Source organism: Pseudocitrobacter sp. RIT415, from assembly GCF_003057695.2.
GTDB lineage: Bacteria > Pseudomonadota > Gammaproteobacteria > Enterobacterales > Enterobacteriaceae > Pseudocitrobacter > Pseudocitrobacter faecalis.
Window position 1 is genome coordinate 1 of sequence record NZ_QBJC02000015.1, and the last position, 57671, is coordinate 57671.

The 57671-nt window shown below is 54.0% G+C and carries 41 protein-coding genes and 2 CRISPR repeat arrays (1 of these 43 running past the window's edge); of the genes, 19 read left to right on the top strand and 22 right to left on the bottom strand.

From position 1 onward, the window contains the following. Positions 1 to 231: 231 nt before the first annotated feature. The 3 genes from focA to pflA all read left to right on the top strand — a co-directional run bounded on the left by focA (position 232) and on the right by pflA (position 4376). Positions 232 to 1089, top strand: coding sequence for a formate transporter FocA (gene focA / locus DBY68_RS15110; protein WP_146745466.1), 858 nt, complete (start codon positions 232 to 234; stop codon positions 1087 to 1089). A 56-nt stretch (positions 1090 to 1145) separates the two neighbouring features. Then, positions 1146 to 3428, top strand: coding sequence for a formate C-acetyltransferase (pflB, locus tag DBY68_RS15115; RefSeq protein ID WP_015965104.1), 2283 nt, complete (start codon positions 1146 to 1148; stop codon positions 3426 to 3428). Positions 3429 to 3635: 207 nt separating this feature from the next. Then, positions 3636 to 4376, top strand: coding sequence for a pyruvate formate lyase 1-activating protein (pflA, locus tag DBY68_RS15120; protein WP_108474592.1), 741 nt, complete (start codon positions 3636 to 3638; stop codon positions 4374 to 4376). Positions 4377 to 4404: 28 nt separating this feature from the next. Here the strand turns inward: pflA and DBY68_RS15125 are convergent, their stop codons facing one another. Next, on the bottom strand, positions 4405 to 5289 hold the full coding sequence (locus DBY68_RS15125) for a LysR family transcriptional regulator (protein WP_108474593.1): 885 nt from the start codon (positions 5287 to 5289) through the stop codon (positions 4405 to 4407). Positions 5290 to 5392: 103 nt separating this feature from the next. Between DBY68_RS15125 and DBY68_RS15130 the strand changes: the two genes are divergently transcribed. Beyond that, the gene (locus DBY68_RS15130) at positions 5393 to 6466 is read left to right on the top strand and encodes a linear amide C-N hydrolase (RefSeq protein ID WP_108474594.1); all 1074 of its coding nucleotides are present in this window, start codon (positions 5393 to 5395) and stop codon (positions 6464 to 6466) included. A gap of 51 nt (positions 6467 to 6517) precedes the next feature. On the opposite strand, the gene DBY68_RS15135 is transcribed toward DBY68_RS15130, so the two are convergent. The 9 genes from DBY68_RS15135 to lrp form a co-directional block, all read right to left on the bottom strand. Beyond that, positions 6518 to 7666 (bottom strand): MFS transporter, encoded by a 1149-nt coding sequence (locus tag DBY68_RS15135; protein WP_108474595.1) that lies wholly within the window; start codon positions 7664 to 7666, stop codon positions 6518 to 6520. Between the two features lie 276 nt (positions 7667 to 7942). Continuing rightward, positions 7943 to 8806, bottom strand: coding sequence for a dimethyl sulfoxide reductase anchor subunit family protein (locus DBY68_RS15140; RefSeq protein WP_108474596.1), 864 nt, complete (start codon positions 8804 to 8806; stop codon positions 7943 to 7945). Between the two features lies 1 nt (position 8807). After that, entirely contained in the window at positions 8808 to 9425 is a 618-nt protein-coding gene (gene dmsB / locus DBY68_RS15145) for a dimethylsulfoxide reductase iron-sulfur subunit DmsB (RefSeq protein ID WP_015965110.1), read from the bottom strand. Between the two features lie 10 nt (positions 9426 to 9435). Beyond that, positions 9436 to 11880, bottom strand: coding sequence for a dimethylsulfoxide reductase subunit A (gene dmsA / locus DBY68_RS15150; protein WP_108474597.1), 2445 nt, complete (start codon positions 11878 to 11880; stop codon positions 9436 to 9438). A gap of 200 nt (positions 11881 to 12080) precedes the next feature. Continuing rightward, a complete protein-coding gene (gene serS, locus DBY68_RS15155; protein ID WP_108474598.1) occupies positions 12081 to 13373 on the bottom strand; it encodes a serine--tRNA ligase in 1293 nt (430 codons plus the stop codon). Positions 13374 to 13465: 92 nt separating this feature from the next. Further along, positions 13466 to 14809 (bottom strand): replication-associated recombination protein RarA, encoded by a 1344-nt coding sequence (rarA, locus tag DBY68_RS15160; protein ID WP_108474599.1) that lies wholly within the window; start codon positions 14807 to 14809, stop codon positions 13466 to 13468. A 9-nt stretch (positions 14810 to 14818) separates the two neighbouring features. Beyond that, complete coding sequence (gene lolA, locus DBY68_RS15165) at positions 14819 to 15430, bottom strand: outer membrane lipoprotein chaperone LolA (protein ID WP_108474600.1); 612 nt, start codon at positions 15428 to 15430, stop codon at positions 14819 to 14821. Positions 15431 to 15551: 121 nt separating this feature from the next. Beyond that, a complete protein-coding gene (gene ftsK, locus DBY68_RS15170; RefSeq protein WP_108474601.1) occupies positions 15552 to 19574 on the bottom strand; it encodes a DNA translocase FtsK in 4023 nt (1340 codons plus the stop codon). A gap of 120 nt (positions 19575 to 19694) precedes the next feature. After that, on the bottom strand, positions 19695 to 20189 hold the full coding sequence (lrp, locus tag DBY68_RS15175; RefSeq protein ID WP_000228469.1) for a leucine-responsive transcriptional regulator Lrp: 495 nt from the start codon (positions 20187 to 20189) through the stop codon (positions 19695 to 19697). A gap of 549 nt (positions 20190 to 20738) precedes the next feature. On the opposite strand from lrp, the gene trxB reads away from it, so the two are divergent. The 5 genes from trxB (at position 20739) to infA (ending at position 26546) form a co-directional block, all read left to right on the top strand. Then, a complete protein-coding gene (gene trxB / locus DBY68_RS15185; RefSeq protein WP_189623493.1) occupies positions 20739 to 21707 on the top strand; it encodes a thioredoxin-disulfide reductase in 969 nt (322 codons plus the stop codon). A 116-nt stretch (positions 21708 to 21823) separates the two neighbouring features. After that, entirely contained in the window at positions 21824 to 23590 is a 1767-nt protein-coding gene (cydD, locus tag DBY68_RS15190; protein ID WP_108474604.1) for a cysteine/glutathione ABC transporter permease/ATP-binding protein CydD, read from the top strand. Further along, a complete protein-coding gene (cydC, locus tag DBY68_RS15195; protein WP_108474605.1) occupies positions 23591 to 25312 on the top strand; it encodes a cysteine/glutathione ABC transporter ATP-binding protein/permease CydC in 1722 nt (573 codons plus the stop codon). 39 nt (positions 25313 to 25351) lie between these two features. Beyond that, complete coding sequence (gene aat / locus DBY68_RS15200) at positions 25352 to 26056, top strand: leucyl/phenylalanyl-tRNA--protein transferase (protein ID WP_108474606.1); 705 nt, start codon at positions 25352 to 25354, stop codon at positions 26054 to 26056. Between the two features lie 271 nt (positions 26057 to 26327). After that, complete coding sequence (gene infA / locus DBY68_RS15205; RefSeq protein ID WP_002211347.1) at positions 26328 to 26546, top strand: translation initiation factor IF-1; 219 nt, start codon at positions 26328 to 26330, stop codon at positions 26544 to 26546. 114 nt (positions 26547 to 26660) lie between these two features. After that, a CRISPR array of direct repeats spans positions 26661 to 27169; the repeat unit is 28 nt; unit sequence TTTCTAAGCTGCCTGTACGGCAGTGAAC. Positions 27170 to 27514: 345 nt separating this feature from the next. Here infA and cas6f read toward each other — a convergent pair. The 8 genes from cas6f to clpS all read right to left on the bottom strand — a co-directional run bounded on the left by cas6f (position 27515) and on the right by clpS (position 40145). Then, positions 27515 to 28069 (bottom strand): type I-F CRISPR-associated endoribonuclease Cas6/Csy4, encoded by a 555-nt coding sequence (cas6f, locus tag DBY68_RS15210; RefSeq protein WP_108474607.1) that lies wholly within the window; start codon positions 28067 to 28069, stop codon positions 27515 to 27517. Positions 28070 to 28079: 10 nt separating this feature from the next. Then, complete coding sequence (gene csy3, locus DBY68_RS15215) at positions 28080 to 29081, bottom strand: type I-F CRISPR-associated protein Csy3 (RefSeq protein WP_108474608.1); 1002 nt, start codon at positions 29079 to 29081, stop codon at positions 28080 to 28082. A 10-nt stretch (positions 29082 to 29091) separates the two neighbouring features. After that, on the bottom strand, positions 29092 to 30018 hold the full coding sequence (csy2, locus tag DBY68_RS15220) for a type I-F CRISPR-associated protein Csy2 (protein ID WP_108474609.1): 927 nt from the start codon (positions 30016 to 30018) through the stop codon (positions 29092 to 29094). Further along, positions 30015 to 31325: a type I-F CRISPR-associated protein Csy1 gene (gene csy1, locus DBY68_RS15225; RefSeq protein WP_108474610.1), complete on the bottom strand. Its 1311-nt coding sequence runs from the start codon at positions 31323 to 31325 to the stop codon at positions 30015 to 30017. The genes csy2 and csy1 overlap by 4 nt, the downstream gene beginning before the upstream one ends. A 22-nt stretch (positions 31326 to 31347) precedes the next feature. Further along, entirely contained in the window at positions 31348 to 34584 is a 3237-nt protein-coding gene (gene cas3f / locus DBY68_RS15230) for a type I-F CRISPR-associated helicase Cas3f (protein WP_108474611.1), read from the bottom strand. Beyond that, positions 34581 to 35564 (bottom strand): type I-F CRISPR-associated endonuclease Cas1f, encoded by a 984-nt coding sequence (gene cas1f / locus DBY68_RS15235; RefSeq protein ID WP_108474612.1) that lies wholly within the window; start codon positions 35562 to 35564, stop codon positions 34581 to 34583. The genes cas3f and cas1f overlap by 4 nt, the downstream gene beginning before the upstream one ends. A gap of 183 nt (positions 35565 to 35747) precedes the next feature. Then, positions 35748 to 37214: a CRISPR direct-repeat array (repeat unit 28 nt; unit sequence TTTCTAAGCTGCCTGTACGGCAGTGAAC). A gap of 300 nt (positions 37215 to 37514) precedes the next feature. Beyond that, positions 37515 to 39794, bottom strand: a complete 2280-nt coding sequence (gene clpA / locus DBY68_RS15240) for an ATP-dependent Clp protease ATP-binding subunit ClpA (protein ID WP_015965120.1) — start codon at positions 39792 to 39794, stop codon at positions 37515 to 37517. A gap of 30 nt (positions 39795 to 39824) precedes the next feature. Next, positions 39825 to 40145 (bottom strand): ATP-dependent Clp protease adapter ClpS, encoded by a 321-nt coding sequence (gene clpS / locus DBY68_RS15245; RefSeq protein ID WP_015965121.1) that lies wholly within the window; start codon positions 40143 to 40145, stop codon positions 39825 to 39827. Positions 40146 to 40454: 309 nt separating this feature from the next. On the opposite strand from clpS, the gene cspD reads away from it, so the two are divergent. Continuing rightward, positions 40455 to 40679 (top strand): cold shock-like protein CspD, encoded by a 225-nt coding sequence (gene cspD, locus DBY68_RS15250; protein ID WP_108474613.1) that lies wholly within the window; start codon positions 40455 to 40457, stop codon positions 40677 to 40679. Positions 40680 to 40744: 65 nt separating this feature from the next. Here the strand turns inward: cspD and macB are convergent, their stop codons facing one another. Continuing rightward, the gene (macB, locus tag DBY68_RS15255) at positions 40745 to 42685 is read right to left on the bottom strand and encodes a macrolide ABC transporter ATP-binding protein/permease MacB (RefSeq protein ID WP_108474614.1); all 1941 of its coding nucleotides are present in this window, start codon (positions 42683 to 42685) and stop codon (positions 40745 to 40747) included. Further along, positions 42682 to 43797 carry a macrolide transporter subunit MacA gene (macA, locus tag DBY68_RS15260; protein ID WP_108474615.1) on the bottom strand — a complete coding sequence of 372 codons (1116 nt, stop codon included), beginning with the start codon at positions 43795 to 43797 and terminating at the stop codon, positions 42682 to 42684. The genes macB and macA overlap by 4 nt, the downstream gene beginning before the upstream one ends. Before the next feature lie 162 nt (positions 43798 to 43959). Between macA and DBY68_RS15265 the strand changes: the two genes are divergently transcribed. Further along, a complete protein-coding gene (locus tag DBY68_RS15265) occupies positions 43960 to 44910 on the top strand; it encodes a VirK/YbjX family protein (RefSeq protein ID WP_108474680.1) in 951 nt (316 codons plus the stop codon). Here DBY68_RS15265 and DBY68_RS15270 read toward each other — a convergent pair. After that, positions 44907 to 46565 (bottom strand): ATP-dependent endonuclease, encoded by a 1659-nt coding sequence (locus DBY68_RS15270; protein ID WP_108474616.1) that lies wholly within the window; start codon positions 46563 to 46565, stop codon positions 44907 to 44909. The two genes, DBY68_RS15265 and DBY68_RS15270, sit on opposite strands and share 4 nt — an antisense overlap. A 482-nt stretch (positions 46566 to 47047) precedes the next feature. Here DBY68_RS15270 and aqpZ point away from each other — a divergent pair, with 482 nt between their 5' ends. From aqpZ to DBY68_RS15310, 8 genes are all read left to right on the top strand, one after another. Beyond that, positions 47048 to 47743: an aquaporin Z gene (gene aqpZ, locus DBY68_RS15275; protein ID WP_015965127.1), complete on the top strand. Its 696-nt coding sequence runs from the start codon at positions 47048 to 47050 to the stop codon at positions 47741 to 47743. 311 nt (positions 47744 to 48054) lie between these two features. Then, positions 48055 to 48954 carry a lysine exporter LysO family protein gene (locus tag DBY68_RS15280; protein WP_015965128.1) on the top strand — a complete coding sequence of 300 codons (900 nt, stop codon included), beginning with the start codon at positions 48055 to 48057 and terminating at the stop codon, positions 48952 to 48954. Positions 48955 to 49100: 146 nt separating this feature from the next. Beyond that, the gene (hcp, locus tag DBY68_RS15285; RefSeq protein WP_108474617.1) at positions 49101 to 50753 is read left to right on the top strand and encodes a hydroxylamine reductase; all 1653 of its coding nucleotides are present in this window, start codon (positions 49101 to 49103) and stop codon (positions 50751 to 50753) included. Positions 50754 to 50763: 10 nt separating this feature from the next. Continuing rightward, positions 50764 to 51732: an NADH oxidoreductase gene (gene hcr, locus DBY68_RS15290; protein WP_108474618.1), complete on the top strand. Its 969-nt coding sequence runs from the start codon at positions 50764 to 50766 to the stop codon at positions 51730 to 51732. A 158-nt stretch (positions 51733 to 51890) separates the two neighbouring features. Continuing rightward, positions 51891 to 53609 (top strand): ubiquinone-dependent pyruvate dehydrogenase, encoded by a 1719-nt coding sequence (gene poxB, locus DBY68_RS15295; protein WP_108474619.1) that lies wholly within the window; start codon positions 51891 to 51893, stop codon positions 53607 to 53609. A gap of 36 nt (positions 53610 to 53645) precedes the next feature. Beyond that, complete coding sequence (ltaE, locus tag DBY68_RS15300) at positions 53646 to 54647, top strand: low-specificity L-threonine aldolase (RefSeq protein ID WP_108474620.1); 1002 nt, start codon at positions 53646 to 53648, stop codon at positions 54645 to 54647. A 10-nt stretch (positions 54648 to 54657) separates the two neighbouring features. Next, positions 54658 to 56100 (top strand): SDR family oxidoreductase, encoded by a 1443-nt coding sequence (locus DBY68_RS15305; protein WP_108474621.1) that lies wholly within the window; start codon positions 54658 to 54660, stop codon positions 56098 to 56100. 85 nt (positions 56101 to 56185) lie between these two features. Further along, positions 56186 to 57199: an NAD(P)-dependent oxidoreductase gene (locus DBY68_RS15310; RefSeq protein ID WP_108474622.1), complete on the top strand. Its 1014-nt coding sequence runs from the start codon at positions 56186 to 56188 to the stop codon at positions 57197 to 57199. A gap of 47 nt (positions 57200 to 57246) precedes the next feature. Here the strand turns inward: DBY68_RS15310 and DBY68_RS15315 are convergent, their stop codons facing one another. Next, on the bottom strand, positions 57247 to 57671 hold the 3' portion of the coding sequence (locus DBY68_RS15315; protein ID WP_108474623.1) for an N-acetylmuramoyl-L-alanine amidase. 406 nt of this gene lie beyond the right edge of the window; only the last 425 of its 831 coding nucleotides appear in the window; its start codon lies off the right edge, out of view — the gene reads right to left on this strand; the stop codon is at positions 57247 to 57249.

A 57671-nucleotide genomic window follows, 5' to 3' on the forward strand; every position in this document is an offset into this window, starting at 1 on the left:
ATTACTCCATTTTAATTAACTGGCAAAACGGGAGGCTGACGAAAAAAATCAACTGATTTTGCAAACTTTAAAATTTATTTTTATTTTGATAATCAAAAAGTTATGCCGCATTCGACGAAAAACCATTCGATTTGCGGGCCTATAAGCCAGGCGAGATATGATCTACATCAAATTCTCATCTATAATGCTTTGTTAGTATCTCGTCGCCGACTTAATAAAGAGAGAGTTAGTGTGAAAGCTGACAACCCTTTTGATCTACTTGTTCCTGCTGCTATGGCCAAAGTTGCCGAAGAAGCAGGTGTCTATAAAGCAACGAAGCATCCGCTGAAAACCTTTTATCTGGCGATAACTGCGGGCGTGTTTATCTCGATTGCTTTTGTTTTCTACATTACTGCCACCACAGGAACCGCGGGTATGCCTTTTGGCGTCGCGAAACTGATTGGGGGTATCTGCTTCTCACTGGGCTTGATTCTCTGCGTCATTTGCGGGGCCGACCTCTTCACTTCCACGGTACTTATCGTTGTCGCGAAAGCCAGTGGTCGAATCACATGGGGTCAACTGGCGAAAAACTGGTTGAACGTCTATGTTGGTAACCTGGTAGGATGTCTGCTCTTTGTTCTGCTAATGTGGCTCTCCGGCGAGTATATGACCGCTAACGGTGGCTGGGGCTTGAATGTCCTGCAAACCGCTGACCATAAAATGCACCACACATTTATCGAAGCCGTTGCCCTCGGCATCCTGGCGAACCTGATGGTTTGTCTGGCTGTCTGGATGAGCTACTCTGGCCGCAGCCTGATGGATAAAGCCATGATTATGGTTCTTCCGGTTGCCATGTTCGTCGCCAGCGGCTTTGAGCACAGTATTGCAAACATGTTTATGATCCCGATGGGGATTGTGATTCGCAACTTTGCAAGCCCGGAGTTTTGGACCGCAGTAGGTTCAACGCCGGATAGTTTTTCTCACCTGACTATCATGAACTTCATCACTGATAACCTCATTCCGGTGACTATCGGGAATATCATTGGCGGAGGCCTGTTAGTTGGGCTGACATACTGGGTCATTTACCTGCGTGAAGGCGACCATCACTAAAGTGAGCGTTGTGTCAGGCAGTAAATAAAAAATCCACATAAGAAGGTAGGTGTTACATGTCCGAGCTTAATGAAAAGTTAGCCACAGCCTGGGAAGGTTTTACTAAAGGTGACTGGCAGAATGAAGTCAACTTACGTGACTTCATCCAGAAAAACTACACTCCATACGAGGGTGACGAGTCCTTCCTGGCAGGTGCTACTAAAGCAACTACCGAGCTGTGGGACAAAGTAATGGAAGGTGTTAAACAGGAAAACCGCACTCACGCGCCTGTTGATTTCGACACTGCTGTTGCTTCTACCATCACCTCCCACGACGCGGGCTACATCAACAAGTCGCTGGAAAAAATCGTTGGCCTGCAGACTGAAGCTCCGCTGAAACGCGCGCTGATTCCGTTTGGCGGCATCAAAATGATCGAAGGTTCCTGCAAAGCGTACAACCGCGAACTGGACCCGATGATCAAAAAAATCTTCACCGAGTACCGTAAAACTCACAACCAGGGCGTGTTCGACGTTTATACTCCGGACATCCTGCGTTGCCGTAAATCTGGCGTCCTGACCGGTCTGCCAGATGCATACGGTCGTGGTCGTATCATCGGTGACTATCGTCGTATCGCCGTTTACGGTATCGACTTCCTGATGAAAGACAAATTCGCTCAGTTCACCTCTCTCCAGTCTGACCTGGAAAACGGTGTGAACCTGGAAGCGACTATTCGTCTGCGTGAAGAAATCTCTGAACAGCACCGTGCGCTGGGTCAGATCAAAGAGATGGCAGCTAAATATGGCTACGACATCTCTGGTCCGGCGACTAACGCTCAGGAAGCGATTCAGTGGACTTACTTCGGCTACCTGGCTGCTGTTAAATCACAGAACGGCGCAGCAATGTCCTTCGGTCGTACCTCCAGCTTCCTGGATATCTACATCGAACGTGACCTGAAAGCAGGCAAAATCACTGAACAAGAAGCTCAGGAAATGATTGACCACCTGGTCATGAAACTGCGTATGGTTCGCTTCCTGCGTACTCCTGAATATGATGAACTGTTCTCCGGTGACCCGATTTGGGCAACTGAATCCGTCGGTGGTATGGGCGTTGATGGCCGTACTCTGGTTACCAAAAACAGCTTCCGTTTCCTAAACACCCTTTACACCATGGGCCCGTCTCCGGAACCGAACATCACTATCCTGTGGTCTGAAAAACTGCCGCTGGCGTTCAAAAAATTCGCTGCGAAAGTGTCCATCGATACCTCTTCTCTGCAGTATGAGAATGACGATCTGATGCGTCCAGACTTTAACAACGATGACTATGCTATCGCTTGCTGCGTAAGCCCGATGATCGTTGGTAAACAAATGCAGTTCTTCGGTGCGCGTGCTAACCTGGCGAAAACCATGCTGTACGCAATCAACGGCGGCGTTGATGAAAAACTGAAAATGCAGGTTGGTCCTAAATCTGAACCAATCAAAGGCGATGTGCTGAACTACGACGAAGTTATCGATCGTATGGATCACTTCATGGATTGGCTGGCTAAACAGTACGTCACCGCACTGAACGTCATCCACTACATGCATGACAAATACAGCTACGAAGCTTCTCTGATGGCGCTGCACGACCGTGACGTTATCCGTACCATGGCTTGCGGTATCGCGGGTCTGTCCGTAGCGGCTGACTCCCTGTCTGCAATCAAATATGCGAAAGTTAAACCGATTCGTGACGAAGACGGTCTGGCTATCGACTTCGAAATCGAAGGCGAATACCCGCAGTTTGGTAACAACGATGCTCGCGTCGATGACATGGCTGTTGACCTGGTAGAACGTTTCATGAAAAAAATTCAGAAACTGACTACTTACCGCAACGCTATCCCGACTCAGTCCGTTCTGACCATCACTTCCAACGTTGTATATGGTAAGAAAACCGGTAACACCCCAGACGGTCGTCGCGCAGGCGCTCCGTTCGGACCAGGTGCTAACCCGATGCACGGCCGTGACCAGAAAGGTGCTGTTGCCTCTCTGACCTCCGTAGCAAAACTGCCGTTTGCTTACGCTAAAGATGGTATCTCTTACACCTTCTCTATCGTTCCAAACGCACTGGGTAAAGACGACGACGTTCGTAAAACCAACCTGGCAGGCCTGATGGATGGTTACTTCCACCATGAAGCGTCTATCGAAGGCGGTCAGCACTTGAACGTTAACGTTATGAACCGCGAAATGCTGCTCGACGCGATGGAACATCCGGAAAAATATCCGCAGCTGACCATCCGCGTATCTGGCTACGCAGTACGTTTTAACTCCCTGACTAAAGAACAGCAGCAGGACGTTATTACTCGTACCTTCACTCAGTCCATGTAATGGATTTGACTGAAATCGCGATTTAAAAAGCGTACAATAAAGGCTCCACGCAAGTGGGGCCTTTCTTATAAGTCCCCCACTCTCCCCGAGCCTGTTTTGCGGGTTAATCTCTATAATGAAATTAACGTGCAAAATAAACTCAAGACGGCCTGAAGTCATGATCGTCACCCCTGCCGGACGCGGGGAAAAACTGGAGATAACACTGCAATGTCTGTAACTGGTCGCATTCACTCCTTTGAATCCTGTGGCACCGTTGATGGCCCAGGTATCCGTTTTATCACCTTCTTCCAGGGCTGTCTGATGCGCTGCCTCTATTGCCATAACCGTGATACGTGGGATACCCACGGCGGCAAAGAGGTCACCGTTGAAGAACTGATGAAAGAAGTTGTGACCTACCGTCACTTCATGAACGCGTCCGGCGGCGGTGTGACCGCATCCGGCGGCGAAGCCATTCTTCAGGCTGAGTTCGTGCGTGACTGGTTCCGCGCCTGTAAAAAAGAAGGCATCCACACCTGCCTTGATACCAACGGTTTTGTGCGTCGTTACGATCCGGTCATTGATGAACTGTTGGACGTTACCGATCTGGTGATGCTCGATCTCAAACAGATGAACGACGAGATTCACCAGAATCTGGTCGGCGTGTCGAACCATCGCACACTGGAATTCGCTCAATACCTGTCAAAAAAAGAGGTAAAAGTCTGGATCCGCTATGTTGTGGTTCCTGGCTGGTCAGATGATGACGATTCTGCGCACCGCCTGGGCGAATTTACCCGCGACATGGGCAACGTCGAGAAAATCGAGTTGCTGCCATATCACGAACTGGGTAAACATAAATGGGTGGCGATGGGTGAAGAGTACAAACTGGATGGCGTCCATCCACCCAAAAAAGAGACCATGGAACGCGTCAAAGGCATTCTGGAACAGTATGGTCATAAGGTAATGTACTAAAGCCTTTAGCGTGACTCTGCATCCGGAGTCACGCGTCTTCTCTCCACGTCATATCAATCGCATTCAGAACCTGCTCCAGTTGATGGGGTTGTATTTGCCCGGGCTTCCACAGCGCGACCACCGGATGCGTTAACCCTTGATCCCCCGCCTCGGTCTCCTGACGTTCGACGTTCTCCCACTCGCCCACGCCGAAATGACGTGGTAAAAACGCCCAGCCATCACCGGCGGACAACCGTTTTTCTAACAGCGAGATTTCATTAACGCGAATGATACGGTCGGCGATTTGAATACGCTGTGCCAGCGCATCCTGCAGCATACAAAAAGGCACCAACTGCGGACTGGCGGCAAGATGCAACATCGACACCGGCGAGACCGGGAAAAAGCCTTTACGCGCCCAGACGGATAGCGATATAGCACCCACGGCCCGCCACTTAAGATGATCGTTAACCGAACGATTCAGCGCCTGGTAGATCCCCATATCCACCTTCCCGTCATCCAGCCACCGCTCCGCCTGTTCACGTTCACACATCAGCAAATCCAGCGAAATATGTTGCTGCGCGAGGGTACTTGCCAGACTAAGTAAAAAATCACGCGGCGTGAAAGGGTCATAGCACAGCGTCAACTGCGTCTTTAGCTGATCGGGCAGTTGCTTAGCGACCTGCGAAAAGGCCTGCGCCTCATGTAAAAACAGTCGAGCCTGGCGATACAGACGCTTACCGTAATCAGTGAGTTCAAGCGGTCGTTTTGCGCGATCAAACAGAATATAACCTAAGTCTATTTCAAGATAATCAATAAGCTGACTTACCGTCGTCCTGTCCTTCTTTAGCTTTTTGGCCGCCTGAGTCAGGGTTCCGCACTCACAAACGCAGGCAAACGCTTCAATTTGCGCCAGAGAAAAATTAATCGGCTCCATAGGTCTTCTCTCCATTTGCGGGGGATATTCCCCCGCTAAGTGATTTATTGCGCTCAGTATATTAACCCTAACATAGACGGGTGAACTTAACTGAGGAAGAAAAATGAAGAATCAAAAAATCTCCGCCGTCGCATTAGGTCTGGTACTCACTGCGGGGGTCAGCGTCAGCGCCGATGCCTGTACCCGCGCGTTTATGAACATGTTTCCGGGCTATATGGTCACCGCCCGCAATCTGGATTTCTTTGGCCCTGTCGACCCGTCACTGGTGATCACCCCAAAAGGCATCGCCCATAATGGCGGAGACAGCGCTAAAGCGGCACACTGGACCACCCGTTATGGCAGCGTTGTGGTCTATGCGGATGGTGTCTTTCCGATGGATGGCATGAATGAAGCCGGGCTGGCGGGGCATACGTTGTTTTATATGAATGGCTCGCAGGTACAGCAGGATAACCAGGATAAACCCGTGCTCAAAAGCCGGGCGTGGTTAAGCTATATCCTGGATAACTATGCCACTGTTAACGACGCCGTCGAAGGTATTCGCCATAACGTGCGTCTGGCGGCGGCTAAACTGCCAGTGGATTACGCGACCGATACTAAACATATCGCGATCGAAGATAAGAGCGGAGACTCTGCCATCATTGAAATTGATAACGGCAAAGTGAATATCTATCACGATAAAAACTACCGCGTGATGACCAACCCGCCTTCTTACGATAAACAGTTAGCAAATCTCGCGCGTTTCAGCCACGCGAAACGTGACGCGATCCCAACCGGGCTTGATGCCGACCAGCGACTGGTACGCGCCAGCTGGAACTTACAGAATCTGCCAAAACCGGATAACAAGAATCAGGCCCAGGGATTTGTGCTGTCGGTGGTTAACAATGTGGCTTACCCCATCGGTATTCCGGCAGAAAGCGATGAACAGAAAGTCACCGACATGTATGCGAAATACAGTAAGAAGCCCGAGAACAATAAAGGTATTGGTACCTACTGGACGACAATATCTGACCTGTCGCATCAGGAATATCATTTTAAATCGACCTTTGCCGCCTCGCAGGTGTGGGTGGATTTAAAACAAATCAACTTTAGCGCTGGCCAGCCGGTGAAAACCATCAGCGGCCTCAACGACTATGCGCAGAAAGGCTGGGAAGGAAATATCATGGCGCAGGCAAAATAATCGTCAAGCCCGATAAGATTTGAATTATCGGGCTTTTACTTGAAGTGCGGATCAGGCATGAGCCACTGGCGTTGGATGATGCCCGGCTTTGCGCAGCAGCATCAGCAAATAGACAAACGATACGCAGGCAATCATCACGAACAGCAGGTTGTCGGAATAATTCTGCATCAGCATTGCGGTCAGCGTTGGGCCGAGCAGGCTACCGATGGTATAGCTCAGCAGCAAGGCCTGGTTCATTGACACCAGTTGATGATGTTCCACTTTTTCACAGGCCCAGGCCATTGCCACCGGGTATAACGTAAAGCCGGAAGCGCCGAGGACAAATAACGCAGGGGCCATAGCCGCGTTGCTGAGCATAGCAAGGCATCCGAGGATCACCACGAAGACCTGTACACGCAGGACTAACAGACGGCCATAGCGATCCGCCAGGCGCCCCACCGGCCACTGCCCCACGATGCCTGCACTAACCATCACTGCCATCCAGAAACCGATACCGGAATCGCTCACCCCCTGGTGATTCAGATAGAGCGGCATCAGACCGTAAAGCGACCCCAGTACAATCCCGGAGATAATGCAGCCATTTACGCCAAGGCGCGCCTGGCGAAGCGTAAACATCGACCACACGCGAGTTGAAACATGCGTTTCATCCTGCTGGTTATTGATGCGCGCAAATAGCATCGGCAGAATGGCTGCCAGTACGAGGCCCGTCATCACCGGTAACACGGTCAACAGATCGGTTGGCAGCTTGCTGACCATCAACTGGCCGAGCACCGTCCCCACGTAATAGACCATCATGTACGCCGCCAGCAAACGCCCGCGATTACGCGACGTACCACTGGACATCAGCGCGCTTTCCACGACAACCCAAATCATCGCGCAGCCAACGCCCGCGACAAAACGCCAGAACATCCAGCTCCAGAATCCGACCATTACACCTAAGCCGACGCAGCCCACGGCAAAAATCGCGGAAGCAATGTAGTAGCTACGGTTAAATCCCATGCGCTTAATCAAGTGCCCGGTCAGCAATGTCCCCACCAGATTACCGGTGAAATAGGAGGAGCCGACCATCCCGACCTGCCAGGTGGGCAAGTTTTCGCGGGCGAGCCAAAGCGGGACGAGCGTATTTAATACCGCAATCGCCAGAGTCAACAAAAGTAAGCCACAGAGCAACAGCTGCACCGGGCGAGTATAGGTGTTCATGGGTAAAAACCGTGAGGATGATCAGATTTCGAGCGCATCATGCCACGGCCATAATTAAAGTCAATCGCCCGGCTGACGGGGGCTGCGGGGAATATGGGGCGACGATTGATGTTTCTTATCCAGCGAAGCGGAAATAAATTCACACCAACAATCATTTCATTGTTTTTATTCGTTTATTACCGGAACAACCCGGAACGATTGGTCGAAAAATTTCATGATAAAAAAGCATTAAAAAGCCAGGACGCGATGCCTGGCTTTTTTCATACCCACAATAACTTAACTGGCAATCGCCATGCCGACAGTCATATGCAGACCATAAAAAACGCCGCGGCCAATCAGTTCTCCCGCAATGACCAGCACGACGGCGATGCTCAGCAGCGGCAGCGCGGGTTGATACCCTTTCAGCTGCGGCGCAACCCAGCACACCAGCGCCAGAGCAATCAGCACCACACGCCAGGCCATCAGCGAGCCGTAATCAGGCACCAGTGCGGATGCCTGTTGAATGGAGCTATGGATCGTCGCCAGTTCCGCGCCCTGCATCAGCGCAACCACCACGCTCACCACCAGTGCAACAATGCTAACGGCAGGCAGCAGACGCATCGCCCAACCGGTGACATCAGCTGCGCGCAGCAGCAGGTAGCCCAGCAGCGGGCCGCCAATGAACAGCGTCAGGAAGAAGCTCATCGGCGTCCAGACACTGTACCAGGTCGGCACCGTATCAATGCTGTTGTACACACGTACCATCATCCAGACGAATACCACACCCAGGACGGCGGTCACAATCAGCCACAGCCCACGCAGCGCCGGCGACAGTTTTTTCACCATCGCCAGCAGCCAGCCAAGGCCGCCGACTGCAAAGAAGATTGCGCCACTGGCAATTTCATTACTCAGCGCCGAGGAGCCCACGCGGTTAAGCGAGTTGAACGCGCGAAACGGCGAGCCCAGGTGAAGCGTTGAGGCAATGAACGCAATGCCCATCAGCACCCACAGTGCAAGCATCCCGGTTACCACACGTTGTTGCGCGTTCGGACGTAAATCCCCCTTCAGCAGCGCCACTGCCAACACGATAAACGCGCCCACCACGCATTGCCCAAAGACCGTAAAGATCATAAGCGGCCATTCATGCCATCCACTTCCCATCTCACACCTCCTTCGGATTGGCTAAATAGCCAGTGGTGTCGCCGGTTGGGCGACTGTTGGCATTCGGCTTAATGACGATGCTTGGTTTGGTAAAGTGCGCAGACGGCAGCGGCGCAACGGCGGCAAGATTACCGTGTTTTTTGCGCAACTCGTCAATCGGGCCGAAATCGAGCGCACGCAGCGGGCAGGATTCCACGCAGATAGGTTTTTTACCATCCGCCACGCGGTCGTGACAGCCATCGCACTTCGTCATGTGCCCTTTCGCCGCATTGTACTGCGGCGCGCCGTACGGGCAGGCCATGTGGCAATAGCGACAGCCGATGCAGACATCTTCATCGACGACCACAAAACCATCTTCGCGTTTGTGCATCGCGCCGCTCGGACAAACCTTGGTACAGGCCGGATCTTCGCAGTGGTTGCACGAAATAGAAAGATAGTAAGCAAAGACGTTCTGATGCCAGACGCCGTTGTCTTCCTGCCAGTCACCGCCCGCGTATTCGTAGATACGACGGAAGCTGACGTCCGGGCCTAAATCTTTGTAGTCTTTACACGCCAGCTCGCAGGTTTTGCAGCCGGTGCAACGACTCGAATCAATATAAAAACCATATTGGGTTGTCATCGATTACTCCTTACACCCTTTCAACCTGAACGAGATTTGTGTGTGACGGGTTTCCCTTCGCCAGCGGCGATGGACGCTGCGTCGTCAGAACGTTGATGCAGCCCGCCTGATCAACACGTTTAGCATCCGGGTCATACCATGCCCCTTCGCCCAGGGCGACAACGCCCGGCATCATACGCGGCGTAACTTTCGCCTCGATATGTACTTCGCCTCGATCGTTAAAGATGCGCACCCGGTCGCCGTTGGCGATACCGCGTTTCTTCGCATCCAGCGGATTGATCCACATCTCCTGACGGCAGGCCGCTTTCAGCACGTCAACGTTGCCATAGGTAGAGTGAACGCGGGATTTATAGTGGAAACCGGTCAGCTGCAACGGGAATTTTTCCGTCAGCGGATCGTTATAGTTTTCAAATCCTGGGGTGTAGATCGGCAGCGGATCGATAACATCGCCTTCCGCCAGTTCCCAGGTCGCGGCGATTTTCGCCAGTTCCTGAGAATAAATTTCGATTTTGCCTGACGGCGTGGTCAGCGGGTTGGCCTGTGGATCCTCACGGAAGGCTTTGTACGCCACGTGATGTCCTTGCGGATCGCGCTTTTTGAAAATCCCCTGTTTACGGAAGGTGTCGAAGTCCGGCAGTTCAGGGATGGCTTTGCGCGACTGTTCATACAGATGACGCATCCACTCTTCCTGGCTGCGACCTTCGGTGAACTGCTGCTCAACGCCCATACGCCTGGCAAGCTCTGTGGTCATCTCGTAGATGGTTTTGCACTCGAAGCGCGGTTTAATCGCCTGATCAGCAAAGATGACGTACGACATGTTGCCGCAGGATGCATCCAGCGCGAAGTCCATTTGCTCAGACGCGGTGCAGTCCGGCAGGATGATGTCGGCGTATTTCGCGGACGAGGTCATATGGCAGTCGATGACCACAATCAGCTCGCACTTCTTATCATCCTGTAGGATCTCGTGGGTACGGTTGATCTCTGAATGCTGGTTGATAATACAGTTGCCCGCATAGTTCCAGATCATTTTGATCGGCACATCGAGTTTATCTTTCCCGCGCACACCATCGCGCAGCGCCGTCATTTCCGGGCCGCGTTCGATTGCATCGGTCCACATAAACATGGAAATGCTGGTCTGAATCGGGTTTTCCAGGGTCGGCATCCGCACGAACGGTAAAGAGTAAGAACCTTCGCGCGCACCGCTGTTACCGCCGTGAATACCGACGTTTCCGGTCAGGATAGAGAGCATGGAGATCGCGCGGGTAGCAATTTCGCCGTTAGCATGACGCTGCGGGCCCCAGCCTTGAGAGATAAACGCCGGTTTAGCGGTCGCGATTTCACGCGCCAGCTTCACAATGCGATCGACCGGGATACCGGTGATAGCCGACGCCCACGCCGGCGTTTTCGCCACACCGTCGTTGCCTTCACCAAGAATATAGGCTTTATAGTGACCATTGGCTGGCGCGCCCGCTGGCAGCGTCTTCTCGTCATAACCGACGCAGTATTTATCGAGGAACGGCTGATCGACCAGATTCTCGGTGATCATCACCCACGCCAGTGCAGATACCAAAGCGCCATCAGTTCCCGGACGAATCGGGATCCATTCATCTTCACGCCCAGCGCCGGTGTCGGTATAGCGCGGATCGATAATGATCATCCGCGCATTCGATTTCTGCCGTGCCTGCTCAAGATAATAGGTCACCCCGCCACCGCTCATACGCGTTTCGCCAGGGTTGTTACCAAACAGCACTACCAGCTGACTGTTTTCGATATCAGACGGGCTATTACCGTCGGCCCAACCGCCGTAGGTGTAGTTGAGACCTTCCGCAATCTGTGCGGACGAGTAGTCACCGTAATGGTTCAGATAACCGCCACAGCAGTTCATCAGACGGGCAACCAGGGTATTTCCCGGCGGCCAGGAACGCGTCATGGTGCCACCCAGCGTACCGGTACCGTAGTTGAGATAGATAGATTCGTTACCGTACTCTTTGATCAGGCGCTGCATGTTGGTGGCGATGGTATCGAACGCCTCCTCCCAGGTGATGCGCTCAAATTTTCCTTCACCGCGTTTGCCCACGCGTTTCATCGGGTATTTCAGGCGGTCTGGGTTGTAGACGCGGCGACGCATAGAACGCCCGCGCAGGCAGGCGCGAACCTGATGCAAGCCATCGTAGTTATCATCACCGGTATTGTCGGTTTCGACGTATTTAATTTCACCATCCACAACGTGCATGCGCAGCGGGCAGCGACTGCCACAGTTTACAGTACACGCGCTCCAGGTGAGACGCTCGGCGGCAGTAGCCGGGGCTAGCGCATCAGCAGCGCTTACCATACGGCTAAACGGGAGCGTGAAGGCACTGCTGGCCATCGCCAGGCCGCCAATTGCCGAGGTTTTCATCAAACCGCGACGGCTGACCTCGGCTGCCAGAATGGCATCGGGGGTCTTAATTTTCATGAATACTCACTTCGTTGCTCACATTGAAAACAATACCGCTATATAGTTATAGATATAGCGAAATTTTTATTTTTTAGTTTTATCTGCTGCGGATTACTTCGAAGGGAGTATTTCTCTTTTGAATGGTTAAGGTATTGCTCAGTATCAATGATGGGCACAAAAAAAGCGCCCGCAGGCGCTTTTTACATAAGAAAGGTGAATCAACCGATATATTCCAGGCCGTTCATATACGGACGCAGAACTTCCGGCACCTCGATACGACCATCGGCCTGCTGGTAGTTTTCCAGCACCGCCACCAGCGTACGACCTACTGCCAGGCCGGAGCCGTTCAGGGTGTGCACCAGACGGGTTTTCTTGTCAGATTTGCTACGGCAACGCGCCTGCATACGACGCGCCTGGAAATCCCAGACGTTAGAACAGGAAGAGATCTCGCGGTAAGTATTCTGCGCCGGCACCCACACTTCCAGGTCATAGGTTTTGCAGGCACCGAAGCCCATATCACCCGTGCACAGAATGATTTTGCGGTATGGCAGACCGAGCAACTGCAGAACTTTTTCTGCATGACCGGTCATCTCTTCCAGCGCCGCCATGGAGTCTTCCGGGCGAACAATCTGCACCATCTCAACTTTGTCGAACTGGTGCATACGGATGAGACCACGAGTATCACGACCATAAGAACCCGCTTCAGAGCGGAAGCATGGCGTATGCGCGGTCATTTTGATCGGCAGGTTATCTTCGTCAATGATTTCATCGCGCACCAGGTTGGTCAGCGGTACTTCCGCCGTTGGAATCAACGCATAGTTGCTGCTGTCAGCTTCTTCTTCCAGCGGACGCGTATGGAACAGGTCACCGGCAAATTTCGGCAACTGCCCGGTACCGTACAGCGTGTCCTGGTTTACCAGATACGGCACATAGTTTTCGCTATAGCCGTGCTGTTCAGTGTGCAGATCCAGCATGAACTGAGACAGCGCACGGTGCATGCGCGCGATCTGGCCTTTCATCACCACAAAGCGGGAACCGGTCAGTTTCACTGCCGCCGCGAAATCAAGACCGCTGTGCATTTCGCCCAGCGTCACGTGGTCGCGGACTTCGAAATCGAACTCACGCGGTGTACCCCAGCGGCTGACTTCAACGTTGTCGTTTTCGTCTCTACCGACCGGCACATCGTCGTGCGGAATGTTCGGGATAGTCAGTGCGATATCGCGGATTTCCGCCAGCAGCACGTCCAGCTCAGATTTCGCGGCATCAAGCTGCTCACCGAGTTTGTTTACTTCCAGGCGTAATGGCTCGATATCTTCCCCGCGCGCTTTCGCCTGGCCAATGGATTTCGATCGCGAGTTGCGCTCTGCCTGCAGGTTTTCGGTTTCTACCTGCAGCACTTTACGACGCTCTTCAAGAGCGCGAAGTTTATCTACATCCAGCTTAAAGCCCCGGCGTGCCAGTTTTTCTGCGACTGCGTCTGGCTCGGTACGCAGCAGATTGGGATCGAGCATGCTTATCCTGTGCTTATCGAATTGAAAAAAGGGAATGCAACCGCAGCCTGCGGTTGCAAAGATACATTGCCAACATTACCGCAACGCCTGCGCTAGCGGTAGCGTTTTGTGCGGCTATTTTGATCCTGTTCAGCGAGCCAGGCGAGCTTTTCGCCAATCTTGCCTTCAAGGCCACGGTTAGTTGGACGATAATAGCGCGTTTGTGCCATTTCCTGCGGGAAGTACTCTTCTCCGGCGGCGTAGGCGTTGGGTTCGTCATGAGCATAGCGATACTCCTGCCCATAGCCCATCTCTTTCATCAGTTTGGTCGGCGCATTACGCAGGTGAACCGGCACATCGTAGTCCGGGCGTTCTCGCGCATCGGCCATTGCCGCTTTGAAAGCGGTATAGACGGCATTACTTTTCGGGGCACAGGCCAGATACACAATCGCCTGAGCAATCGCGCGTTCACCTTCCGCCGGGCCCACGCGAGTAAAGCAATCCCATGCGGAAATCGCGACCTGCATCGCACGCGGATCGGCGTTGCCGACATCTTCTGAAGCAATCGCAAGGCAGCGACGCGCGACATACAACGGGTCGCCGCCGGCGGAGATGATACGGGCATACCAGTAAAGTGCAGCATCTGGCGCGCTGCCACGCACCGATTTATGCAGTGCGGAGATTAAATCGTAGAAACGATCGCCTTTGTTATCGAAGCGCGCGCTGCGCTCACCGGCGATTTCGGTTAACAGTTCAGGTTTGAGCGTGCGCTTGCCGGAATCATCCACTTCGGCCATATCGGCCATCATTTCCAGCGTATTCAGGGCGCGCCGCGCATCGCCGTTCACCAGTTCGGCAATCGCCCGGCGGGTATCATCCGGCAACACGATATCCTGGCCGCCGTAACCACGCGCATGGTCTTCCATCGCCTGAGACAGAACTTGCTCAATATCCTCGGTAGTGAGGGATTTCAGCAAATAGACGCGCGCCCGGGAGAGCAGCGCCGAGTTCAGTTCAAACGAGGGGTTTTCGGTGGTCGCGCCAATAAAAGTAATCGTGCCGTCTTCAATATGCGGCAGAAAGGCGTCCTGCTGGCTTTTATTGAAACGGTGAACTTCATCAACAAACAGAATGGTGCGGCGACCGGCGTTACGGTTCTGCCGGGCACGTTCAATGGCTTCGCGGATCTCTTTCACCCCGGACGTCACCGCAGAGATGCGTTCGACATCGGCGCTGGCGTAACGCGCAATCACTTCCGCAAGTGTCGTTTTACCGGTGCCCGGCGGCCCCCACAGGATCATTGAGTGCAAATGCCCGGCTTCGATGGCGCGCGGTAGTGGTTTCCCGGCGGCGAGCAGATGCTGCTGACCGATGTACTGCGCTAAATTTTCTGGCCGCATACGGGCGGCCAGAGGTTGAAAGGTATTATCTGAAAAGTCGAGCGACATGTTGCTCACGACCTACCTCTACTTACGTTGATCGTCCACCGTCACCCCGGCTGGCGGCGTAAAGGTAAACTTAGACGCGTCCACCGCGCCGTTTTGCTGCGATTTCAGCTGATAGCTGCTGCGCTGGTCGTCCTGCTCAATCGCGCTGAACTGATGAATAGTGCCATCGCGACCAACATTAATGGTGAACTGCTTCAGGTTGCCGTTGCTGCCTTTCGGCGTCAGCATAAAGTCATCACCACTCTGCTTGATGTTGTACTGCGCCCAGTCGCTGGACTGGTTACGGGCAATCAGCATAAACGGCGTATTGCCTGTCGCATCGCTCAGACGCGTAGCGGTCACCTGCTCCACAAACGGATTGTAGAACCAGAGGGTTTTACCATCAGACACCAGAATGCTTTCATCCGGCTGAGTCATGTGCCAGTTAAACAGATTCGGGCGTTTCACCCACAGATCGCCCTGGCCATCCTGTACCGCGTTGCCGCTACCGTCCGTTACTTTCTGGGTAAAGCTCGCGTGGAAACTGCTCACTTTATCCAGACGGCTTTTCAGATCGCTGGCAGCATCTGCCCAGACGCTACTGACAACAAAGCTGGAAAGTAATGCACACGTGATTGCTGCCTTTTTCATCATTAATCCTTAATAGCATCATGCTCCCGACGGGGAGGCTTCTGTCGCTCACTTTAGGCTTAAGCTCAGCGAGGCGACAGAAGAAAATACTGAATTTTGACTTTTTTACCTGGTTTTACGATCACTCGAACGGCGGTGGCGCAAGCACTTCGCGGTTACCGTTGTGCCCTTGCTCGCTGACAATGCCCTGCGCTTCCATCTGTTCGATGATGCGCGCCGCACGGTTATATCCGATGCGGAACTGGCGCTGTACGCCAGAGATCGAGGCTTTCCGTTTTTGCGTCACAAAATTGACCGCCTGATCGAATAACGGATCCAGCTCTTCACCACCATCTATACCGCCACCGCCACCTTCGCTTTCGCTGTCAGAGGTGATGCCCTCGATATATTGCGGGCGACCACGCGCTTTCCAGTCCTGCACCACAGCGTGCACTTCTTCATCCCGCACAAACGCGCCATGAACACGCACTGGCGTGCTGGAGTTCGGCCCGGAGTAAAGCATATCACCCATCCCCAGCAGTGATTCCGCGCCGCCCTGGTCGAGAATGGTGCGGGAGTCGATTTTACTCGACACGGTAAACGCAATACGCGTCGGGATGTTCGCTTTAATCAGGCCGGTGATAACATCAACCGACGGACGCTGGGTGGCCAGCACCAGGTGGATACCCGCGGCACGCGCTTTCTGCGCCAGACGGGCGATAAGCTCTTCCACTTTTTTACCGACCGTCATCATCAGGTCAGCAAATTCATCCACCAGCACCACGATATACGGCAGTTTTTCCAGCACCGGATGCGTGGCATCCATGCTGTCACCCGGTTTCCAGTATGGATCCGGAATCGGGCGGCCCATACGTTTTGCCTCAGCGATTTTCTCGTTGTAGCCCGCAAGATTTCGCACGCCCAACGCCGACATCAGCTTATAGCGACGTTCCATTTCATTGACGCTCCAGCGCAGGGCATTGGCGGCGTCTTTCATGTCGGTGACCACTTCCGTTAACAGATGCGGAATACCTTCATACACGGAAAGCTCCAGCATTTTCGGATCGATCATAATGAAACGCACATCTTCAGGCTGCGCTTTGTAAAGCATACTGAGGATCATGGCGTTCACCCCGACAGACTTACCAGAGCCCGTCGTACCGGCAACCAACAGGTGCGGCATTTTCGCCAGATCCGCCACCACCGGTTCACCGGCAATGTCTTTACCCAGCACCACAGAAAGTGGAGACGGATTATCGCGGAAACGTGCACAGTCGAGCACTTCGCGCAGATAAACGGTTTGACGTTTTTTGTTAGGCAGTTCCAGGCCAACGTACGGCTTACCTGGGATCACTTCCACCACGCGCACAGCGACAGTCGAGAGTGAACGGGCCAGGTCGCGCGACAGGTTAGAGATACGCGCCGCTTTCACACCCGGTGCCAGGTTCAGCTCAAATCGCGTGATGACCGGGCCTGGAGAATAGTTGACCACATCAGCCTTGATACGGAAATCCGCAAGGCGCGCTTCGACCAGACGCGCCATTTGTTCCAGCGCGAAGGTATCCACCGGCTCAACTTCCGTTGGCGGCGGCGTCAGCAGATCTAATGACGGCAGCGGCGTGGTCGGCTTAAGCGCCGGACGATCGTCGCCGTTACGCATCAACAGCGGGTGGATCAGGCTCTCTTTAGGCTGCGGAGCCGGCTGTTGCGGCTGCTGCGGCTGCGGTTGCTGCGTCTGAGGTGGGTACGCCTGCTGATGCGGCATCGGCTGTTGCACAGGCGGCTGCTGTACCGGCTGCTGCTGATAATGTGGCTGCTGCAGCTGCGGCTGGTAAGCCTGCTGATGCTGCGGCGGTTGCTGCACCGGTGGCTGCTGATAATGCTGCTGTGTCTGAGGCTGTTGCACCTGCGGCTCCGGCGCTACGCTCGGCGTAAACAGCGGGGCTTTCGGGGTGTCATCAATCAGTGCTTTGGTCGGCGAAAAATCGAAGTCATCCAGCGAGAACGGATGCGCGCCTTCCGGCTGTTCACTGGCATAACGCGACTGCTGACTGGCGGCAAACTGGCGTGCCAGTTCCGCTTCGGCGGCAGCATCTGCGTCGTCTTCATCGTTGTCAATATGTGTATCGCTGCCGTAACGCTGCTGCTGCGTCGCCGCAAACTGACGCGCTAAGGCATCCTGCTGCAACGCATCGGCTTCATCATCAGTCAGGTTGTCGACATCCACATCGTGCTGACCGCGCTCCGTGCCACGGGCACGTTCTTCCGCCATACGTTGTGAAGGCAGCTTTATCCCATAAGACGCCAGCTCGCGACGGGTTGGCACGCGTACGCGATTAGGGCGCGGCAGTTTAGGGCCAATGCCTTCTTTGACCTGTGGACGCGGGCCATCAACCGGGCTAAAGAGCGGTGCAGCAGCGGCTGCCGTCGCGGCGGCTGCTGCAACGGAGGAGGAAGCCTCACGCACGCTGGCAGCAACAGGCGCGACGGCAGGCGTCGGATCTATCGCTGGCGTAACTGCTGGCGCAATGTGCTGCTCAACCGGGGCCAGAGGCTCCGGAATCGGTTGATACCAGGCCGCCAGCTGTTCACGTTCGCGCGCACGTTTTTCTTCGACTTCTTCGAAATAGTAAAGCGGTGGACGCTGATGCGGTTTCGGCTCTTCTTCTACAACCGGCTCAGGCGCGACAGGCTCAACCGGCGGCTGTTGATAAACCGGTTCCGACGCGTATGGCTGAGGCTGCTCATAAGCTGGCTCCGGCGCATACGGCTGCGGCTGTTCGTAAACAGGCTCTTGCACGTATGGCTGAGACTGTTGATAGACCGGCTCTGGCACATATTGCTGCGGCTGTGCGTACACCGGTTCAGGCTCATACGGCTGATACTGCTGCGGTTGCTGATAAACCGGTTCCTGGGCATACGGCTGAGGCTGTTGATAGCCCTGCAATAGCGGGTCATCCTGATATGGCTGAGGTTGTGCAGGCGGCCAGCCATCTGGCGCGGGCGCAATTGAAGGTTCAACCGGATTTGCAGCAGAAACCGTCTGCCACTCGACGCCAGGCTGTGCTGCGCCATCAAGCGCGCTCGGTGCTGTCGTCACAGGATCAGCCGGAGCCGCCCAGGCTTGTGTCGCCGTTGTCGCGGCGGCCGCGGCGGCAATCGGTTCAGTGACGGTATGGCCATTCAGCAGCGGATCGTATTCATCGCTTTCGCTTCGCACTGCGCTTGAACCAGAAAACAGCACATCATCGGTATCCGGACGCAATGCAGTACTGCCGGAGAACAGCACATCATCAGGATCGGCCTGAACGCCACGGGCGCTGTACTGCACCGCCTCTTCCGGGTCATCCATGCGTTTACCCGAGAAAAGCGCCGCATCGGTCTTGCGCCCCATTGGGTTAGAGAATTTTTCAGCGATACGTTGACGACGCGCCAGCGCGCCACGAAGAATACGCGCCCGACGGGAATCACGCTTCGCTACGGGCTCATCATCTTCATACTCTTCGTCATCTTCGTACTCTTCTTCATCCACCCAGGTGTCATCCCGGCGCGTACGATTACTGGCGAAGGTGAGAATATTGAGGATCCAGCTACCGATTTTTTCGGCAATGCTGACCCAGGACCAGCCGGTAAACAGCGTTAAGCCCGCCGCCCAGATACATAACAGGGCAATAGTGCCGCCGCTGCTGTGCAGCATCGGTTGCAGCGCGGTGCTGAGCAGGCTGCCAATCACGCCGCCGGAGGCAAAGTACCAGATATCATCGGCGTTGATCGCGGCCAAACCGCAGGCGGTGAGGATCATCGCCAGCACGCCAATCAGGCGTAACGAGACCGCAAAGTAATCGATGTATTCATCGCTGGCGCGGTGTCGCCAGGCGAACCAGCAACCGCCGACGATAATCACCGGGATGGTGTAAGCCATGACGCCGAAAATAAAGAACAGCGTATCAGCAAGCCATGCGCCCGATGCGCCGCACAGATTATGGATAGGTTCATGCCAGGCTGTTTGCGACCAACTGGGATCGGAAGGATTGAAGCTCAGTAGTGCCGCCATCAACCAGATGGCAAAAAGGGAACATAAGAGGAGTAACGCCTCAAGGAGTCGGCGTCCACTGCTCAGTTTTGTCAGTTTGACTTCTTTGTCTTCTGTATATTCCTGGCTCAAGAAAGGCTCTCCAGGTGCCAAATGCTAAAACGGACAACAGCGCCGGGTCTCCCCGGCACTGTTGCTGTATGGATTAACAGGAGTGTAATCAAACTGAGCTGATTTTGCACCTGTTCCGTATTAGCGAGTCTTAATTACCAGACGATTACTCTGCTTCACTTCTTCCATAACAACATAGGTACGGGTGTCGTTTACGCCAGGCAGGCGCAGCAGGGTTTCGCCCAGGAGTTTACGGTATGCCGACATATCCGGTACGCGGGTTTTCAACAGGTAGTCGAAATCACCTGAAACCAGATGACACTCTTGAATTTCTTCAAGTTTTTGTACGGCGGCGTTAAATTGTTCAAACACATCCGGCGCACCGCGATTCAGAGTAATCTCAACAAAGACCAGCAGTGAAGCGTCCAGATAATGCGGGTTCAACAGTGCAGTATAGCCCTGAATGAAGCCCTGACGTTCCAGTCGGCGCACACGCTCAAGGCATGGCGTCGGAGAAAGCCCTACTCGTTTTGAAAGCTCGACGTTGGAAATACGCCCATCTTTTTGCAGTTCATTCAGAATATTACGATCGATGCGGTCGAGATCTTTGCCGGGGCGCTTTTTACTATCTACCATTATTATTGTCTCTCTGTATTCCTTCCCTACTCCTGTCTTGACCCTGTGCACTTCACTGTTCAGAGCCTGAACCCGTCGTCCACGCGCAGCCTATTCACTGACGGCGCATAACCCAGGGGTACGTGTATGAGAAGCCCGGTGCCGCAAAGCGGCCGCTGACATCACGTATGGTGTCTGTCCACACCATACGTAGATTTCAGCTAACCGGGTAAAAATGGTGTTTCAGTGCATTAAAATTCGTAACACTGCCAACACTGCTTTTCTTCTTCCTTGAATGTTTTCGCAAAAGCACAGGGGATTGTCAAAGCAAAACATCGTTTTTTAGTACAACATGCCGGATATTCATTATCAGTGGGGCGAAATTGATAGCAAATCGTCTTATAATTGGGCGACTCACAGTAGGAATAGTTATATTTCCTGTCGTAAAAATCATCAATTCATCGGTTCTTGCTATTGCACATATCGTTAACAAAATCGCTCTGCCCTTTTTTTACGTCAACAAATTCCCTACAATCCAGCCCAATGTCTGCAAACAATTATGGGGATCTCATGGGCACGGCCAAACACAGTAAGCTGCTTATCCTTGGTTCAGGACCTGCGGGATACACCGCAGCGGTCTACGCCGCACGCGCAAACCTGCAGCCGGTTTTGATTACCGGTATGGAAAAAGGCGGTCAGCTGACCACCACCACAGAAGTGGAAAACTGGCCTGGCGATCCAAACGACCTGACCGGGCCGCTGCTGATGGAACGTATGCACGAGCATGCGACAAAGTTCGAAACCGAAATTTTGTTCGATCACATCACCCGCGTGGATTTACAAAATCGTCCGTTCCGCCTGATTGGCGACAATGGAGAATACACCTGCGATGCGTTAATCATCGCTACGGGGGCGTCTGCTCGCTATCTGGGTCTGCCTTCTGAAGAGGCGTTCAAAGGTCGTGGCGTTTCCGCCTGCGCGACCTGCGACGGATTCTTCTATCGCAACCAGAAAGTCGCGGTTATCGGCGGGGGCAACACCGCGGTGGAAGAGGCGTTGTACCTCTCTAACATCGCTGCTGAAGTGCACCTGATTCACCGTCGCGACAGCTTCCGTGCGGAAAAAATCCTGATCAAGCGTCTGATGGATAAAGTGGAAAGCGGCAACATCGTGCTGCACACGCATCGTACGCTCGAAGAAGTGACGGGCGATCAGATGGGCGTGAGCGGCCTGCGTCTGCGCGATACGCAGAATAGCGACAATATTGAAACGCTGGACGTTGCGGGTCTGTTCATCGCCATCGGCCACAGCCCAAATACCGCTATCTTTGAAGGTCAGCTGGAGCTGGAAAACGGCTACATCAAAGTACAGTCCGGTATTCACGGTAACGCTACCCAGACCAGCATCCCGGGCGTATTCGCCGCGGGCGATGTCATGGATCACATCTACCGCCAGGCGATTACCTCTGCCGGCACCGGATGTATGGCCGCGCTGGATGCAGAACGTTATCTCGACGGTTTAGCTGACGCGTGTAAATAATCTTTACAAGTCAGTAACAAAGGTAAATAAGGCGACTATAAGTCGCCTTTATTTTTGCCGCGATGTAACATTGCCGTGCCTAAAAATTCTCATTACAAGCACCTGCGAAGCACGCAATGAATAAAAGCCGTCAACAAGAACTCACCCGCTGGTTAAAACAGCAAAGTTTGATCTCCCGTCGCTGGTTGATGATTTCCCGCTTGCTGGGCTTTGTCAGCGGCGTATTAATTATCGCCCAGGCCTGGCTTCTGGCCCGCATCCTCCATCATATGATTATGGAGAACATCCCGCGCGAGGCACTATTGCTGCCTTTTGTGCTGCTCGTTCTGGTGTTCATTTTGCGCGCCTGGGTGGTGTGGTTACGCGAACGCGTGGGTTTCCATGCCGGCCAGCATATTCGCTTTGAAATACGCAAGCAGGTGCTCGACAGGCTTCAACAGGCCGGCCCAGCATGGATTCAGGGTAAACCAGCCGGTAGTTGGGCGACGCTGATTCTTGAGCAGATTGACGACATGCACGACTACTATGCGCGCTATCTGCCGCAAATGGCGCTGGCCGTCTGCGTGCCGCTGCTGATTGTGGTCGCAATCTTCCCATCTAACTGGGCGGCTGCGTTGATTCTGCTGTTTACCGCCCCGCTTATCCCACTGTTTATGGCGCTGGTTGGAATGGGGGCGGCGGACGCTAACCGTCGCAACTTCCAGGCGCTGGCTCGCCTGAGTGGACACTTCCTCGACCGCCTGCGTGGGATGGAAACGCTGCGTATCTTTGGTCGCGGAGAGGCTGAAACCGAAAACATCCGCGAAGCCTCACAAGATTTCCGTCAGCGCACGATGGAAGTGTTACGCATGGCGTTCCTCTCTTCCGGCGTGCTGGAGTTCTTTACCTCACTCTCAATTGCCCTGGTAGCAGTCTATTTTGGTTTCTCATATCTCGGCGAACTCAATTTCGGCAGCTACGGGATGGCGGTCACGCTCTCGTCAGGTTTCCTTGCGTTAATCCTCGCCCCGGAGTTTTTCCAGCCCTTGCGCGATTTAGGTACCTTCTATCATGCCAAAGCGCAGGCCGTTGGCGCCGCCGATAGTTTAAAAACCTTTATGGAAACGCCGCTGGCGCATCCGGAACAAGGCGAGCGTGAACTCAACGATAAAGAGCCGGTAACCCTTACGGCGCGGGATCTGTTCATTACTTCGCCCGAAGGGAAAATTCTTGCCGGGCCGCTGAACTTCACTCTGGAGGCCGGTCAGCGCGTAGTGATGGTTGGACAAAGCGGCTCCGGAAAGAGTTCATTGCTGAACACGCTGGCAGGATTTCTGCCGTATACCGGTTCTTTACAGGTCAATGGCGTGGAACTGAGTCAGCTTCACCCCGATAGTTGGCGGCGCATGATGAGTTGGGTCGGGCAGAACCCGCAGCTTCCGGCCACCACGCTACGCGAAAACGTTCTGCTGGCCAATCCTCACGCCAGCGAGCAACAGTTACAAGCCGCGCTGGATAACGCCTGGGTCAGCGAGTTTTTACCGCATCTTCCACAGGGCGTCGACACCGTTGTAGGCGATCAGGCCGCACGGCTCTCCGTCGGCCAGGCGCAGCGCGTTGCCGTGGCACGCGCGCTGCTGATGCCCTGCCGATTATTGTTGCTCGATGAGCCCACCGCCAGCCTGGATGCACACAGCGAGCAGCGTGTCATGCAGGCGCTCACCCGCGCCTCTACCCAGCAAACCACGCTGATGGTCACACACCAACTGGAAGAGATTACCAACTGGGATGCCATCTGGGTGATGGATAACGGCCAGATTGTTGAGCAAGGCAGCTATCAGCAGCTTGCCGGAGCGCAGGGCCCGTTTGCGCACCTGCTCGCCAACCGTCAGGAGGAAATTTAAATGCGTGCGTTACTCCCCTATCTGGCGCTGTACAAACGCCATAAATGGCTGCTGACGCTCGGCGTGGTGCTGGCGATCGTCACCCTGCTGGCGAGCATTGGTCTGTTGACGCTGTCCGGTTGGTTCTTATCGGCTTCCGCCGTCGTCGGCGTAGCAGGCGTCTACAGCTTCAACTACATGCTACCGGCGGCGGGCGTACGCGGCTCAGCGATTATCCGTACCGCGGGGCGCTATTTCGAGCGTCTGGTTAGCCATGACGCCACCTTCCGCGTGTTGCAGCACCTGCGCGTTTTCACTTTCAGCAAATTGCTTCCCCTCTCCCCTGCCGGGCTGGCACGTTTTCGTCAGGGCGAACTGCTCAACCGTATGGTGGCTGATGTTGATACCCTCGATCACCTCTACCTGCGCGTGATTTCACCGTTAGTTGGCGCACTGGTGGTTATTCTGGTCGTGACCTTCGGGCTGAGTTTCCTGGATGGCACACTGGCGCTGACCCTCGGCGGTATTATGCTACTAACACTCTTTTTGCTGCCGCCCCTGTTCTATCGCGCCGGTAAACCCACCGGCGAGCAGCTAACGCATCTGCGTGGGCGCTATCGCCAACAGTTGACCAGTTGGTTACAGGGTCAGGCTGAGCTGACGATTTTTAACGCCAGTACGCGATACCGCGAGCAGATGGAACAAACGGAAGTAAACTGGCATGACGCACAGCGTCGCCAGTCGGAACTGACGGCCCTGTCGCAAGCGCTGATGCTGCTGATTGGTGGCTTAGCCGTGATCGCCATGCTCTGGCTGGCCGCCGGTGGCGTAGGTGATAACACCCAGCCTGGCGCGCTGATTGCGCTGTTTGTCTTCTGCGCGCTGGCCGCGTTTGAAGCGCTGGCCCCGGTTACCGGTGCATTCCAGCATCTTGGTCAGGTGATTGCCTCAGCGCTGCGCCTGACGCAGATTATCGACCAGAAACCCGAAGTCACGTTCCCACAAACAGAAGCCACTGTGCCAACACAGGTGGCGCTACGCTTTGAGAACGTCACCTTCAGCTACCCAGAGCAAGCACAGGCGGCGCTGAGCGATATCGCCCTGCAGGTTAACGCGGGTGAGCATATCGCCATTCTGGGGCGCACCGGTTGTGGTAAATCGACGCTGCTTCAGTTGATTACGCGCGCCTGGGATCCGCAGCAAGGGGCGATTTTGCTCAATGAGCAACCGCTTAGCAATCTGGGCGAACCGACGCTGCGTCGCGCCATGAGCGTGGTACCTCAGCGCGTGCATCTTTTCAGCGCCACACTCCGCGACAACCTTCTGCTGGCGCGTCCTGACGCCAGCGATGCCGAACTGAGCGCCGTTCTGGAACAGACGGGCCTCGGCAAACTACTGGAAGAGAGCGGTCTCAATAGTTGGCTGGGCGAAGGCGGACGCCAGCTCTCCGGGGGGGAACTGCGTCGCCTGGCAATCGCCCGTGCGTTGCTGCACGATGCGCCGCTGATGCTGCTGGATGAACCCACCGAAGGGCTGGACGCCACCACTGAAAGCCAGATCCTTGATTTACTGGCCGAGCTCATGCGTGATAAAACCGTGCTGATGGTGACGCACCGTCTGCGCGGGCTGGCGCGTTTTAATCGCATCGTAGTGATGGACAACGGGCAAATTATTGAACAAGGTACTCACGCAGAATTGCTGTCGCAACAGGGGCGTTATTACCAGTTTAAGCAGCGTTTGTAGGCTATTATTGAGCGATCGGTATTATGAGGTAGTCGAAACATGCGCCTTGTTCAGCTCTCCCGTCACTCGATAGCGTTTCCTTCACCGGAAGGGGCGCTTCGCGAGCCGAATGGTTTACTGGCCTTAGGGGGCGATTTAAGCCCCGCTCGCCTGCTGATGGCCTATCAGCGCGGCATTTTTCCCTGGTTCTCACCGGGCGATCCTATTTTATGGTGGTCGCCCGATCCGCGCGCGGTGCTGTGGCCGGAGACCTTCCACATCAGTCGCAGCATGAAGCGCTTTCACAGCCGTTCGCCTTATCGCATCACGCTAAATTATGCATTTGGTCGGGTGATTGAAGGCTGCGCGCAAGACCGCAACGAAGGCACCTGGATAACCACCGGCATCGTACAAGCCTATCATCGCCTGCACGAACTGGGGCACGCGCACTCGATTGAAGTGTGGAAAGGTGATGAACTTATTGGCGGCATGTACGGTGTTTCGCTGGGCGCCCTTTTTTGCGGGGAGTCTATGTTCAGCCGCGCGGAAAACGCTTCGAAAACGGCGCTGCTGGTATTTTGTGAGACATTTCAGCAAAGCGGCGGGAAACTCATCGACTGTCAGGTGCTGAATAGTCATACCGCGTCCCTGGGTGCTGTGGAAATAGCGCGTCGTGAATATCTGGAACAACTCGATATATTACATATGCATCGTCTGCCGGAACATTTCTGGGTGCCACGGACACTCTTTTCACCGGAAGTGTAAATGTTTTCAGCACAATTTTTGTCAGGATGATATAATTGTGCCCTGAGAGTCGCTTCTGCCTTTTGCCCTACCGCCGTTTGGGAATCATTCGAGTCAGATCTCCCGCAGTATCCAACCCGGTCTGCGTTACTCGCACGCTCTTTTCGTGTGGCGATGGGGTAATGCGCAAAAACGACTTTCGGCGATTCATTCGCAAAATCTTTACTTACATGATGAAGTTCGGCATTATCTTGCCGGTTAAAAACTATGGTAGTGATACCCCGAGGACTAGATGGCCAAAGAAGACAATATTGAAATGCAGGGTACCGTACTTGATACGTTGCCTAACACTATGTTCCGCGTAGAACTTGAAAACGGTCACGTGGTAACTGCGCACATCTCCGGTAAAATGCGCAAAAACTACATCCGCATTCTGACGGGCGACAAAGTGACTGTTGAGTTGACCCCGTACGACCTGAGCAAAGGCCGCATTGTCTTCCGTAGTCGCTGATCGTTCCTGAGCCCTTTAGTGGCAACCAGATGCTGAAAGGCCGGGGAAATCCCCGGCCTTTTCCGTTTGTGGCGTAATGACTGCCTGGACAGCACGTTATCGCTGAGAACGAGTTTCTGTAGCTGCGTGCGCGGTAGTGAACTTGTTCCAGGCTTATAACTATCAACTCGAAGCTTTCTAAGCTGCCTGTACGGCAGTGAACCGCGAGGCGCAAAAATCGCAGTTCCGCCGCCATTTCTAAGCTGCCTGTACGGCAGTGAACTCCCTCTCATTTTTCGAAACGGGCGAAGTATTTTTCTAAGCTGCCTGTACGGCAGTGAACTCTGTCGCCTCGCCTGCTGCACGTTTGCGGCTTTTCTGAGCTGCCTGTACGGCAGTGAACTGAGTCAGACACGGCGAGATCATAACGGTCGATTTCTAAGCTGCCTGTACGGCAGTGAACAAATGGTGTGGTGTATATAAATAAAGCCATGATTTTCTAAGCTGCCTGTACGGCAGTGAACAACTGCCAGACAACAGCGGCGACAGGCGTGGGTTTCTAAGCTGCCTGTACGGCAGTGAACCGGCGGTTGTGAGTGCGTCAGGAATGACCGGCTTTCTAAGCTGCCTGTACGGCAGTTAACTGAAGCGTTATAACCCTACCCCATTGGTTAAACTAAACAAAACATCAAATCTCCTCTCTTAACCCTTTTTTCTCCTTGCTCTTTACGCTCACTAAAAATCAACAAGTTACATTAACATCAGAAAAAGGGTTCCTATAGATTCGGAAAGTAATGGGTGAACAGGGCTGTGTCTCAAACTGCTGACAAAGTGCGTTCTGTTCTTGCCGGATGCGGCGTAAACGCCTTATCCGGCCTACAAAACCACGCATATTCAATATATTGCAGAAACCTCGTAGGCCTGATAAGCGAAGCGCATCAGGCAATCACTCTCCAGTACCGCCCCTTACAGGGCGGTATTTGTTGAACTTAAAACCAGGGGATTGTCGCGACGGCGCTTAAACCATAACTACTAAATGTGCCTTTAACAGGCGCATTCAGTAATTCACCATGAGAGATAAATAGCCTGAACTGTTGCCCGGTTGATAAGCTTTTGATGTTCAGATATGGCAGTGATGTCCGCACCTCTGGCAACGTTTGTAGCCGCGCCAGCGCCTCTTCTTCCGTCAACCACCCTTTGCGCACTGAGCGACGCAACAGACGCTGCGGACTGCTTTTTACCTGGATACGACTCACCGTACGCCATGCTTTAACTTCCCGCACTGGCGTCACCATGCTGCACTGGCAATAATCACTTAGGCCTTTGCGCCAGCTTGTCGCTTCCAGTTCATTCAGGGAAGAAGCACTGCCGTGTAGTCGCAGGCAATCGCCCGGTGTGGTGCCGTAGTGAGGAAAGCTGACACCGATATCCCCTTTTCCTCGAGCGCCCAGCGCACGATGAAGTTTGGCGAAAAGCGCGGCCAAAAGCATCTCCGCGTTAAACTCCGGATCGGGCAGAACACGGATCTCAAGGTAGTGATCCATACACAGCTCCTTATTCACCCTTCTCGCCAAATACGCCGCCGCGAATCAAAACAGCCATAACGTAATGCTGCTGACAGATATCAGGCTTGACACCTTTCGTTACCCAGTTATCGAGTAAGGTGTAGAAGTCGAGTTTCTCTTTCGGCTGGCGACAGGCGACGCCGCGGCTGGTGACTGAACCATACGGCTCTACGGCAATAGCACCCAGCTCCTCAACGCGCGGATGCCAGGTATCGATTGTACGCAACGCATTGCCGATTTTCTGTGAGTGAATCCCCGCAACGCCTGCCACCTGATATAACACGCGGCTTTTGCTGCTATTGCTGTCCAGCACCAGTTCCTGAGAAGGGAATATTTCCTGACCCGTGCCGAGCCGAACCTGAGCCTCAACATTCAGCATGACCCACTGCTTCCCTCTTAACCCTGTGTCAATAAACGCAGACAGTTGTTGTAGCTGTTCTTCGTCATGGTCAAACTGCCGCAATGAATAATCGTGGCTATTAAATGTCCAGACCCGATCACCCGCCGTTACTTTTACCTGCACCTGTTCAGCACCTACACGGTTGCGCCACAGGAAGCGTCCATTGGCAAGGTTTGTAGCGTAACGCCGTGACAGTTCGCCAAAACCCTGCTCATTAATATAACCATCAATCACCTGTGTCAGCGCATCCTGATACGCCATGTCATTACACACCGATGGTGTGGTGAGGTTACCTAACACGCGCAGAGTAAAAGTCACTTTAAACGTATCGGTGTCTGCCGCCAATGCTGCGACATCCACACGTTGCAGGTTTGCTTTTTGAATCTCCGCATCCAGCTTGGTCGGGTCGCTGGCGATTGCCGTTTTCAGCCGATTCGAAATCGTGCCACGAACCGCTTTTTCCTGAATTTCAATGGGTCGCCAGCTATCGCCTTGCCAGTTCCCGGCATACATCATTGCATCAGAAGTTGCCAGTTTGCGTTCAAACGCCAGTACAGAAGCCGTTTTTACAGAGACAGGAGCCTTTGCCATAGATATGTCCTTATTCCAAATCGTCATCGTCATTAATGGTGAAATCATCTGCTACCGGGCGCATCGCTGAGCAGTAATATCCTGTGTCTGTTGTTCGATAGCGCCAAAGCAGCGGTTCTATATCGGTAATGCGGTGCAGTCCTCGCCATTCGCCAACGCCATATACGGCCTCGACAAAAGCGAAAGGCGTGTTTTCATCGCGTGCATTCGCCACCTCTCCAGGTTCGTAAAGCGGTGAAATACGTTGATAGCCGCACATCAGCGGCACCAGATACCCCGGCATCGGTTTGGGTTGATATTCCCATCGTGCATCGCCCCTTTCATCCGGTGCTTGTGACTGATATTTGATGGCGGAAAAATCAAGCCATGCATCCAGACGCGACATTTCCGGGTGCTGTTGATGGTGTTCAACCAGCCATTCACTGCGGTCAAACAAGACGAAGCCAGGCATTAAGCGCCAGAGGATCTTGCGGAGCTGTTTTTCATCTTCCGGAGCCGAAAAGATATGTGGGTCACGCATGCTAATAATGCTGCCGCCCGCCAGTTTTTGGCTTTGACAGAGCATTTTCAGGTGAGTGCAAAGCGCCTCTTTCCCATAGTCACCGTTGATAATTTCGCCCTGACACTCCACCACCAGCGAAACCGTGAGATGCATTCGCCCCTCTTCATTAAAGGAAGCCGTGTTCCCCTCTTTGGTCAACGGGTTACGGGTGAGCGCAAACTGATAATCGCGCCCGGAGGTGTACGCATGTACCTGATACTCATGACTCACGACGGCACAACCTTCAAAACGAACACCGTACTCCTCGCAGACTTTGCGCGAGAGCGCGTGTACGTATCCCAGGAAATGGGTTATTGCCGGAAATCCCCAGGTGAGCCCAGCGACAGCATTGGCATTTTCGATACGCAGGTGCGGCAATACAAGCAAGTAACTCATTTCAGCGCCTCCTGCACGATAGCGTCCATTTCCCGCATTCGCTGACGAAACAGTGGTAACGTACGCCATGCCTTATGCTCAACCGCCCCAACATCCAGGCTTGCCTTTTTCAGGCGATAATTGAGCCAGCGCGCAAAGTCATCAGCCACGCCAACTTGCCAGTCATCCTTGTCTCGCTCCAGGCGGAATATTTCATCCGTTTTGCTGCGCCACGGATCCAGCCACAGCTGCTGATGGAGCGGCATCTCCGGGCAATTCTGGCTCCAGCCCTGCCATTTTTCCTGCTGGAACGCTGAGGCCTGCATAAACAGAAGATCGATAAGCTCATCAACGTACTGTGCTCTGGCGCTACGAATTCGAATATTGTTTCGTTCGACGTTCGCCTTCAGCAGAAACGTCATGCTGGCGATGATGTGTGATGCTGAATGATTAAACTCACCGCGCGGGGCAAAAATACTGCGCAAATTTCGCGGAGCGCGTTGCAGACTCACCCAAGCAGGAGGACGCGAAGGTAACAACCACGCACGGCCACCACGTGAACTATTTAGGGCCGAGATGTTTTGCGGCTTGGTGCCGCCAAAATGCATTTCAGCGAGATTCGGATAACGAATATCAGCCTGCGCGTGCCATTTTCCTGCCCGATGTGCTTCTCGGATTGCTTTAGCTTCTTCGCCAAAGCGCGCAGCAATCAACTTTTCGTGCATCGCCTGAGTTAACGACGTCGCGAACAGTGGGCAAAGCAAATGGTAATCGCCTGCAACGGGAAAGTAGATTTGTTTAGCCAGTTTATGAGAGGTGGGCTGTAACGATGCCAGCGCCTGGCTAAATCCGGTCACCCACTGCACAAGTTGTGCCTCATTCTCGGCCAGTGCTTTGAGCGATTGATGATCGCCACGTTTAAGGCAAGCCAGAAGCGAATCGCCGTCCACTTCTGTTTGCAGCAGTTTTGCAACATCCAGCGCTGCTGCGTTTCCTACGGCATCGGTTGCAACGTTACTGAGTGAAGAAGTATCAAGATAGATACCGTCACTCATGGCGTCCCGATATAGGCTACTGCTTTTAGCGTCTCCATGGGTAAATTTAGCCGCATGGGTAACCAGCCGGACTTGACCCGCGCGTTTGGCGGCATCGGTCAGCCAATTCCGCACTTCATAACGTAATTCCAGCTCATGACGCTCCAGCGCAATAGCGCTGGCCGCTTCCCCCTGCGCCAGCCGTTTGGCTGCGTCCTTATCGAAGGCATCCAGTTTGGGTTGCCTTCGGGAAGCAATATACTCATTAATAAAATCCACAAGACTCTTGTTCAAAGATTCCCTCCTGTCGCCCCCTTTACGGGGCGCGAAATACCCCTAGCCACGGGTGATAACACCAGCCTTCAATTGCATCGTCTTCACTGACGGATACCCGTACCTCAAAAAATTTTTCTCCGACTCGCGCGATTTCCATGCCCTGCTTTTCCGCCAGCTCCAGCATCATTTGCCGATAATCCAGCTCGCCCCAGCACACTACGCCACGGACACAAATGACATCCTCATGAACCAGCGTTTGCGCTTTTCCCACATTCCCATCCAGGCGTGAACAGAAAACCGGTTCACTCTCCTCCTCTTCCATATGCAGGTAGAGCACAGTTTCAGGTTGCGACCGACGAAACGGCGTTCGCCGCTGCATCCATCCGTTCCAAGACAACGATTTTCGCCACCATTGCGCGGCCACAATCGACTGACTCCTGCTGTTTAGCAGCTCATCTTTCAGACGTTGATGCTCAAGCGCCGCCAGCTTGTTATCCGCGTGATCTGCGATAATCCTCGGCAAGGCATTGATTGTGCGAATGTCCTGCGACGGCAGTAATTCGCGAACGTCATGACACGCCAGAAGATGGCGTTTGTTTTCGAATCCAGGATGACAGAACGCGGGGGATTGATGCTTCAGCGCTTTAACGTTATGGCTCAGGATCGCCAGGTTCTCACTTGTCGGTTCCTTGCGTCGATGCCGCTGTATACGCCCGGCAAACTGGATAATCGACCGCATGGAACTGGGCTCAATAATGCCCCAATCCGCATCCCAGTCTCGGCCAACTTCAATAACGGAAGTGCCAAGCACCACAAAAAGATGGTGTTTTTCCGAACGATTTCGCACTGCATCGGCAATATCCGCATTCAGCCAAAAGGCCTCTTCCCGATGACGCGTAAATGCGCTATCCAGACGTTTTTCAATTAATGAACGCACCGCCAGGGGATGACGGGCGTGATAGACACAGTAATGAATGCAAATATCGTCTGGCGAGGGCATCGCTATTAATGCCTTCGCCACGGCGACTAACGGGTTGATATTGGCGAATCTCACCAGCCCCAGCGAGACAGTTTTACCGCTATCATGGGTTTCATGATGCGCCGCATGTAACGCCAGCATTTGCGCGTGCAGAGTTGTACTGACGTTGGCAATCACTGAGGAAGTCTCGGCCGAACCAGGCGGAACGGGGGTAATGCACCCAAAATGGAGGCGAGGTTTCGCTATCAGCATCTTTGCGCGTTGGGTGATAAAGTTCTGGTGGATGCGCTTAAAGTTTGGTCCATCGCCAATTTGCTCCGCGTGGACAGATTTTTCATCAAACCACGCGCAGCAAATATTCACGGGCCGATCGCTCACGCCGCAGGACACCTGCCAGACTTTGCGCCCGGCCAGATAGGCAGCGTACAGAGCCTGAATCAAATCGGGCGGAAGTGTCGCCGACGAAAGCAGCACACGTGCACCCAGCATGCCCGCCCAGTTGACGAGACGACACACAGCGTGGAGGTCGGCAATGTCGAAATCATCAGGCTCATCCAGCACCAGATCGCTGGTCAACAGTCGCAGCATCGCCGGAAGCTGCGCGCCACCACGAACGCCTTCCGTTGCCGGGATCAGATGATCGATCGTTGTCACCAAAACCGGCGCACTCACTAATGCCGCGACCGCCCCATCTCCCTGCAACCATTTATCTAAAATACCGGGATGAATGGCCCCTTCGTAGTGCACATATTGCTGTACCTCGGCGAGCGGCGATTGCGAATCACTTCCGCGATCGGATTCATATTTTTCATCTGCGCTTTGCTGCCATAGCTGCTTTACCGCTGCCGACCCAATCAGAACAGCCAGATCGTCGCTTTCAAGCTGCAATCGTTCGCGAAGCGCTTCGCCCGTTTGCAGGGTTAGCGTTCGCAGGCCCAATGCGACGGTGAAACGGCAGCCATCTTGTTCATCAGAAAGGGCATACATAACGCGAGCATTGGCGAACGTTTTTCCGCAACCTGTCGATGCCATATTCACACCGAAAAATCCTTCTTCACGGCTACAATCGCGCAGGGCTCGGGCAGTATCCCAGGCAGCATTTTGCCAGTGAAAAAGTGGCGAGGAGGCACGCTTGCTAAAGCCTTTATGACGAGCGATAGCAGGAAGTGACGCGCGCGCATGCGAGATCTGCCGTCCCAACACAAACGCGTGGTGGGCCACGCCAGCCAGATGCTCATCCACGTGCTGTTTCATAGCGCCGGTATTTCTGTCGCTGTTCGCCCATGGCGGGTAATCCGCGTCATGCCAAATAGCGTTGGGTATGCTCGCAGAGTAGAAATGGTCAGCCAGCATCAGGCAGAAACGCGCCATATGAAGAGTAAATAGTTGATTTATCAGCCCCCACTTTTTTAATGTGGCGGCTTGCTGCGCCCGGCGGGCAATTTGCCGCGCCTTTTCCCGCCATACGCGGCTTTGCAACGGAGTACCGTGGGGAAATGTCCAGACGTTATTGAAATCAGAGTACGTCCATTCATCACTACGATGATTAAGGGCATTCCAGTCGGCATTAAGTTGATTTTCAAGCCAGCTATCGCAATGTTCCAGAGATTCCATACTTCTGCTTTGGAAGTTCTCCGGCAGGCGGTGATGCGACAAAATCAGCCAGGCGACTGTTTTCGCCAGTGGCGGTAACGTGCGAAACGGACTATTGGTGAAGGTTTGATGATCCTTACACAACCGTTCCAGAATTGAAGGCTCATCTACCGGCGTGAGACGCCCCAGTTTATCCAGCCACTCTTCGTCCGCCTGTTCTCCGACAAACGCCTGGAACAATCGTACAGAGATCCACTCATGCCGATAAGGCTGATAACGTTTCGCATCTTTCCCGGTCAGGCTGGCCTGAAAACTATGTCCGGCTTTACCGAAATCGTGAAACAACCCGGCGATGGCCGCCAGTAACGCGATACTTTCCGCACATTGCCAACGCAGCTCTTCGCGACGTCCGGGTTGGGGTCTTGTTGTCCGGTTGGTCGGCACTCGTCCCTGCGCATTAAAACGCCGGAGATTACCGACAATCCACAACAGCTCAGTTTGACCATTTTTCTTCAACCAGTGACAGGCAACGGCGGTATTACGTCTGGCGGTTTTCCGCAACAATCGCCGTAGCGTATTGACGCCTTCCATGGTGATCGCCGTCTGCCAGGCCGCGTCACCGGTTCGTTCAGCAAACTGATCGATAATCCGACAACTCTCTACGCGCGCGTTTTTGGTGCAGCGGGAAATGATCAACACATTCATGCTTCGGCCTTAGCCAGCGCGCGTGCGGTTTCCTGAAGCGAAGAAATCATAACGTCCAGCGCGTCTGCCTGTTGGAAGGCGGCGATGCAGCGCTGCCGAAATTCCTGCGCGTCCTCGCCAGCCATTGCCGCGAGAAACGCCTGTGGCATGACCAGGGCATCTTTTATTAAATCAGCAAGATCAAAAACCAGCCCACCGCGACGGGTTTTCCCATGCATCACGGCTAACCCGTGTGGGATCCCCGTAACCCAGGCTGCTACCGCCGCCAGGCCGTAAGCCAGGTAGTTGCCTTGATCGAGAAAGCGGTTTGCTATATCGATTCCACCACCGCGTTTAGCGCGGGTAAAATCACCATATCCCACCGTTTGACTGACCGTTTTATAGAGTGCTTTAGTCAGTTTCGCTTCCGCCAGCATCAAAAGCGTGTGGTTTTCTGACTGACGCATCTCATCCCGGGCCCGCTGGAGTAATCCACACAGCGATTGCGGATCCGGTTGAAAGAGAGAATCGCGTTGCATTGAGGTACTGAGCCAACGTTTTTCGATTTGCGCCAGACGAATTGCCTGGAAACGCTTCGCGGCTTCAAGACGCTTCTGATCATCAAACCAAAATGAAACCAACTGCTGAAGGTACTCCGTGGGACGGTATTCGCTTTGTGGGCTTAGCCAGGAGACATCCACATCCACTTCATTTGCAGCATAAAGCGGCGTGCCATCCGTACCGCAAAACCCCACCATCACTCCCGCATGGGCGAATTCACGCATCGCAGCCTGAGTGACCGATGTCCCCATGCCAAGCATCAGGGCCGTGGTGTTAGCAATAGGGATATTCCAGTAAAAAGACTCTTTGCCCTCACTGGTCACATACTCCACACGCCCACCGTTGACCTGCACCCGACACTTTTCCAGATAATAAATATTGGCGCGTTTAGAGTGCAGAATGGTTTTCAGGTCCGTGGCCGTGAGATAGTGAGCAGGCATAAGCACATCCTGTGATTATTGCTTTTAGATTGATTAGGCGTAATAAACCATTGTTGCAATACACAAACATTGATCAATGTCGTGATTATTCACTTGCTAACTAAATTAGTGTAAAAAGGCGGGAATTTGGGTTTTCAGGGCGGCAGTGATGCCCGCATCCAGCGGCGGAATTCTTTGGCGATATTTCTACGTGGTTTGCCCGGCGGTGAACGGCTTACTGCGTATTCCGGTGATTATGAAGATTTTCTAGGCTGCCTGTACGGCAGTGAACCTTTTGGTTGTCGTTGGTGCCGATATTCGAACTTTCTAAGCTGCCTGTACGGCAGTGAACCACCGTTACGCTCTTTATAATTCGCCTGTTCTTTTCTAAGCTGCCTGTACGGCAGTGAACACCGAGCAGGGCACAACGCTTGAAACGATGCTTTTCTAAGCTGCCTGTACGGTAGTGAACAGCGCCGCCATTAGCATCACAATGAGTGACATTTTCTAAGCTGCCTGTACGGCAGTGAACATACGCGTGGCAATTGCGCTCAACGCTTCGCCTTTCTAAGCTGCCTGTACGGCAGTGAACCGCAAAGCCTCCTACCCGTCCTGGGCCCTGCTTTTCTAAGCTGCCTGTACGGCAGTGAACCAGTTGCCCCATTCAGGCCAGCGCCGCGCATTTTTCTAAGCTGCCTGTACGGCAGTGAACAATCCGTTTGAACTCAATTACCCACACCCATGTTTCTAAGCTGCCTGTACGGCAGTGAACGGGAATGGGCCGCATGGTCACGCAGCCCGATATTTCTAAGCTGCCTGTACGGCAGTGAACGGTTAACGCGGTGCGACAACATGCCGGGGAACTTTCTAAGCTGCCTGTACGGCAGTGAACTGACAGGTTGTTAAACTCTTCACATTCACTGATTTCTAAGCTGCCTGTACGGCAGTGAACTCGCCAATGCTGATTCTGATTTTTCGCATTCGTTTCTAAGCTGCCTGTACGGCAGTGAACTGTGGGGATGCGCTGGAAATATTATCCGGCCTTTCTAAGCTGCCTGTACGGCAGTGAACATATTGAAGCGCAAGCCCGAGCTGTTCCGAGCTTTCTAAGCTGCCTGTACGGCAGTGAACTTACCGCCGCACCAAGATCATGTCTAACTAAATTTCTAAGCTGCCTGTACGGCAGTGAACCTTATCATGTACCGCCATACAAAGCGGGCGTATTTCTAAGCTGCCTGTTCGGCAGTGAACCCTTGCTCTTGTGTGACGCGCTCAGCGCGTTCTTTCTAAGCTGCCTGTACGGCAGTGAACAAAGACGTGGCCGATAATTGCGCGCGCGTGCTTTTCTAAGCTGCCTGTACGGCAGTGAACCTATTTTTGCGTCAAAGGCAGGGCGCACAAACTTTCTAAGCTGCCTGTACGGCAGTGAACCGCAGCCGCCGCCGCGTTGCCTGCTCGGGCTATTTCTAAGCTGCCTGTACGGCAGTGAACGGGATTTTGAGACGTTTTCACAGAGTTACCCTTTTCTAAGCTGCCTGTACGGCAGTGAACGCGTGATTCGTAAAGGTGCCGCAGCGGCTGACTTTCTAAGCTGCCTGTACGGCAGTGAACGGAATGTAAGTCGTGTAACGGTTACTATCTTTTTTCTAAGCTGCCTGTACGGCAGTGAACTGAACCCAAAACACTCTAGCATATTGTTATCCTTAAACTTAACACTCAAATCTCCCTTTTGACCCTATTTTTCACGTCCCAATTCCCTGCGTTAATAATCAATAACTTAAAAACATGTCCAAAAAAAGGGTTCCAAAACCATTCCATCGAGCATAAAAAAGCCGGGCTGTCTCCAGCCCGGCTTTTGGTTGAAACTATGTGCTTACAACGCCTTATCCGGCCTACTCGTTCCAGGCCACCCGTAGGCCCGATAAGCTTGCGCATCGGGCATTTCAACGGTCGCCAATCGCCTCAAAGAAATTAATGCGCCGCTTCCGGTTTGTGCTTTTGCGCACTCTGGAAACCGTAGGTCAGCTCATTTTTCTCTTTATCCAGCGCCACCGTCACCTGGCCACCATCCACCAGCGAGCCGAACAGCAGCTCGTTTGCCAGCGGTTTTTTCAGGTTGTCCTGAATCACGCGGGACATTGGACGGGCACCCATTGCGCGGTCGTAGCCTTTCTCTGCCAGCCAGTTGCGGGCTTCCTGAGTGACTTCCAGCGACACGCCTTTCTGATCCAACTGCACCTGCAGTTCGACGATAAATTTATCGACAACCTGATGGATAACCTCAGTAGAGAGGTGATCGAACCAGATAATGTTGTCCAGACGGTTGCGGAATTCCGGCGTGAAGATCTTCTTGATCTCTTCCATCGCATCGGTGCTGTTATCCTGCTGAATAAGGCCGATGGATTTACGCTCGGTTTCACGCACCCCGGCGTTGGTGGTCATCACCAGCACCACGTTGCGGAAGTCGGCTTTGCGGCCGTTGTTATCGGTCAGCGTACCGTTATCCATCACCTGCAACAGCAGATTAAAGACGTCCGGGTGTGCTTTTTCGATTTCATCAAGCAGCAGTACCGCGTGCGGGTGTTTAATCACCGCGTCGGTGAGCAGACCGCCCTGGTCAAAGCCGACGTATCCCGGAGGCGCACCAATCAGGCGGCTCACCGTGTGGCGTTCCATATATTCGGACATATCAAAGCGCAGCAGTTCAATACCCATCGCTTTCGCCAGCTGAACGGTAACCTCGGTTTTCCCGACGCCGGTTGGCCCGGCGAAAAGGAATGAACCGACCGGGCGATGATCGTGGCCGAGACCAGCACGACTCATTTTGATCGCCTCGGTTAACGCGTCGATGGCTTTATCCTGACCAAACACCAGCATTTTCAGGCGATTGCCCAGCGTTTTCAGCGTGTCGCGATCGCTCTGGGAGACGCTTTTCTCCGGGATACGCGCAATGCGCGCGACCACGGATTCGATGTCTGCCACGTTGATCGTTTTCTTACGCTTGCTGATAGGCATCAGGCGCGCACGCGCACCCGCTTCATCAATCACATCGATCGCTTTATCAGGCAAATGACGATCGTTGATGTATTTCACCGCCAGCTCAACCGCCGCACGAACCGCTTTCGCGGTGTAGCGCACATCATGGTGAGCTTCATACTTCGGTTTCAGACCGTTGATTATCTGCACGGTTTCCTCGACAGAAGGTTCGGTAATGTCGATTTTCTGGAAACGACGCGCCAGCGCACGGTCTTTCTCGAAGATGTTGCTGAATTCCTGGTAAGTGGTTGAGCCCATCACCCGAATTTTACCGCTGGAGAGCAGCGGTTTAATCAGGTTAGCGGCATCCACCTGGCCGCCCGACGCTGCGCCCGCACCAATAATGGTGTGGATTTCATCGATGAACAGAATACTGTTGTTGTCCTGCTCCAGCTGTTTGAGCAACGCTTTAAAGCGTTTTTCAAAATCACCGCGATATTTGGTACCCGCCAGCAGCGAGCCAATATCGAGTGAGTAGATGGTGCAGTCGGCCATGATTTCCGGCACGTCACCGCGCACGATACGCCATGCCAGACCTTCGGCAATCGCGGTTTTACCGACGCCAGATTCACCCACCAGCAGCGGGTTATTTTTACGACGACGGCAGAGCACCTGAATGGCGCGCTCCAGCTCTTTGTCGCGGCCAATCAGCGGGTCAATACCGCCAACGCGAGCAAGCTGGTTAAGGTTGGTGGTGAAGTTTTCCATGCGTTCCTCCCCGCCTGCTTGCTCTTCATTGTTCGGGGCCTGGCTTCCGGAATCGGAAGACTGGCTCGGTTCGTCTTTACGCGTACCGTGAGAGATAAAGTTGACCACATCGAGGCGGCTCACTTCATGTTTACGCAGAAGATACGCAGCTTGCGACTCCTGCTCGCTGAAAATGGCGACCAGAACATTTGCACCGGTGACTTCGCTACGGCCAGAAGACTGGACGTGGAATACCGCACGTTGCAGGACACGCTGGAAGCTGAGCGTCGGCTGTGTGTCGCGTTCTTCTTCACTGACCGGCAGAACCGGCGTGGTTTGTTCGATGAAGGCTTCGAGTTCCTGACGCAGCGCGACCAGGTCTACAGAACACGCTTCCAGCGCTTCACGGGCCGATGGGTTGCTAAGCAGTGCCAGCAGCAAGTGCTCGACGGTCATAAACTCATGACGGTGCTCGCGCGCTCTGGCGAAAGCCATGTTTAAACTGAGTTCCAGTTCTTGATTGAGCATAGGCACCTCCCCCAATTTTCATGCCTGATTTCAGGCTTTTTCCAGCGTACACAACAATGGATGCTCGTTCTCCCTCGCGTATTTATTCACCATGGCTACTTTGGTTTCTGCCACCTCGGCAGTGAAAACACCACAAATAGCTTTACCCTGATAGTGAACCGTGAGCATGAGTTGTGTGGCACGTTCTACATCATAAGAAAAGAATTTTTGTAACACGTCAATAACAAACTCCATTGGCGTGTAATCATCATTGACTAAAATCACTTTATACATCGACGGGGGTTTCAGCCCATCCTGTAGTTTGTCTTCCGTTAGCTGGTCAAAATCCAGCCAGTCTCTGCTCTTACTCATTGTCAGTCATCATCTTCGGTGGCAAGTGCGCAGTCGCTGACCTCTGTTTATACAGGTACTAAATCTACTGTAGATCATAGATAACTATCACCTATAGCTGTCATTAGCGAACTCTGTCACATTACCGTCAATAGCGTTAACTGCTTCAAATTTTGATCCATTTTCCGCCCATCTGGCCCTTCAAACCCTTGACGCTTCGCGCGAAAACTCTAAATTGTAGTGGCGAGAGTTGGCGAGGTTTTAAACAACTCCTGACTCCACCACCGGTTCATTCCATCTACATATAAGAGTTACGAAGGATGTCGAAGTATGGAAATGGGTACTGTTAAGTGGTTCAACAATGCCAAAGGGTTTGGTTTTATCTGCCCGGAAGGCGGTGGCGATGACATATTCGCCCATTACTCCACCATTCAGATGGATGGTTACAGAACGCTAAAAGCCGGGCAATCGGTCCAGTTTGATGTTCATGAAGGCCCGAAGGGTAACCACGCCAGCGTGATTATTCCCATCGTCGAGGCAGAAACGGCCGCATAGCCTTCACGCTTCATTGTGTACATCCCGCCGTCAAAATGCCAGTCCCTTCGACTGGCATTTTTCTTTTACTCGCGTGCCAGCGCATCCACCGGATCAAGCCGGGCCGCGTTGCGAGCCGGTAACCAGCCAAACAGCACGCCGGTGAGCGTCGAACAGATAAACGCCGTAAGCAGCGCGACGGGCGAAAAGCCAATTTCCCAGCCCGGCAAAATCAACTGCAGCGCCAGCGCTATCATTAAGGATAGCGTCACACCTAACGCCCCGCCTACCAGACACACCAAAACGGCTTCAATCAAAAATTGTTGCAGCACATTGCTGGCCCGCGCACCCACCGCCATACGAATACCGATTTCGCGCGTTCGCTCGGTCACCGACACCAGCATAATATTCATCACGCCTATACCACCCACCACCAGCGAGATGACCGCCACCAGTGTCAGAAACAGCTGTAATGTATGTGTGGTGCGTTCCGCCGTTTTCAAGACGCTGTCCATATTCCAGACGAAGAAATCTTTTTTCCCATGACGCAAACTGAGCAGGCGCGTGAGCTGTTGTTCGGCAAAACTGCTGTCATAGCCCTCTTTTACGCGTACCGTGATGGAATTAAGCCACGATTGCCCCATAACGCGCCCCGCCATCGTTGAATAAGGCAGCCAGACGCGTAAGATTGTGCTGCTGCCAAACATCGACTGTTTCTCATCCGCCACGCCAATTACCGTGGCAGGCATATTCCCCACCAGAATAATTTCACCCACCACGCTGGTTTTATTCGGGAAAAGCTGGCGGCGGGTGTTGTTATCGAGCACCACCACCTGCGCACGCTCAGCGGCCTGAATCGCGTTAAAGGTGTTGCCTTCGCTGAAGGTCATACCGTAGACGTTAAAATATTGCTGGCCAATCCCCTGCACGCTTGCAGCCACATCAATATTGCCCGCGCGCAACCGTAGGTTTTTAGAAACAGCGGGCGTGGCAGAACTCACCCACGACTGTTTTTCAATCGCCAGCAGGTCGTCGTATTTCAACGATTGTTGATACTGCGGGTCGTCGTCGCCAAAGTCTTTCCCCGGATACACATCAATCGTGTTGGTACCGATAGAACGGATATCCGCCAGCACCATCTGCTTTGCCGCATCCCCCACCACCACAATCGACACCACCGAGGCAATACCGATAATAATGCCGAGCATGGTTAATAGCGTGCGCATTTTATTGGCCGCCAGGGCGCGCCACGCCATCGACAGCGCTTCGCGAAAACTGTTGCTGAATTGCCGCCAGCCGGAGACGTGTTCACCGTTCACGCGTCGCGCTTCGCCCGTCGCCGCTTTAGCCGGTGGATTACGTAAAATTTCGCCGTCATGAATTTCGATCACTCGCTCGGCCTGCACGGCCACCTGCGGATCGTGGGTGACGATAATAATCGTGTGCCCCTGCTCTTTGAGCTGGTGCAGAATTGCCATCACCTCTTCGCCGGAACGGCTATCCAGCGCGCCAGTCGGTTCATCCGCGAGGATCACCTGCCCGCCGTTCATCAGCGCACGCGCAATACTCACGCGCTGCTGCTGACCGCCGGAAAGCTGTGAAGGCGAGTAATCGACGCGCTCTTCAAGGCCGAGGCGCTTAAGCAGTTCCGCCGCGCGCACCAGACGAGCTTTACGCTCCATACCGGCGTACACCGCCGGCACTTCCACGTTTTGCACCGCCGTCAAATGCGAGAGCAAATGATAACGCTGGAAGATAAAACCAAAGTGTTCACGCCGCAGTTGTGCCAGCGCGTCGCTATCGAGTGTGGCAACGTCAACGCCCGCAACGCGGTAGGTACCACTGGTCGGTTTATCGAGGCAGCCGATGATATTCATCAACGTGGACTTACCGGAGCCAGATGCGCCGACAATTGCCACCATCTCCCCGGCGTTGATCTCCAGCGTAATGCCTTTCAGGACTTCGGCACTTCCGTCACCGGAAGGATAACTACGGCGAATGTCCGTGAGCTGCAGCAGCGCCGTCATTTCGCGGCTCCCGCTTTGCCCTCGCCAATAATCACTTCGTCGCCGGCTTCCAGACCTTTTGCGATTTCCACTTCCGTGTCATTACGCGAACCAATGGACACTTCGCGCGGTTTCACCTCCCCGTTACGCAGCAGGCGCACGGTATAGCGGTTATCGCCCACGCTGTCGCCCAGCGCACTCAACGGAATGGTCAGCACGTTCTTCACGCCGGTGAGCTGAATATGTACCTGCGCCGTCATATCAAGACGCAATACACCTTGCGGGTTAGGCACTTCAAAACGTGCATGATAGAAAATGGCATCGTTCACTTTTTCCGGTGTCGGCAGGATATCTTTCAGCGTCCCTTCGTAGCGCGTCAGCGGATCGCCAAGAACGGTAAACCAGGCTTTCTGCCCCGGCTTCAGATGGATGACATCGGCTTCAGAGACCTGCGCTTTCACCAGCATGGTGCTGAGATCCGCCAGCGTCAGAATGTTTGGTGCCTGCTGTGCGGCGATAACGGTCTGCCCTTGCAGGGTGGTAATCTGCGTCACTTCCCCGGCCATTGGTGCTACGATCCGCGTATAGTCGAGGTTGGTTTTTGCCGTATCGAGCGAGGCCTGATTACGTTTTATTTGGGCATCAATCGTGCCGATTTGCGCCTGTTTAACAGCAAGCTCAGTCGTCGCGGTATCCAGATCCTGGCGTGAAATGGCCTGGGTTTTCGCCAGTTGCTGTTGACGCGCCAGCGTCACCTGCGCCAGTTTACGTTCCGCTTCCGCCTGAGCGCGTTGCGCGCGCAGTTCCATCAGCGTGGCTTCCACTTCTTTAATCTGGTTTTCGGCCTGCTCCGGGTCAATCACCCCCAGCAGTTGCCCTTTTTTAACTTTATCGCCAATCTCAACGGAGAGCGTTTTTAACTGCCCGCTCACCTGCGCACCGACGTCAACTTTACGCAGTGCATCAAGCTTACCGGTCGCCAGCACGCTCTGTTCCAGCTCGCCCGGGCGAACAATCAACGTTTGATACTGCGGTAACGGCGCATTCAGCGTGCGCCAAATAGCAATCAGCCCCGCGATGACCACCACCGCGAGCAGCACATATCGTTTTTTTATTTTTCCCTTAATACGCATACCTATCCTGATATTTTTCGTTGTTTCAGCCAGAGTGAGAGCATCAACATCAACCGTTACTAAACAAACAAGTAAAGGTGAACAGGGTAACAGAGTTATTGAGAATTGGTTAAGTTTGCCAGTGGTGAAATCAACGCATCATCCATTACGCGGATTGCTGATATGTTGCAAACCACTGAAAACTCCCATTACCCGACGCTGCCCACCTCCAGCGTTGGCCTGTTCTTCTGCTTATGGAGCGGGCTGTGGCGCCCCGGTAAATTCTGGCATCAGCGCAGCTTTCGTAGAAAGTTTATGCTGCGTTCGCTATGGATGCCGCGTTTATCCCGCCAGTGGATGGCAGAAATGGCAAAATGGCCCGACCTCGAACGCCTGCTGTTAATTCAGCCGCGCCTGCCCGTCCGCCTGCATCGTCCTTATCTGGCCGTTAATCTTGATCGCCAACAGTTGCTGGATGCGCTGCGCTATCACTACCGCACGCTGCGCCAGGCGCTGACCACGGATGAGCTACAGCGTTACTTCGCCTGTGCAGGCATTCCGCTGGCTGAGATCGAAGGCAAAGAAGGCGAAATCTATACCCTGCATTTTGCGTCCGTTATCTCGCTGGATAAAGAGGGTGAAAGTACGATTCTGCTGCGCAACGCGCGTAATGAGATGCTGGCGGAAATCACTTTTACCATTTGCGAATATGACGGTAAACGCACACTGTTCATTGGCGGCTTGCAGGGCGGGAAAACCGAGCAGTCACAGCAGGATATTCATCAGGCGACCAAAGCCTGTCACGGCCTGTTTCCAAAACGCGTGGTGATGGAAGCGGTATGCAGCTTTGCCCAGCGCTGGCAGATGGAGCAAATTCTCGCGGTTAGCAACCAGGCGCATATCTACCGCAGCCTGCGTTATCGCGATAAAGAGAAAAAAATCCACGCGGATTATGACAATTTCTGGGAAGCCGTTGGCGGCGTGAATGATGAGCGCGGTTATTACCATCTACCGCTCTCCGTCGCCCGTAAAGACGAAGCGGATATCGCCAGTAAAAAACGCGCGGAATATCGCCGCCGTTACGCGCTGCTGGACAGCATCACCCGCCAGATCCAACAGCGCTTCAATGTTTAGTCGGCTTTACCGCGCGCCAGCCAGATAACGCGCGAGAACATTTTACGCAGCAGCGTCGGTACGGCGTCCACGCCGCGCCGCCCTGCTTCCATCGCCACCTCAATGGCCAGATCGGGTTTTGAGGAGCGATGAATCGCTTTCGTTATTACCCGGCGCATATTCATGGGAATATTCTCCGGCAGTTGCGCCACCCGATGGTAGACATCAGAGAACCCCTGACGGTACATAAAGTGTTCCATATCCAGTGCCGGAAGTGCTGTCAGGTAGTGACGCTCCTGCTCTCTGTCATTATTGAGCAGGCTGCGCACGGTCGCGGCGTATTTCTTACCTGCCTCATCGCCATCCACCAGCACGTGCCACTCAATTCCCATTCTCCGGGCAAATTTAATCAGTGGCTTCAGGCCGGACTGGGCAAACTCGATGACTTTTACCCCTTCGGCGTCAAAATGATGACCACACTGGCGCGCCAGTTCATTAATGACCCAGGTTTCGGTTTCGCCCTCCACCAGCAGCCAACAGCGAGCAAACAACGACGACGCGCGATTGAAGCGAATGTGGAACGAAATTCGGCGACTGTCGTCGGGGTTCATGCCGCCCGGCCCTAAACGCCACGCCGCCACGCGCGAGGATTCACGCACCAGACGACAAACGTGCTCCATCGGCGTCAGCGATAACAGCTCACCAGAATTGGTGGTGGTCACGCGCTGAAGCGGCAGCAGATTGAGTAAATTCCACGCGACAGACAGCATAATCGGGTGTAAGCGCGTTTCCGGATCTTCAATTAGCAGCAACGGTCGGGCGTCTTTATCAAGGCGAACAGTACCTTTTGCCTGCAACAACGTAGAAAAGAGCGCAAGAAGGATCATCCGGTGGCTGCGTGCGCCGGGTTTATCAATCATGCGGTTGATGATATCGAGATAACGCCAGCTGCGCTGTTCATCGTGGGAACGTTGACGCATCAGGCGATGACGCGCTTCATCTGAGCCTTGTTCAGAGAAGTAGTGTTCCAGCAGTTGCACCATCGCCGACAGCCCCTGACGAATCTGCGCATCGCTCAGATTTTGCGGGCTGGAAACCAGCTCGCGGGAGAGGAAATCGAGCTGTTGTGCGGTCACTTCAACGTCTGGCGTGTTGGGCACGGTGCCGTTGCGAATGCGGCGCATAAAGCGCGCGTCGCGCAGGCGGAGCACGGGCATCAGGCGGATCAAATGACGCGCCATCGCGTCGATATCGTCCAGTTCCAGCGCATGCCCGTTGCTGTCGATAAAGCTGCGCAGGGTCATGACGCTGTCATCTGCGCCCAGCTCACCTTCCAGACGGTAAAACAGACGATGATAACCATCTTCCCCGCGCGACCAGCAATCGGCCAGGGGACGATAGCGCCGCCCGCGGTACCGCCCTGGCTCAGATTCGCGGAAGGTCAGAATAATATGCAGATGGTGCTCACGCCCCTTCACATCACCCGGCGGGAACCAAAAATCGTTGCGTACAAAGTGATAGAGCTCATCACGAGGAGATAACAGCAGGGTTAACGCGTCCAGCAGACTCGATTTGCCCCAGGCGTTTTCGCCAATCAGGACGTTGTTTTGCTCCAGCATTAATGACAATCGATTAATGCCACGAAAACCGACAATTTCTACGCGTTCAAGAAGCATGTCCCCTCCGTTTAGCTACCGCCTTTTCCTTCTGTTATCGGCAGTATATACGCAAAAACATTCAAGTTGCGTCAAGCCGTTAAGAGAGTGCGGCATTGATACGGATCCGCACTGCTCGGGCGCGACGCGGCAATGCTTTTTGCTAGCACAAAAATGGAAGAGCAAACAGATAATGCTACCAATGAATATTCTTAAAAGAATGCACTACACTCTATTCAACCAACCAGATTGTTTAAGGAATAACATCACATTGCCTTACATCAAATTTAACGTATAAATTTAACTGGTGAAGGGATGACAACGTTTTTAAAATAACGACTTCTATACTCAGCTTTATTCTGTTGGCATTGCGGTGATTCTGCTCACTTTCTCTGCCAGCAGTAATGTCGTGGGTATAAATTGTGTCGTCACCCCTTTCTGACGATAAATAATGTACAGAGAGAATTTTCTCATCCTGTACGTGCTTTTTTATTGAGGTGGTTATGTTTAGAAAATTAGCTGCAGAGTTCTTCGGTACTTTCTGGCTGGTGTTTGGTGGTTGCGGTAGCGCCGTTCTGGCTGCGGCATTCCCGGAACTGGGGATCGGTTTTGCGGGCGTGGCGCTGGCATTCGGTCTGACCGTACTGACCATGGCGTTCGCTGTCGGTCATATCTCCGGCGGTCACTTTAACCCGGCAGTCACGCTGGGCCTGTGGGCGGGCGGTCGTTTCCCGGCGAAAGACGTTATCGGTTACATCGTCGCTCAGGTTATTGGCGGTATCGTCGCAGCGGCAGTGCTGTATCTGGTAGCCAGCGGTAAAGCAGGCTTCGACGCTGCAGCAAGCGGCTTCGCGTCTAACGGCTATGGCGAACATTCACCGGGCGGCTTCTCTATGCTTTCCGCTATCGTCATTGAAATCGTGCTGACCTGTGGCTTCCTGCTGGTCATCCACGGCGCGACCGACAAACATGCACCGGCAGGCTTTGCGCCAATCGCTATCGGTCTTGCACTGACCCTTATCCACCTGATCAGCATCCCGGTTACCAACACTTCTGTTAACCCGGCGCGTAGCACTGCGGTCGCTATCTTCCAGGGCGGCTGGGCACTGCAGCAGCTGTGGCTGTTCTGGGTTATGCCGATTATCGGCGGTATCCTCGGTGGCCTCATCTACCGTACTCTGCTGGAAAAACGCGACTAATTTACGCTTTGTTCTTGCCGGATGCGGCGTAAACGCCTTATCCGGCCTACAAAATAGTGCAAATTCAATATATTGCAGAAATCTTGTAGGCCTGATAAGCATAGCGCATCAGGCAATGTTACGTTTGTCATCTGTCTCAAAGCCCGCTAAGCGGGCTTTTTTTGTGTCGGATGGCGCAACGCTTATCCGACCTGGTTAATCACCGCCCCGTAGGCCCGGTAAGCGCAGCGCCACCGGGCAGGTTTGATATTTCATGCCGATTTCGGTAGTGTCATTGCCGCTCAATACACACTGCAAGGAATACGCCGCTCATGTTGTCGGGACTGCTGATCATTCTCGTACCCCTGATTCTGGGTTACCTGATCCCCCTCACCCATCGCCCCACGCTTCAGCTGATTAATCGACTGCTTAGCTGGATTGTTTACGTGATCCTCTTTTTGATGGGCGTGAGCCTGGCATTTCTCGATAATCTGGCCAGCAATCTGTTGGCTATTTTCTACTACTCTTCTATCAGTATTGTGGTTATTTTGCTGTGTAATATTGCAGCACTTTTCTGGCTCGAAAAGTCTCTGCCCTGGCGTCACCATCATCAGCAGGAAAAATTACCTTCGCGCCTGGCAATGGCGCTGGAATCATTAAAACTGTGCTTTGTGGTGGTCGGTGGTTTTGTCCTGGGTTTAACCGGTCTCTCATTTTTACAACACGCGACCGCCGCCAGCGAATATACGCTTATTTTCCTTTTGTTCCTTGTGGGTATTCAACTGCGCAATAGCGGCATGACGCTAAAACAGATTGTCCTCAATCGCCGTGGGATGATTATTTCCGTGGTGGTGATGGTGAGTTCTTTAATTGGCGGAGCGATTAATTCCCTGATTCTCGGACTGCCATTAAAAACCGGGCTGGCGATGGCATCCGGATTTGGCTGGTACTCCCTTTCCGGCATCATGACCACCGATGCTTTTGGCCCGGTGATTGGCAGCGCCACTTTCTTTAACGATCTGGCGCGCGAACTCATTGCCATTATGCTGATTCCGGCGCTGGTGCAGCGTAGTCGTTCTACGGCACTCGGTTTGTGCGGTGCAACATCAATGGACTTCACACTCCCCGTACTTCAGCGCTCCGGCGGCGTGGAAATGGTGCCGCCCGCGATCGTTCACGGCTTTGTATTGAGCCTGCTGGTTCCGCTGTTAATGGCCTTTTTCACCGCCTGATTACCCCCATGGCGGTAGCCTTCGCTGCCGCCAAAATTGCGCTAAATCAACCTCCCTTTAACTAGCCATAAAAACCGCTTTTCAAGCACATGGCACAGGCTTACCCTTAAACATGTATATTAAATATAACTTTAAAAGGTGTGACCATGTTTTGTGTGCAATGTGAACAAACCATCCGTACTCCAGCAGGAAACGGCTGCGCGTACTCGCAGGGTATGTGCGGTAAAACCGCCGAAACGTCTGACCTGCAGGACCTGCTGATTGCCGCTCTGCAAGGGCTCTCCGCCTGGGCGGTGAAAGCGCGTGAATACGGTATTATCGATCATGCGATTGATAACTTTGCGCCGCGTGCATTTTTCTCCACGCTGACCAACGTTAACTTCGACTCCCCACGCATCGTCGGCTACGCGCGTGAAGCCATCGCCCTGCGTGATGCATTAAAAGCTCAATGTCTGGCCGTTGATGCCAGCGCAAGCGTAAATAACCCGATGGCCGACCTGCAACTGGTCAGCGATGATTTAGGCGCACTGCAACAGCAGGCCGCTGAATTTACCCCGAACAAAGACAAAGCAGCGATTGGCGAGAACATCCTCGGCCTGCGTTTGCTGTGCCTGTACGGCCTGAAAGGCGCGGCTGCCTACATGGAACACGCGCACGTTCTCGGTCAGTACGATAACGACATCTACGCGCAGTATCACAAAATCATGGCGTGGCTGGGCACCTGGCCTTCCGATATGAACGCTCTGCTGGAGTGCTCAATGGAAATCGGCCAGATGAACTTCAAAGTGATGAGCATTCTGGATGCCGGTGAAACCACCAAATATGGTCACCCGACGCCGACGCAGGTCAACGTTAAAGCGACTGAAGGGAAATGTATTCTGATTTCCGGTCACGACCTGAAAGATCTCTACAATCTGCTGGAACAAACCGAAGGCACCGGCGTTAACGTCTATACCCACGGTGAAATGCTGCCGGCACACGGCTACCCGGAACTGCGTAAATTCAAACATCTGATCGGCAACTACGGTAGCGGCTGGCAGAATCAGCAGGTTGAATTCGCCCGCTTCCCTGGCCCTATCGTGATGACCTCTAACTGCATCATCGACCCGACTGTTGGCGCATACGACGACCGTATCTGGACCCGCAGCATTGTCGGCTGGCCGGGCGTGAGCCACCTTGAAGGCGACAACTTCGGCCCGGTTATCGCCCAGGCACAGCAAATGGCGGGCTTCCCGTACAGCGAAATCCCGCATCTGATCACCGTTGGTTTTGGTCGCCAGACGCTGCTGGGTGCAGCGGATACCCTGATTGACCTGGTGAGCCGCGAAAAACTGCGTCACATCTTCCTGGTCGGCGGTTGCGACGGCGCGCGTGGTGAACGTAACTACTTCACCGATTTCGCCACCAGCGTGCCGGACGATTGCCTGATCCTGACCCTGGCCTGCGGTAAATACCGTTTCAACAAACTGGAGTTCGGCGATATCGAAGGCCTGCCGCGTCTGGTGGATGCCGGTCAGTGTAACGATGCGTACTCCGCGATTATTCTGGCGGTGACGCTGGCAGAAAAACTGGGCTGTGGTGTTAACGACCTGCCGCTCTCTCTGGTGCTCTCCTGGTTCGAGCAAAAAGCGATCGTTATCCTGCTGACTCTGCTGTCACTCGGTGTGAAAAACATCGTCACCGGGCCAACTGCACCGGGCTTCTTCACCCCGGATCTGCTGGCAATCCTCAACGAGAAATTTGGTCTGCGTTCCGTGACCACCGTTGAGGAAGACATGAAGCAGTTGCTGAGCGCGTAAGGAGTAAACGATGACAATGCCAACCCCTCAATGTCCGTGGCGGATGCAGGTACACCACATCCACCAGGAAACGCCGGATGTGTGGACGCTGTCGCTGCTGTGTCACGACTACTATCCATACCGCCCTGGCCAGCATGCGCTGGTGAGTGTGCATAACTCTGCCGATACCCTGCGCGCGTATACCCTCTCATCGACGCCGGGCGTGAGCGAATACATTACGCTGACCGTTCGTCGTATCGACGATGGTGCGGGCTCTCAGTGGCTGACCCGCGATGTCAAACGCGGCGATTACATCTGGCTGTCTGATGCGATGGGCGAGTTTACCTGTGACAATGAGCCGAACGACCGTTTCCTGCTGCTGGCAGCCGGTTGCGGGGTGACGCCAATCATGTCGATGCGTCGCTGGTTGGCAAAATATCGCCCGCAGGCTGACGTGCAGGTTATCTTCAACATTCGCTCACCGCAGGATGTGATTTTCGCTGACGAATGGCGCAACTATCCGGTCACGCTGGTCGCAGAAAACAACGCTACGCACGGTTTTGTCTCTGGCCGTTTAAGCCCCGAGCTGCTGCAAAGCGTGCCGGACATTTCCTCGCGCACCGTGATGACCTGCGGCCCCGCGCCGTACATGGACATGGTGGAGAAAGAAGTGAAAGCGCTCGGCGTAACTCGCTTCTTTAAAGAGAAATTCTTTACCCCGGTGGCCGACGCCGTTAACAGCGGATTGAAATTTACCAAACTGCAACCGGCGCAGGAATTCTACGGCCCGGTAGGCACGACGCTGCTGGAGGCGATGGAAAGCAACAAAGTGCCGGTTCAGGCCGCTTGTCGTGCAGGCGTGTGCGGTTGCTGCAAAACCAAAGTGGTGTCTGGCGATTACACCGTCACCAGCACCATGACGCTAAGCGAACAGGAAATCGCCGACGGCTACGTACTGGCGTGCTCCTGCCATCCGCAGGGTGATTTAGTGCTGGCATAAACGCCTGAAACAACCAAAACCGAAACGGTCATCGGAAACGATGACCGTTTTTTTATGCATTGACATAAAACCATACAAATCAAAGGGAAAATAAAAAGCACAACCGTTATCTTCGACTAAACTTGTTAGCGATATCACATTTCAGGAGATGGAAAACCATGAAGCAAACCGTTGCCGCTTATATCGCTAAAACCCTTGAACAAGCTGGCGTTAAACGCATCTGGGGCGTCACCGGAGACTCGTTAAATGGCCTGAGTGACAGCCTCAACAGAATGGGCACCATTGACTGGATGCCCACGCGCCACGAAGAAGTGGCCGCCTTTGCCGCAGGCGCAGAAGCACAGCTCACCGGTGAACTTGCCGTCTGTGCGGGCTCGTGCGGGCCAGGTAACCTGCATTTAATCAACGGCTTGTTTGATTGCCATCGCAACCACGTGCCGGTGCTGGCAATAGCCGCCCATATTCCGTCGAGCGAAATCGGTAGCGGCTATTTCCAGGAAACGCACCCGCAGGAGTTGTTCCGCGAATGCAGTCATTACTGCGAACTGGTTTCGTCACCCGAACAAATTCCGCAGGTGCTGGCGATTGCCATGCGCAAAGCAGTGCTCAATCGCGGCGTATCGGTGGTTGTGCTTCCAGGCGACGTGGCGCTGAAAGCCGCGCCGGAAAGCGCCAGCAGCCACTGGTACCACGCCCCGCTTCCGGTGGTGACGCCCGCCGAAGAGGAACTTGATAAACTGGCGCAACTGTTGCGCTACTCCAGCAACATCGCCTTCCTGTGCGGCAGCGGCTGTGCCGGGGCGCATAAAGAGCTGGTGGAATTTGCCGCTAAACTGAAAGCACCGATTGTTCATGCCCTGCGCGGCAAAGAACACGTCGAATACGACAACCCTTACGATGTGGGCATGACCGGGCTGATTGGCTTCTCGTCGGGCTTCCACGCGATGATGAACGCCGATACGCTAATCCTGCTCGGCACACAGTTCCCATATCGCCCGTTCTACCCAACGGATGCCAAAATCATCCAGATTGATATCAACCCTGCCAGTATTGGCGCGCACAGTAAGGTTGATATGGCGCTGGTCGGCGATATCAAATCAACGCTCCGCGCCCTGCTGCCGAAGCTGGAAGAGAAGAGCGACCGTCGCTTCCTCGATAAAGCGCTTGAGCACTACCGCGATGCGCGTAAAGGGCTCGATGATCTCGCCAAACCCAGCGATAAAGCCATTCACCCGCAATATCTGGCGCAACAAATCAGCCATTTCGCTGCTGATGATGCCATCTTCACCTGCGATGTCGGCACGCCAACCGTTTGGGCCGCGCGTTATTTGAAAATGAACGGTAAGCGCCGTCTGCTAGGTTCGTTTAACCATGGTTCGATGGCCAACGCTATGCCCCAGGCGCTGGGCGCACAGGCAACACACCCAGGTCGCCAGGTGGTGGCAATGTGCGGTGACGGCGGCTTCAGCATGCTGATGGGGGATTTTCTCTCGGTTGTGCAGATGAAACTGCCGCTGAAAATCTTCGTCTTTAACAACAGCGTACTGGGCTTTGTGGCGATGGAGATGAAAGCCGGGGGTTATCTGACGGACGGCACCGATCTGCACGACACCAACTTCGCGCGTATTGCCGAAGCGTGCGGCATCACGGGGATCCGCGTAGAGAAGTCCGCTGACGTCGATGAGGCCATTCAAAAAGCCTTCAGTATTGACGGCCCGGTGCTGGTGGATGTGGTGGTCGCCAAAGAAGAGCTGGCGATGCCGCCGCAAATCAAACTGGAGCAGGCCAAAGGGTTCAGCCTCTATATGCTGCGCGCCATCATTAACGGGCGCGGCGATGAAGTGATGGAACTGGCGAAAACCAACTGGCTAAGGTAAAACATCTGACATTCTCCCCGGTTACAAGGAAATGTCATGATCGATTTACGCAGTGATACCGTTACCCGACCGAGTCGCGCCATGCTCGAAGAGATGATGGCCGCCCCGGTTGGGGATGACGTTTATGGCGACGATCCTACCGTCAACGAGCTCCAGCGCTACGCTGCCAGCCTTGCCGGTAAAGACGCCGCCCTCTTTTTACCCACTGGCACCCAGGCCAACCTGGTTGCCCTCTTAAGCCACTGTGAACGCGGCGAGGAGTATATCGTCGGCCAGGGTGCGCATAATTATCTGTATGAAGCGGGCGGGGCTGCGGTGCTGGGCAGTATTCAGCCGCAGCCGATTGACGCAGCTGTGGACGGCACGCTGCCACTCGATAAAGTCGCGGCTAAAATTAAAGCTGACGATATTCACTTTGCGCGTACCAAACTGCTGAGCATTGAAAACACCCATAACGGCAAAGTGTTGCCGCGAGACTATCTCCGTCAGGCGTGGGAATTCACCCGCGAGCGCAAGCTGGGGCTGCATGTCGATGGCGCGCGCATTTTCAACGCCGTGGTGGAGTATGGCTGTGAACTGAAAGAGATCGCGCAATATTGTGATTCGTTCACCATTTGCCTCTCTAAAGGTCTCGGCACGCCTGTCGGTTCTTTGCTCGTCGGCAGTCATGATTACATCAAGCGCGCGACACGCTGGCGCAAAATGACCGGGGGCGGAATGCGTCAGGCCGGGATTCTGGCAGCCGCCGGGCTCTATGCGTTAAAAAACAACGTCGCGCGTTTGCAGGATGATCACGACAATGCTGCCTGGCTGGCAACACAACTGCGGGAAATCGGTGCGGACGTGATGCGCCACGACACCAATATGCTGTTTGTCCGCGTGGGCGAAGAACAGGCGGCGGCGTTGGGTGCGTTTATGCGTGAACGTGAGGTTCTGATTAACGCCTCGCCGGTGGTACGCCTGGTAACACATCTGGACGTCAGTCGCGAACAACTGCACGACGTCGTCAGCCACTGGAAATCGTTTTTAGCCAAATAAGGAGAGTGACGTGCCGCATACCGTTTTAGTCCTCGGTGCCAGTGGGTACATCGGCCAGCATCTGGTGGCGGAACTGAGCGCGCGCGGACATACCGTGCGGGCTGCGGCGCGGCACATTGACCGTCTGGAAAAGCAGCAGCTTCCCGGCGTAACCTGTCATTCACTCGATCTTGAGTGGCCGGTTTCCCTCCCCGCCCTGCTTGAAGGCGTAGAGACGCTCTATTATCTGGTGCATGGCATGGGTGAGAGCCGCGATTTTCTCGCCCATGAACGACAGGTGGCGCTGAATGTGCGCGATGCGCTTCGCCAGGTTCCGGTCAAACAGATTATCTTTTTAAGCTCATTGCAGGCTCCCGCACATGAACAATCGGAACACCTGCGCGCCCGTCAGGCCACCGGCGATATTCTGCGGGAAGCGGGCATTCCGCTTACCGAACTGCGGGCGGGGATCATTGTCGGTGCGGGATCTGCCGCCTTCGAAGTGATGCGCGATATGGTTTACAACCTGCCCGTTCTCACACCGCCGCGCTGGGTTCGATCGCGCACCACGCCAATTGCCCTCGAAAACCTGCTGGTGTATCTGGCGGGGTTGCTGGAATATCCAGCCTCAGAACATCGCGTCTTTGAAGCAGCGGGCCCGGAAGAACTTACCTATCAACAGCAGTTTGAGCACTTTATGGCGGTGAGCGGTCGACATCGCCCCTTGATCCCTATCCCTTTCCCGACAAGCTGGATCTCGGTGTGGTTCTTAAATGTGATCACCTCTGTGCCGCCGACAATTGCAAAAGCGCTGATCCAGGGCTTAAAGCACGATCTTCTGGCTGACGATCGCGAACTGCGCGCGCTGATCCCGCAAAAATTGATTACGTTTGATGAAGCCGTTCGCCAGACGCTGGAAGAAGAAAAGAAGCTGGTGAACTCCAGCGACTGGGGCTACGACGAACACGCGTTTGCCCGCTGGCGACCCGAATACGGCTATTTCGCCAAACAGGCGGGATATACGGTAAAAACCCCGGCAAGCCTGGCGGCACTGTGGCAGGTGGTGAATCGACTGGGCGGTCGCGAAGGCTATTTCTTTGGCAATATTCTGTGGAAAACGCGTGCCGCGATGGATTTGCTGGTGGGGCATAAACTGGCGAAAGGCCGCCCGGCGCACGCGCGGCTGAAAACGGGCGACAGTGTCGATAGCTGGAAAGTGATTATCGTCGAGCCGGAGAAACAACTCTCACTGCTGTTTGGTATGAAAGCGCCCGGTCTGGGCAGACTCAGTTTCACCCTCGTCGATAAAGGCGACCATCGTGAACTTGACGTTCGCGCCTGGTGGCATCCGCACGGTATGCCAGGATTACTCTACTGGCTGTTAATGATCCCCGCGCATCTGTTCATTTTTCGCGGTATGGCGCGGCGAATTGCCAGGCTTGCAGAAGAAATCACGGGCAAAAAAGAGGCATAAGCTCATTTCTTCTTAGTTTCCCATTGCATGAGAGTGAAATTCACGGAAAAATGCGCACGAAATTCTTTTTACACAGTGGATCGATATGAAGGTACTGGTTACCGGCGCGACCAGCGGGCTCGGCAGAAATGCCGTCGAGTATTTGCGCAACAAGGGCATCAGCGTCAGAGCGAGCGGTCGCAATGAAGCGATGGGCAAACTGCTGGAGAAGATGGGTGCGGAGTTCGTCCACGCCGATTTAACGGAACTGGTTTCTTCTCAGGCGAAGGTCATGCTCGCCGGTGTCGATACGCTCTGGCACTGCTCCAGCTTTACCTCTCCGTGGGGAACCCAGGAAGCGTTTGACCTCGCCAACGTGCGCGCCACGCGCCGTCTGGGCGAATGGGCCGTGGCCTGGGGCGTGCGCAACTTTATTCATATCTCTTCCCCGTCGCTCTATTTCGATTATCACCACCATCGCGATATCAAAGAAGATTTTCGTCCACACCGTTTTGCCTGCGAGTTTGCCCGCAGCAAGGCCGCCGGTGAAGACGTTGTGCAACTGCTGGCGCAGGCTAACCCGAACACGCGCTTTACCATTCTGCGTCCGCAAAGTATTTTCGGGCCGCATGATAAAGTGTTTATTCCGCGTCTGGCGCAGATGATGCACCATTACGGCAGCGTGCTGCTGCCGCGCGGCGGCCATGCGATGGTCGATATGACCTATTACGAAAACGTAGTGCATGCCATGTGGCTGGCAAGCCAGCCACAGTGCGACAACCTGCCTTCTGGCCGCGCGTATAACATCACCAACGATGAACCGCGCACCCTGCGCAGCATCGTCGAGCGTTTAATTGATGAACTGGATATCAAGTGCCGGATCCGTTCCGTGCCGTACCCGATGCTGGATATGGTTGCGCGCAGCATGGAGCGCTTTGGCAATAAATCCGCCAAAGAGCCCGCCCTCACCCACTACGGCGTGTCAAAGCTGAACTTTGATTTCACGCTCGATATCACCCGCGCGAAAGAAGAACTGGGTTATACGCCGATTGTGACGCTGAACGAAGGTATCGTGCGCACCGCCGAATGGCTGGAAGATCACGGGAAGCTGCACCGCTAGCGGTAAAAATGTAGGCCGGGCAAGCGCAGCGCCCCCGGCGCAAACCATCACCCCTGCCCATATTTCTCCAGCAACGCTTCCGCTATTGCCTGAGTTTGCGCATCCGCAATGCCGTTCCACAACGCCGGGCGGAAGTGCATCTGGAACGCCATAATCACCCTTTTCTGCTGCGCGGGCGTCATATCCGGTTTCACTTCGTAACCGTAACGCGACAACAGATCGAGTAACCCGGCAGTATCCACAGGCTGATATGGCGGACGTCCGTTCAGGTAAAACGCGACCCGTTGCGCATCTGGCCAGGCGCCAATGCCCTGCGCAGCAAGCTGCTGCCATGGGAAGAGCGGCCCGGGATCGTCTTTGCGCTGCGGGGCGATATCCGCATGCGCCACCACGTTCTGCGGCTGGATGTCGTAACGGGCAATGATATCTTTCGCCAGCGGGATCAACGCCTCTATCTGTGACGGCGAGAACG

What these genes read in the sequence shown, in the direction of transcription:
- pflB (WP_015965104.1), top strand. Translation starts at nt 1,146, where the DNA reads ATGTCCGAGCTTAATGAAAAGTTAGCCACAGCCTGGGAAGGTTTTACT.
- pflA (WP_108474592.1), top strand. Translation starts at nt 3,636, where the DNA reads ATGTCTGTAACTGGTCGCATTCACTCCTTTGAATCCTGTGGCACCGTT.
- DBY68_RS15125 (WP_108474593.1), bottom strand. Translation starts at nt 5,289, where the DNA reads ATGGAGCCGATTAATTTTTCTCTGGCGCAAATTGAAGCGTTTGCCTGC.
- DBY68_RS15130 (WP_108474594.1), top strand. Translation starts at nt 5,393, where the DNA reads ATGAAGAATCAAAAAATCTCCGCCGTCGCATTAGGTCTGGTACTCACT.
- DBY68_RS15135 (WP_108474595.1), bottom strand. Translation starts at nt 7,666, where the DNA reads ATGAACACCTATACTCGCCCGGTGCAGCTGTTGCTCTGTGGCTTACTT.
- DBY68_RS15140 (WP_108474596.1), bottom strand. Translation starts at nt 8,806, where the DNA reads ATGGGAAGTGGATGGCATGAATGGCCGCTTATGATCTTTACGGTCTTT.
- dmsB (WP_015965110.1), bottom strand. Translation starts at nt 9,425, where the DNA reads ATGACAACCCAATATGGTTTTTATATTGATTCGAGTCGTTGCACCGGC.
- dmsA (WP_108474597.1), bottom strand. Translation starts at nt 11,880, where the DNA reads ATGAAAATTAAGACCCCCGATGCCATTCTGGCAGCCGAGGTCAGCCGT.
- serS (WP_108474598.1), bottom strand. Translation starts at nt 13,373, where the DNA reads ATGCTCGATCCCAATCTGCTGCGTACCGAGCCAGACGCAGTCGCAGAA.
- lolA (WP_108474600.1), bottom strand. Translation starts at nt 15,430, where the DNA reads ATGAAAAAGGCAGCAATCACGTGTGCATTACTTTCCAGCTTTGTTGTC.
- lrp (WP_000228469.1), bottom strand. Translation starts at nt 20,189, where the DNA reads ATGGTAGATAGTAAAAAGCGCCCCGGCAAAGATCTCGACCGCATCGAT.
- trxB (WP_189623493.1), top strand. Translation starts at nt 20,739, where the DNA reads ATGGGCACGGCCAAACACAGTAAGCTGCTTATCCTTGGTTCAGGACCT.
- cydD (WP_108474604.1), top strand. Translation starts at nt 21,824, where the DNA reads ATGAATAAAAGCCGTCAACAAGAACTCACCCGCTGGTTAAAACAGCAA.
- cydC (WP_108474605.1), top strand. Translation starts at nt 23,591, where the DNA reads ATGCGTGCGTTACTCCCCTATCTGGCGCTGTACAAACGCCATAAATGG.
- aat (WP_108474606.1), top strand. Translation starts at nt 25,352, where the DNA reads ATGCGCCTTGTTCAGCTCTCCCGTCACTCGATAGCGTTTCCTTCACCG.
- infA (WP_002211347.1), top strand. Translation starts at nt 26,328, where the DNA reads ATGGCCAAAGAAGACAATATTGAAATGCAGGGTACCGTACTTGATACG.
- cas6f (WP_108474607.1), bottom strand. Translation starts at nt 28,069, where the DNA reads ATGGATCACTACCTTGAGATCCGTGTTCTGCCCGATCCGGAGTTTAAC.
- csy3 (WP_108474608.1), bottom strand. Translation starts at nt 29,081, where the DNA reads ATGGCAAAGGCTCCTGTCTCTGTAAAAACGGCTTCTGTACTGGCGTTT.
- csy2 (WP_108474609.1), bottom strand. Translation starts at nt 30,018, where the DNA reads ATGAGTTACTTGCTTGTATTGCCGCACCTGCGTATCGAAAATGCCAAT.
- cas3f (WP_108474611.1), bottom strand. Translation starts at nt 34,584, where the DNA reads ATGAATGTGTTGATCATTTCCCGCTGCACCAAAAACGCGCGCGTAGAG.
- cas1f (WP_108474612.1), bottom strand. Translation starts at nt 35,564, where the DNA reads ATGCCTGCTCACTATCTCACGGCCACGGACCTGAAAACCATTCTGCAC.
- clpA (WP_015965120.1), bottom strand. Translation starts at nt 39,794, where the DNA reads ATGCTCAATCAAGAACTGGAACTCAGTTTAAACATGGCTTTCGCCAGA.
- clpS (WP_015965121.1), bottom strand. Translation starts at nt 40,145, where the DNA reads ATGAGTAAGAGCAGAGACTGGCTGGATTTTGACCAGCTAACGGAAGAC.
- cspD (WP_108474613.1), top strand. Translation starts at nt 40,455, where the DNA reads ATGGAAATGGGTACTGTTAAGTGGTTCAACAATGCCAAAGGGTTTGGT.
- macB (WP_108474614.1), bottom strand. Translation starts at nt 42,685, where the DNA reads ATGACGGCGCTGCTGCAGCTCACGGACATTCGCCGTAGTTATCCTTCC.
- macA (WP_108474615.1), bottom strand. Translation starts at nt 43,797, where the DNA reads ATGCGTATTAAGGGAAAAATAAAAAAACGATATGTGCTGCTCGCGGTG.
- DBY68_RS15265 (WP_108474680.1), top strand. Translation starts at nt 43,960, where the DNA reads ATGTTGCAAACCACTGAAAACTCCCATTACCCGACGCTGCCCACCTCC.
- DBY68_RS15270 (WP_108474616.1), bottom strand. Translation starts at nt 46,565, where the DNA reads ATGCTTCTTGAACGCGTAGAAATTGTCGGTTTTCGTGGCATTAATCGA.
- aqpZ (WP_015965127.1), top strand. Translation starts at nt 47,048, where the DNA reads ATGTTTAGAAAATTAGCTGCAGAGTTCTTCGGTACTTTCTGGCTGGTG.
- DBY68_RS15280 (WP_015965128.1), top strand. Translation starts at nt 48,055, where the DNA reads ATGTTGTCGGGACTGCTGATCATTCTCGTACCCCTGATTCTGGGTTAC.
- hcp (WP_108474617.1), top strand. Translation starts at nt 49,101, where the DNA reads ATGTTTTGTGTGCAATGTGAACAAACCATCCGTACTCCAGCAGGAAAC.
- hcr (WP_108474618.1), top strand. Translation starts at nt 50,764, where the DNA reads ATGACAATGCCAACCCCTCAATGTCCGTGGCGGATGCAGGTACACCAC.
- poxB (WP_108474619.1), top strand. Translation starts at nt 51,891, where the DNA reads ATGAAGCAAACCGTTGCCGCTTATATCGCTAAAACCCTTGAACAAGCT.
- ltaE (WP_108474620.1), top strand. Translation starts at nt 53,646, where the DNA reads ATGATCGATTTACGCAGTGATACCGTTACCCGACCGAGTCGCGCCATG.
- DBY68_RS15310 (WP_108474622.1), top strand. Translation starts at nt 56,186, where the DNA reads ATGAAGGTACTGGTTACCGGCGCGACCAGCGGGCTCGGCAGAAATGCC.